Source organism: Streptosporangium oxazolinicum (assembly GCF_039537505.1).
GTDB lineage: Bacteria > Actinomycetota > Actinomycetes > Streptosporangiales > Streptosporangiaceae > Streptosporangium > Streptosporangium oxazolinicum.
The window spans coordinates 1-56,661 of the sequence record NZ_BAABAQ010000004.1 but is presented as its reverse complement, the minus strand read 5'-3'; the positions used below and the strand labels follow the sequence as shown (position 1 = coordinate 56,661).

The window sequence follows — 56,661 nt, the reverse complement described above, 5'->3', positions numbered from 1 at the left end:
CCCTTCTACACCGGGGTCCGCAAGCCCCCGAGCGAGCTGATCGCCGCGCTGCCGTAGCCGTGAGCCGTCGTGAGCCTCCGTCGCGATGGGGGCTCCGGGGGTGGAGGCGCCGCTCCGGAAGACCATGGACCCCGCGAACCCGTGGGGTCCGGGAGTTTCGCGGGGGGAAGGACGTGTCTCCTGTGACGGCCCGGCGAAAAATAATCCGGTGAAGGTCTCTTTACCGTCCCGTGGTTTTGCCATACTCGGGGAAAATCCCCTGTCTATGTGAGGCCAAGGGTGAAAAGGGGCGAAGGTCTGGCACGGTCCAGGCGGCGTGCTCGGGGGCGCCGGAGGAAGAAGTCTCGCGCACACGTGCTGGAGGTCTCGGTGGCCGTCACCGCCTTCGCGGTGGGGGCTTTCGCGGTGAGCGGGTGGTTCTCCGGTGGGTCGGCCCCCGAGGGTGGTCCGGTCCGGGCGCCGGTTCCCGGCGGTGTGGCGGCGATGGCGCCGCCCAGGGCTCCGGCGGGCGGCGCGGTGGTGGCCGCGGAGGTGGACGGGAAGGACGCCAAGGACGCGGAGAGCGAGGAGGCGGCCGCGAAACGGTCCAAGACCGAGAAGAAACGCCAGAAGGACAGGGAGACCGAGGCGTCGGGACCGTCCAAGCACACCGACAAGAAGGCGGTGGCCTACTTCGAGAGCCGCAAGGCGACCAAGCGGGTCAAGGACATCCGCATGATCGGCGGCTATCTCCGGATATATACGGACCTGCCGGAGACGGCGGACAACTCGAAACAGGCGATCAAGCTCTGTGAGGCGGGCGTCGACTATCTCGTCGGAGAGCTCGGCGTGCCCAGCCCCGTGGTCTTCGTCCAGGCCGAGTTCGGGGAGAACGGCAACCCGGTCCTGGCCAACGTGCTCGGCCCCGACGACTCCGACTGCCGCCTCACCTATCCGCGGCCGCGATAGCCGGCACGGCGTATCGCCGGGATCACCCGGACCCTGGTCTTGCCGCAGACGGAGCAGCGCTGGGTGACCACCCGGCCGATGGTCTCGATGATCTCCCATTTATGGCGGAGATGCACGGGGGCTCCTTGGACGAACACGCTACGGATATATCCGGACACTATGCGTCGTCACGCCCTGCCCCTTCCGGTGGTTCACTAACCCTCCGGACGGGGTGGCCTGACTGTCCGAGCGCGTGAAGGCCCCGCCGGAGGTGTGATCCGGCGGGGCCTTCATGTCGGGCCGGTGGCTTACTCGACGGGCTCCAGTCTCAGCGAGACGGAGTTGATGCAGTAGCGGTCGTCGGTGGGCGTGCCGTAGCCCTCGCCGTGGAACACGTGGCCGAGATGGGAGTCGCAGGTCGCGCACCTGACCTCGACGCGGGTCATGCCCATCGAGCGGTCCTCGATCAGCGTCACCGCCTCGGACTTCGACGGCTCGTAGAAGCTGGGCCAGCCGCAGTGGCTGTCGAATTTGGTGTCGGACCGGAACAGTTCGGCGCCGCAGGCCCGGCAACTGTAGACGCCCACGGTCTTGGTGTCGACGTACTCTCCGGTGAAGGGACGCTCGGTCCCCGCCTGGCGGAGCACACGGAACTCCTCGGGAGAGAGCTGGACGCGCCATTCGGCGTCGCTCTTTACCACCTTGTCCATCCCGCCAGCCTATGCGGTCGCCGGAGCGGGCGCAGGGGCGGGCGGAGGAGCGGGCGGAGGGCCGATCCGGGAGGCGGCCGTACGTCCGACTCGCGACTGGAAAAATCTTGAAGGGCGAAGCATCCTATGATGACCGTTTTGGCGTCTTTAGGGGTATGGGGGGTGTTGCACCTTCCCGCTGAGGGGTGAAATCACCTGTCGGCCGTCCCGCGCTCCGCGGGCCGGCCACGAGGCCACCGTCCGGGTGGCGCGCCAGCACCTGGACATCGGTGGGGACGACAGGTGATCATGCGGTCCGTCCCGTCGAGTGCCCGGTCCCGCCGCCGTGGCGGCTCCGGGGCGGACCCACCCGTTCCGCCCGTCGTTCCCGATCGACGGGCGCGGCGCGCCTCGATCCCGCCGTGCGGCCCGGTTCCCCGTTGGCCTACGGTTGTCCCCGACCGACCGGCGGGCACGCGCCCGCGCCTCCCCGCACCCAGGACGGACTCCCTTGAGCGACCGCGACGACGATCCGGCCCCCGTCGACCCCCGCCCGGCGGGCCGCTCCCACATCGGGGTCAGCTGCAGCTTCGTCTGCCACGACGGCGGTGGCCGCGTCCTTCTCCACCTGCGCGGTCCCGGGGCGAGGGACAGCCGTGAGGTGTGGGACTCCGGCGCGGGCGAACTCGGGTTCGGGGAGGACTTCGAGGAGTGCGTCCGGCGCGAGGTGGGGGAGGAGTTCGGCGCCACCGTTCTGGACCTGGTCCAGGTGGGGGTGGCCAACGTGAGGCGGACCTCGGGAGACCTGCTGACGCACTGGGTGTCCGTCCAGTTCGCGGTGCTGGTCGACCCTCGGGAGGTCACGCCGTCGGAGCCGGACCGCATCGGGAGCCTGACCTGGTTCGGCGAGGGCGAGCTGCCGTCCGCCCTGCACCCCGCGCTGCCGGGCCTGCTCACCCGCGCGGCACCCCACATCGGCTGGTCGGCCGCGCACGCCTGAACGCGTGGCTCTCCCGGGCCCCGTCGCCGTATGTCCTCCCGCGGTCTGATAGGAGCGGTACGCCCGCGTCGGGGCCCGATGGGGTAATAGAGTGCATCTGGCACTCTTTGATCTTGAGTCGTTTCCTGGAGGATCGGATGACCACGGCTGACGGACGCTTCGGGCGGACGGGCAACCCTGAGGTGGACCGGCTGGCGGAGGGGTTCGACAAGCTCTCGGCGCGGTACGAGGGGATGCGCGCGGAGCTGGCCGACCTGCGGGCCCACGGCGAGGCGGCCGACGGGCTGGTGAAGGTGGAGGTCGCTCCCGGCGGGGCCCTGCTGGGCGTCGACATCAACCCCAGGGCCATGAGGCTGGGCTCCGAGGCGCTGGGAGAGGCGATCATGGAGGCCGTCGGGGAGGCCACGAAGGTCGCGGCCGCCCGGATGGACGAGGTGCTGGCACCCCTGCTCGGCGGCATGACGGGGTTCAGCGAGGCGTTGCAGGGGCGGATGCCCAGCCTTGACCCGGGCGCCGGTGTCTCCGCGGATCCGAGGGTCGCCGAGGCGCTGCGGAGCCTGCGGGAGATGCGCGACAAGTACGAGGTCTGACGCGGCCGTACACGAGGCGGGGCGGGAGCACGCCGCCCCCGCCCCGTGTTCACGATCAGGTGTAGGACCAGCCCTCTCCCGGCGACCTGACCGCGCTCCTGCGCGTGATGTCGTCGAAGTCCGTCTTGCCGTCCGTGCCGTCGCTGTCGAGGTTGGCCTGCGGCATGGGGAACTGATTGTCCGCGCTCATCAGCGCGGTCAGGTTGCCCATGCTGAAGATGACGGCCGCCGTCGCGCCGACGATCGCGTTGACCGCCGTGCCCATCAGCAGGAGTCCGGACGACTCCTGGGTGGCCTTGGCCACCGCCGCCACCACGGCGCCCTGCGCGGCGACCGGCGGCAGGGCCGAGGCCATCATCTGCTTGCCGATCAGCTCGGCGATCTCCGAGGCGATGATGATGCCCAGGAGGCTGTCGACGATCACCCCGGCGTTGTTGACGATCTTCTGGATGTCCGACTGGGCGCTCTGCACCGCGTTGGCCATCTGCAACGCGGCCGTCTCCAGCTGCTGGACCTCCTGGTGGACCACCCCCATGAACGTGTCGAAGGCCTTGCGGTCCTCACCCTCCGGCCAGGCGGTCTGGATCGCCTTGAGTTCGTTGTCCCACTCCCTGGTCCGCAGGTGCGAGAGCTTCAGGTTGATCGTGCGCCAGTCGTTGAAGACCTCGCTGATCGCCTCGTCGCCCCACGGCTGGGCGAGCAGCCATACGGCCGCCGCGCCCGCCGCGGGCTTCGCCAGTGTCCCGGCCAGCTGGATCTTCGCCAGGCTGGCGGCCCACGAGGGGCCGTACTTGCCCAGGAGCTTCATCCCGCCGATGACGGCACCCTCGGCCGCGGCGCCGGTGAGAGCCTCTTCGCCCGCCATGGGGCCTCCTTCCTGTCTGGTCTGTCCAGCTGTCTAGTCGGTGGGCCCCAGGTCCTTGCCCTTCGTCGCCCCTTCGAGGTCGGACCTGTCCAGCGCGATCTTGCCCGGGAGGTCGGCCATCTTCTGCGCGTCCTGTACGCGGGTGGCGGTCGCCAGCTCGGCCTCCCGGTAGTGGAGCACCACGCTGAGCAGTCCCGCGTTGATGCCGTCGAGGCATTTGACGAAGTCGGCGGCCTGCTTGGCCTGGTACTCGCGGGCCGGTGTGTAGTTGTTGGCCACCGTGACCGAGCCGATGACGCCCCACTGGAGGGGGTTGAGATGGGTGCCCCCGGCCAGGGTGTCGACCTGCTCGGCGATCGGGCGGAGGGTGTTGATCAGATCCTGGGTCGCGGCCTTGAGGGCATCGGTGTTGACGTCGACCACTGCGCGTCGGCCTCCTGGATGTCACGCGTGCCGCACCCCCGTGGCGCGACTCCGGCTTTCCTGTCCATGAACGAGGAGTAAACCAGGAGAATCAGCAGCACCACCGGTATCTTTCGATCTTTCTAACAAAGATCCGAAAAAGCCCGGTACGGACGAGCGGGGCTCGGCCGTACCGGGGAACCTCCAGGGGGCGTCCGCCTGGCGCGGGAGCGCGGACGGGAACGCTGGAGTTGCCGGAGTTTCGGTGTCAGGCGGTCCCGGTCTGTTCGCGGTGCCGGACGTACCGGGTGAAGAGGAACCCCTCGTCCTCCAGGACGTGGGCCAGGCGCAGGGGCGCGAGCGAGGGCGGGCCGTCGAGGACCCTGGCGGCGTCCCCGCCGATCAGTATCGGGCTCACCGTGAGGCAGAGCTCGTCGACCAGGTCCGCGGCGGCCAGCAGGGCGTTGACCTTCGGGCCGCCCTCGCACAGCATCCGGCCCAGGCCGCGTTCGGTGAGCTCCCGCACCGCCAGCGCCGGATCCACCCGCTCGCCCCCGGCCACGATCACGTCGGCGTGCCTGGCGGCCTCCTCGCGGCGTTCCCTGGGCGCGGCCTCGCAGGTGATGACGATCGTCCGCGCGTGCGGCTCCGCCTCGGCGAACAGCGGGCCCGACAGGTCGAGGTCGAGCCCACGGGTGATCACCGCCACCGGCGGGGCGGCCGGGCGGCCCTCGCGCAGCCCTCGCCACGACGGCCTGGGCCGTGCCGGGCCGTACCCCTCGGCCCGTACGGTCGCCGCCCCGGCCACGACGACGTCGGCCAGCCCGCGCAGCACCCAGAAGACCTGGCGGTCGCCCCTGCCCGACAGGTCGCCCGACAGTCCCTTCAGCCAGGTCCCGCCGTCGGCGCTGGCGACCATGTTGACCCTGAGGCACGGGCCGTCGGGGTAGGCGTAGGCCCGCGCGAGGTCGACCTCGGCGGAGGTTTCGGGATGGATGAGGCGCATTGTCCTACCTTCGCATGGAGGCCGCCCTACCTTCGCGCGCGCGTAGGTTGTCCTACCTTCGCACGAAGGTGACTTGTGAACTTTCCCGGCCTGGTCGATAACGGTTGTGATGGCTTGTAGTGACTTCGGATAACTCCCGATACATGATTCATCCCTGGAGACACGGGAGGGCTGTGTGGGGCTTGTCGCGATCGTGACATGGTTGATCACCGCGATGGTCGGGATCTACCTGTTGTACATCTGGCTTTCCGGGGGAGGGCTGCGCCAGCAGTCGACCAAGGTCACTCGCTTTCCGACCTTGCTGATCTTCGCTCATCCGGTCCTGGCGGTCTCCGCCCTGATCTGCTGGGTCGTCTACGTGCTCACCCTGGAGCCGCTCTTCGCCTGGCTGTCGTTCGGAGTGCTCTCGGCCTCCGCGCTGCTGGGCTTCACGATGTTCACCCGCTGGCTGGGCGGGGGCCGTCACGCCCGGGGCGCCGAGCAGCGCTTTCCCATGGTCGCCGTCCTGCTGCACGGCGCGGTGGGGGTGGTGACGTTCGTGCTCGTCCTGCTCACCGCCGCGATCGCGTCCGGCGTCTGAGGGACGTCTGAGGGGCGCGGAAGGTCCCTACAGGCGCGCGCAGCGCAGGATCCGCACCGAGCGCGCGGTCACCTCCACCGAGACCTCGGCGGGCCAGGACTCCTCGGAGAACGGGGACTCGCCCGGCCCCTCGTCGGCGGTGTCCAGCACGCGCTGCCACCGCTTGCCGTACCTCGCCTCGGGGAGGTTGAAGGACATGTCCTCGTGGTGGGCGTTGATCAGGAGCAGGAACGAGTCGTCCGCGATCCGCTCGCCGCGCGTGCCCGGTTCGGTGATGGCGTCGCCGTTCAGGAAGACGGTCAGCGACTTGGCGTAGCCGGTGTGCCAGTCACCGGCCGACATCTCCTCCCCGGCCGGGGTGAGCCAGACGATGTCGCGGGTCCCGTCGTCGGCCTTGTGGCCGTGGAAGAAGCGGCGCCGCTGGAACACGGGGTGCTCGCGCCGCAGCTTGGACAGGCTCCTGACGAAGCCGAGGAGGTCCGCCTCGCTCCTGACCATCGACCAGTCGACCCAGGAGGTCTCGTTGTCCTGGCAGTAGGCGTTGTTGTTGCCGTGCTGGGTCCGGCCGATCTCGTCACCGGCCAGCAGCATCGGCACGCCCTGGGAGATGAACAGGGTGACCAGGAGGTTGCGGCGCTGGCGGCGGCGCAGGTTCACGATCTCCGGGTCCTCCACCGGACCCTCGGCCCCGCAGTTCCACGACCGGTTGTCGTCGGTGCCGTCGCGGTTGTTCTCCTTGTTGGCCTCGTTGTGCTTGCGGTCGTAGGAGACCAGGTCGGTCAGGGTGAACCCGTCGTGGCAGGTGACGAAGTTGATGGAAGCCACCGGGCGGCGCCCCGAGATGGCGTAGAGGTCGGCGGACCCCGTCAGCCGGGAGGCGAACTCGGGCAGCGCGGACCCGCTCCCGCGCCAGAAGTCGCGCACGCTGTCGCGGTACTTGCCGTTCCACTCCATCCACAGCGGCGGGAAGTTGCCGACCTGGTAGCCGCCGGGGCCGACGTCCCACGGTTCGGCGATCAGCTTCACCTGGGAGATCACCGGGTCCTGCTGGATCAGGTCGAAGAAGGCGCTCAGCCGGTCGACGTCGTGCAGCTCGCGGGCGAGGGCGGAGGCCAGGTCGAACCTGAAGCCGTCCACGTGCATCTCCAGCACCCAGTAGCGCAGCGAGTCCATGATCAGCTGGAGGGCGTGCGGTGAGCGGACGTTGAGGGAGTTCCCGCAGCCGGTGTAGTCGAGGTAGTAGCGCCGGTCGCCGTCGTGCAGGCGGTAGTACGCCTGGTTGTCGATGCCCCGGAAGCCCAGCGTGGGCCCCATGTGATCACCCTCGGCGGTGTGGTTGTAGACCACGTCGAGGATGACCTCGATCCCCGCCTCGTGCAGTGCCCGCACCATCGCCTTGAACTCCGGCACCTGCTCGCCGCGCTGGCCCGAGCCGGAGTAGGCGGCGTGCGGGGCCAGGTAGGCGATCGTGTTGTAGCCCCAGTAGTTGGTCAGCCCCCGGGCGACCATCGCGTGCTCGGGCACGTACTGGTGCACCGGCATCAGCTCCACCGCGGTGACGCCCAGGCTCAGCAGGTGGTCGATGACCGCCGGGTGGCCCAGCCCCGCGTAGGTGCCGCGCTGCTCCTCGGGCACCGCGGGGTGGCGCATCGTGAGCCCGCGCACGTGCGCCTCGTAGATCACGGTCTGGTGGTACGGGGTCCGCGGCGACCTGTCGTTGCCCCACTCGAAGAACGGGTTGATCACCACGTTCTTCGGCATGAAGGGGGCGGTGTCCTCGTCGTTGCGGTTGCCCGGGTCGGTGAACCGGTACGAGAACATCGCCTCGTTCCACTTCACGTCACCCTCGACGGCCTTCGCGTAGGGATCGAGGAGCAGCTTGGAAGGGTTGCACCGCTGCCCCTGGGAGGGGTTGTAGGGGCCGTGGACCCGGTAGCCGTACCGCTGTCCCGGCATGATCCCCGGGAGGTAGCCGTGCCACACGAACCCGTCGACCTCGGTCAGCTCGACGCGCTCCTCGCGGCCGTCGTCTCCGAAAAGGCAGAGTTCGACACGCTCCGCTACTTCGGAGAACAATGAGAAGTTGGTACCCACGCCATCCCAGGTGGCGCCGAGTGGATAAGACTCTCCCGGCCAGACCGCGCGCATGTAACCCCATTCTCCTCTGGTCAAGGCTCCCTTTGTGCAGGGTGTTCTCGCCCCTGTCACTTTAAGGTGGTATTGAGGAGTTTCGTATCCGGGGTATGGCGTGCTTTCCGTACCTACCGTTTCCGTACGCGCCACGTGACCACGCGTGTCCGGCGGGACACGCGTGGCCGCGAGGCCGCCGTGACCGGCCCGCCGCCGACCACCCAGGGTGACCGGTTCGAGGCGACCGCCCTCCCGGGTGGGTGTTCGGCGGAGCGGTTCGTCTCGGTCAGCCCGATCGGGCGCGTACGGCCGTGATCAGCTCAGCAGCTCGGCGTTGAGGCTGATCGTCGTGCCCGAGAGGGCCTTGCTCACCGGGCAGTTGGCCTTGGCGGTCTCGGCCGCCTCCTGGAACTGCTCGGCCGTCAGGCCGGGAACCTGGGCGCGGACCGAGATGACGATCCCGGTGATGCCCTCACCCGGCTGGAAGGTCACGTCGGCCTTCGTCTCCACGGTCTGGGGCGGGGTGCCGGCCTGGGCCAGCCCGTGGGAGAGGGCCATCGAGAAGCAGGAGGAGTGGGCGGCCGCGATGAGCTCCTCCGGGGAGGTCTTGCCGTTGGCCTGCTCGGCGCGCGAGGGCCAGGACACGTCGAACGTGCCCACCCCGGAGGAGTCGAGGGAGACGCTGCCCGAACCGTCGAGCAGCGCGCCCTTCCACTGAGTCGTCGCGGTACGTGTCGTCGCCATGGCGATTGTCCTTTCGATCATGAACCGTTGGCCATGACCGACCCTACTCGGCGCCGTCGCCCAACCGTGTCCCGGAGCACCCGTTACCCCGGGCGCGCCACGGAAACCGCACGCCGGAAGTCGGACGCCGCACGTCGGGAGCCGGATGTCGGACGCCGTACGTCAGTACGTCAGAAGGAGGCGCGGTCGACGAGGGCGTCCAGATGCAGACCGGCGGGCAGGGTGCCGAAGGCGCGGCCCGCGTCGCCCGCCAGGCGGGAGACGCAGAAGGCGTCGGCCACGGCCGGGGGAGCCAGCCGCACGAGCAGGGAACCCTGCAGCACCAGCGCCATGTCCTCGGCGACGCGCCGGGCACGGACCTCGAAGTCGGTGGTGTCGTCCAGGGACTTGCGCAGGCGGTCGGCGGCGGCGTCCAGGTGCCGGTCGGTCCCGGCGGCGAGCGAGACCTCGGCGAAGAACGCCTCCCGCGCCTCGGGCTCGCGGCCCAGGGCGCGCAGCACGTCCAGCGCCGCGACGTTCCCCGACCCCTCCCAGATGCCGTTCAGCGGTGATTCGCGGAACAGGCGGGGCATCTGCGACTCCTCGACGTAGCCGTTTCCGCCCAGGCACTCCAGCGCCTCCGCCGCGTGGACCGGAGCGCGCTTGCAGATCCAGTACTTGCTCACGGCCAGCGCGGTACGGCGCAGCGCGGCCTCGGCCTGGTCACCGGCGATGGCCCGGTCGGTGGCCCCGGCCAGCCGCGTCATCAGGACGGTCGCGGCCTCCGACTCCAGGGCGAGGTCGGCCAGGACGTTGCGCATCAGCGGCTGGTCGGCCAGCTTCCTGCCGAACGCGCCGCGGTACCGGGTGTGGTGGACGGCCTGCGTGACGCCGTACCGCATGCCGGCCGCGGAGCCGATCACGCAGTCCAGCCGGGTCATGTTGACCATCTCCAGGATGGTCCGCACTCCCCGGCCCTCCTCGCCCACCAGCCAGGCCGTCGCGCCGTGGTACTCCACCTCGGCGCTGGCGTTGGACCTGTTGCCCAGCTTGTCCTTCAGCCGCATCAGGTGGACGGCGTTGCGGGTGCCGTCGGGAAGGACGCGGGGGAGCAGGAAGCACGACAGCCCGCCGGGGGCCTGGGCGAGGACCAGGAACACGTCGCACATCGGGGCGGAGTTGAACCACTTGTGGCCGGTCAGGGCGTAGCTCCCGTCGCCCAGCGGTTCGGCGCGGGTGGTGCCGGCGCGCACGTCGGAGCCGCCCTGCTTCTCGGTCATCGCCATCCCGGCGAGCACGCCGCGCTTGCCGAGCGGCGGGCGCAGCCCGAAGTCGTAGCTCCGGGAGGCCAGCAGGGGCTCCCAGTCGGCGGCGAGCGCCGGGCTGTGGCGCAGTGCGGCGATCGAGGCGTAGGTCATCGAGATCGGGCAGCCGTGCCCGGCCTCCACCTGGCTCCAGACGTAGAACTTGGCGGCGCGGGCCACGTGCGCGCCCGGCCTGGCGCTCGACCACGGGGTGGCGTGCATGCCGTTGTCGACGGCGACGGCCATCAGCTCGTGCCAGGCGGGGTGGAACTCCACCTCGTCGATCCGCCGCCCGTACCGGTCATGGGTCCGCAGGACGGGCGGGTGATCGTTCGCCAGCCGTCCCCACTCCTGGGCCTGCTCGGACCCGGCGAGGAGGCCCAGCCGGTGAAGCTCCCCGGTGGCCCACCCCGCGCCCTCGCGCTCCACCCCGTCCATCAGGGCGGCGTCGGCGGACACGTCGTGCCCGGTGAGCGGGTGAGCCTGGTTGAAGACGTCATGGGTCACGTGCGGCCTCCGGTAACTCATCCGGCTCGTCGCCGGCTTCTGCGCCTATCTCAACATCCTTCCGGAGGAAGGTTGCCCTTTATGGGGCGCTATATCCGATTTTCGTCCGCAGAAGGACACCGGCCGCCGGAAGTTCACCCCGCCGTACGCGCCCGGCACCGGCCCACACCGAAAGATCCGCGCTCTCGGCCATGCCGAACGACCCGCGTCGGCCTCGATGGCGCCGAACGGGTCCGCGCTCGCCCCGGCGACGCCGAAGCGCGCGGGGCAGGGCGAGGCGAGGTGGGGCGGGGCCGGGACGAGGGGCGGGCGGCCGGGCGGGGTGCCCGGCCCTCGGGCTACGGGTTCTTGACCAGGTCGCGGATGTAGTCGTCGTCCTCGTCGCTCTCGGCGAGCACGCGGTCGGCGCCCCGCTGGGCCCGCGCGTCGCCCCGGGTGGCCAGGCCGCGGGTGGCCTCGGCGACCGTGTTCAGGTCCTCGTCGTCGAGCCTGGCGGCCAGCGCGTCGCGGATCCGCTCGCTGTCCTCCGGGCTCTCCGACAGACCCGCCAGGCCCATGGTGGCCCAGTCGCGTACCTCCGCGTCGGGGTCCTCGGTCATGGAGACGAGCAGCGCGAGCCCCTCGGCGTGGCCCGGTGGCAGGACGGCGGCGAGCGCGGCCGGGTCGGCCTGGGTGCGGGTCCAGCCGTCGGCGGTGATGATCTCCAGCACCTCGGGCAGGGCGCGCGGGTCGGCGTGGTGGCCGAGTGCGCCGAGCACCGAGCGCAGCACCCGCTCGTCGCCCTCGGTGGCCGCCATCCGGCGCAGGATCGGCAGCGCCTCCTCCAGGTACGGCTTCTCGGCCTCGGTGAAGCCGAACTGGGCGATCACGTCGACGGCGAACTCGCGCTTGCGCGGATCCTCGTTCGCGCACAGCCGCGTCGCCGCGTCGAAGGTCTCACCGTCGCCGCGCCTGCTCAGCGAGCTCGCCACGGTCCACCAGGTCTCGGCCTCCTCGTCGATGTCCCGGTACGGCATCGCCCGCTCGACCAGGTCGTCGAACGGCAACCGCTCGCCCGTGGCGTCCTCCAGCAGGGTGGCGACGGCCGCGTGCCCGCGCTGGCAGGTGAGCTCGGCGACGCGGGTCCCGTCGGGGCCCACCGCCGCGACGGTCACCAGGTCGGTGCCGTCCTTCGCCCTGCTGCGGCCCACGACGAACTGCGAGTCCTCGGGGACCTGCCCGGTGAGCTGCTCCAGGAGCGCGCTCTCCAGCTGGGTGCCCAGCCAGTCGTAGGCGATGGACAGCGGCGTGTCGCCGTCACCGTCGGGCCGGTCGGCCTCGACGCCCTTCCGCAGCAGTTCCTGTACGACGCCCAGGGCGCCGCGCCGGGTGGCCAGGGTGAGCGCGGTGTCGCCGCTCTCGTTGGCGTCCTCGGGGCTCGCCCCTGCGGCGAGCAGCGCGTGGACCGCGCCCGCCCGCCCGTTGGCGGCGGCCCAGAGCAGCGCGGTCCACCCTCCGGCCTCCCGCCCGGACACGTCGGCTCCGGCGGCCAGCAGCGCCTCCAGGACCTCGACACGGTCCCAGGCGGCGGCCGCGGACAGGGGCAGGCCCTCGTCCTCGCCGCCGCTGATCCGGTTGGGGTCGGCTCCGTGGGCCAGCAGCGCGCGTACGACGGCCACGCGGCCCCGGGTCGACGCCAGGTAAAGGGCGGTGGGCTCTTCCGCGCCGTCGGGGTCGGCGCTCGTGCCGCTCCGCAGCAGCCGCTCGGCCCGCTCGGCGTCGTTGGCCGCCACCGCGTCCAGGAGTTCTCGGTACATGCCTCCGGATCATATGGCGTGCCTCCCCGGCTCGGCCGTACACCGGCCCCGCGCCCCGGCGAGGAGGCGTCATCCGATGTGTTTATCGGGCTTCCTCCCCCTGAGGGATCCTCTATTCGAACAACTCGCGATATGTTGTGAGTTATGAATAATCCCGGGGAAATGCGGGTCTCGGACGCGGAGCGGGAAGCCGCCGTCGAGTGGTTGCGGGTCGCCTCCGTCGAGGGCCGCCTGACCCTCGGGGAGCTGACCGAGCGCACCGAGGCGGCCTACACCGCCGTCACCCAGGCCCAGCTGGCGGTGCTCACCGCCGACCTGCCCGGCGGACGCCCGGCGCCCGCACCCGCCTACTCCCCGCCCCCGGCGTCGCCGGGCGGCCAGGTGCGGCGCTGGTTCGTGGCGGTGATGAGCAGTTCCAAGCGGCGCGGCAGCTGGCGGATCGACAAGCCGCTCGGCGCCGTCGCCGTGATGGGCGACGTCCTGCTGGACCTGCGCCAGGCCGAGGTCCGCACCGGGGGAGTGGTCGACATCATGGCCACCGCGGTCATGGGGAACGTGAAGATCATCGTCCCGGACGGGGTGGACGTCCAGCTCGACGGCATCGCCGTCATGGGGGACAAGAAGGTCCAGGTCGTCGAGGCGCCGCCGGGCACGAACGCGCCGCTCGTCCGGGTCACCGCGTACGTCCTCATGGGGGACGTCAAGGTGGTCGGGGACTCCAGGACCAAGCCCCTCAAGAAGGCCATCGCCGCCTGGCGGAAGCAGTGGGACGAGCTGCGCGTCGAGCTCACCGGCGAGTACGGCCACTACCAGGCCGGACCGGGTCCCCACCAGGTTCACCCCTCCCACCAGGAGCATCCGCACTCGTGGCCCCCGGCGCCGCCCCAGCCTCCTTACCCTCCTCAGCCACCTCGCCCTCCTCAGTCACCCGGCTACTGACGGCCGACCGCTTCTCCCACCACCGCACCCGCGCCCGCCGTCACCCACCCCCCGAGCCACCCGGGTCACCCACGCGCTCACCCCGGCCTCGTCCCCCTCCCGGCTCCCGCCCCGCCACCGAGGCCCGTTCCTCCGCTCTGAGCCGCCCGCGCGCTCACCCCGGCCTCGTCCCCTTTCCGGCTCGGTGAGCTTCCGGACACGTGCAACGTCTCGGGATCTCTCAGACGTAGTGCTCGGTGACAAACACCGAACAGTGAGGATCCCCCGATGCGAGATCGGGCTGACTTCGAGCACTACGTGGAGCAGCGCTCGGCCCGCCTGTTACGGACCGCCTACCTGCTGTGCCGCGACTGGGGCACGGCGGAGGACCTGTTGCAGACGGCCCTGGCCAAGGCGTGGCTCGCCTGGCGGAGGGTGGGCGACGATCCGGACCCGTACGTCTACCGCATCCTGGTCAACACCCACGCCACCTGGTGGCGGCGCAGGTGGCGGGGAGAGGTGCCGAGCGAGATCCTCCCGGAGGCACCGGACGGCGACGCGATGGACGCGGTGGTCACGCGGGAGGCGGTCCGGCAGGCCCTGGCCGGGCTTCCCGGCAGGCAGCGGGCCGTGATCGTCCTGCGCTACTTCGCCGACCTGCCCGACCAGCGGATCGCCGAGATCCTCGACTGCTCGGTGGCGACCGTACGCAGCCAGGCCAGCCGGGCACTGCGCAAGCTGCGCGTCGATTCCGCGGTCGTTACCGCCATCACCACGGGGAGCTGAGATGACGATCACCGAATCCGAGCTGCGCGAGATCCTGAACGGGGACGAGGGCGAGGGTCACAACAGGGGCGTGACCATCGCCGGTGTCCACCGGCGCGTCCGCGCGATCAGGCGACGCCGCCGTTGGACGGCGGGTGGCGCGGTCGCGGTGGCCCTCACCGTCGCGGTGGCCCTCAACCCGCCCGCGGGCGGCGTCACGGACGGCCTGGACGTCTGGACCGGCGTCATGGCCAGGCCCTCCCCCAGCGTCCCGACGACGTCACAGCCACTGGGGGGACCCTACCCCGGTGACGAGGTCGCGAGCAGCACCTACAGGACCGGCGGGAAGCGCGAGGAACTCCGGATCGGATCCGGGAACAAGCCCTTGCAGGTGGCCATCCGCTGCTCCGGGCCGATGCGGCGGGCGCTCGTCTGGATCGGCGACGGCCCTCCCCAGCTGCACCTCTGCGGAACCGGTCCCGAAGGACACACCACGGCGATCTTCAGGGAGACCGTGGGCGTCAACGCGATCCCGGGCGAGGATCGCCCGGCCGGGAAGCAGGTCGTGTCCGCGGTCATACTGCCCGGCGTGGTCGAGGAGGAGGCCGTCTTCGAGGGCTGGGAGGAGCAACTCGCCGAGGCGCGGCCCTTCGCCCTGCAGTGGTCGCTCACGGTGTGGGAGATGGTCTCCCCGGTATGCCGGGACAACGTGCGCCAGGTGGATCCGCGCACCGGGGAGATGGTCCGCCTGAGCTGCGAGGGGGGAACCACACCGCCGAGTGGTTCCTGAGATCCGTGCGGCTCCGCCCCCGCCGGGCTCAGGCCGTGGCGAGCACCGGGTGCCGGTGCACGGCCCGCTCGTAGCGTTCGAGCAGCACCGCCGCGACCTCGGGGGCGGCGCCCAGCACGTCGGCGACGGCGTCGGCGCCCGCTGCCAGGGTCTCGCGGCGGATCCTGTCGGCGAAGTGGCCGGGGGCGAGCAGGTAGGGGGCGACCACGATCCGGGAGACCCCCGAGCGCCGCAGGCGCAGCACGGCCTCCTCGGGGGTGGGTCCGGCGGCCGAGGCGTAGGCGGCGGTCACCGACCGCCAGCCGCGCAGCCTCGCCCAGTCTCCGGCGATCCCGGCGACCGTCGCGTTGGCCCGAGGGTCGCTGGAACCGGCCGAGACCAGCACCACGGCGGTGCCGGGCTCGCCGGGCCGCACCCCGGCCTCGGCCAGGCGCCGCTCCAGCGCGGTGACCAGCAGCGGGTGCGGGCCCAGCGTGGCGCCCGCGCGCACGCGCAGCAGGGGCCTGCGGGCCGTCGCCTCGGCCAGCGCGCCGGGGATGTCGACCCGGCTGTGGTAGGCCTCGGTGAGCAGCAGCGGCAGCACCGCCGCCTCGGCCAGCCCCGACAGCGCCGTGGGAAGCGTCGGGGAGGCGTGGTCGAGGTAGGCGGTGCGGACGAGGAGCTCGGGCCGCGCCTCACGTACCAGGTCGAGCAGGGCCTCCACCGTCGCGGCGGCGCGCGGGTCACGGGACCCGTGCGCCACGGCGACCAGCGGTGTCCCGGGAGCCGTGCCGGTGGCCCGCCACGTCATATGTGGAGCCCGCACTCGGTCTTGCCCATACCCGCCCAGCGACCGCTGCGCGGGTCCTCTCCCGGGGCGACCTGGCGGGTGCAGGGGGCGCAGCCGATCGAGGGGTAGTTGTCGTAGTGCAGCGGGTTGATCAGCACCCCGTTGTCGGCCATGTAGTTGTCGACGTCCTCCTGCGTCCACCGGGCGATCGGGTTGATCTTCACCATCTGGCGCTTGGCGTCCCACTCGACGACCTTGACTCCGGCGCGGGTGACGGCCTCGTCGCGGCGAATGCCGGAGACCCAGGCGAGGTACGGCTCCAGGGCGCGGTTGAGCGGCTCGACCTTGCGCAGGTAGCAGCACAGGTCGGGGTTGCGGCCGAACAGGCGCGGGCCGAGGTCGCGCTCCTGCTCGGCCACCGTGCGCGACGGCTTCACGTCGATCACGTTCACGTCGTAGACCTGCTGGACGGCGTCACGGGTGCCGATCGTCTCGGCGAAGTGGTACCCGGTGTCGATGAAGAGCACGTCCACGCCGGGCTTGACCCGGCTGACCAGGTCGATCAGCAGGGCGTCGCTCATGGAGGCGGTCAGGCAGAGCCGGTCGCCGAAGGTCGCCGCCGCCCAGCGGATGATCTCGAGGGCCGAGGCGTCCTCAAGGAACCGCGCGGCCGACTCGACGATCTCCTGCAGGTCGAGCGTCCCCCGCTGCTGACGTAATCCGACTTCGATGTCCACCAGTGTCATCGCTCGCTCACCCAATCCTGATTCGCCGCGCGGGCAGGTCGTGCCTCGCGGACATCCGCGCTCGTCGTCGTGCCGGAACCCACCGTGCGGGCCGTACGAACCGCGGTGACCTCGCCGGTCACCGTGGCCGTCACGTTCGCCGCGCCGGATTCGCCGCGCGTCACGAGCGCACCCCGATTCCGAGAAACTTCAGCTTGAAGGCGCGCACGCACGACCGGCAGTACCAGCCGCCGTCGCCCTCGTAGGGCTCCAGGTCTTCCTCACCGCAGTACGGGCAGTGGAAGGGAACGGCTCGCTCGCTCATCCGCTCCTCCTCGTCCCGTTCGTCCCGCTCGTCCGGCCCGTGCGCGACGGACCGGCGTACCGGCCGTTCACTTCAGGTCCGCGTCGTCGGCGCGCTGCACCCAGTCGGAGAAGGTCTCGTCCTCGTTCTTCAGCTTCTCGAAGTTGCGGAGCACGCGCTCCACGTAGTCGGGAAGCTCCTCGGAGGTGGCCTTCAGGCCGCGGACCTTGCGGCCGAAGCCGGGGTTGACGCCCAGCGAGCCGCCCAGGTGGATCTGGAAGCCCTCGACCTGCTCGCCCTCGTCGTTGACGACGAGCTGGCCCTTGAGGCCGATGTCGGCGACCTGGATGCGGGCGCAGGAGTTGGGGCAGCCGTTGACGTTGATGGTGAGCGGGCTCTTGAAGTCGGGCAGCCGCTGCTCCAGCTCGTCGATCAGGTTGGCCGCGGTGGCCTTGGTCTCGACGATGGCCAGCTTGCAGAACTCGATCCCGGTGCACGCCATGGTCTGGCGGCGGAAGGTGGAGGGCTTGACCCGCAGGTCACCCGCCTCCAGCTCGGCGACGAGACTGTCGACCCTGTCGGGCGCCACGTCGAGGATGACCATCTTCTGCTCGACCGTGGTGTGCACCCGGTCGGAGCCGTGCCGCTCGGCGATGTCGGCGATCAGGTGCAGCTTGTCGCCGTCGAGGCGGCCGACCTTCGGGGCGAAGCCGACGTAGAAGTTGCCGTCCTTCTGCGGGAAGACGCCCACGTGGTCCCTGCGGCCGCCACGCGGCTGCTCGGGCGCGGGGCCGTCGGGCAGGGCGTACCCCAGGTATTCCTTCTCCAGGACGTCGCGGAACTTCTCGGGACCCCAGTCGTTGATCAGGAACTTGATCCTGGCCCGGTGGCGCAGGCGGCGGTAGCCGTAGTCGCGGAAGATGCCGATCACGCCGCCGTAGGCGGGGGCGACCTGGTCGGGGGTGAGGAAGACGCCCAGCCGCTTGCCCAGCATCGGGTTGGTGGACAGGCCGCCGCCCACCCACAGGTCGAAGCCGCGCTCGCCGTTCTCGTTCACGACGCCGACGAACGCCACGTCGTTGATCTCGTGCACGGTGCAGTGCGCCGGGCACCCGCTCACCGCGGACTTGAACTTGCGCGGCAGGTTGGAGAAGGCCGGGTCGCCGATGTAGGTGTCGTAGATCTCCTGGATCTGCGCGGAGCCGTCGAGGACCTCGTCGGTGTCGATCCCGGCCAGCGGGCAGCCCAGGATGACGCGCGGGGTGTCGCCACAGGCCTCGGTGGTGGACAGGCCCACCGACTCCAGGCGCTCCCAGATGTCGGGAACGGCCTCGATCTCGATCCAGTGCAGCTGGATGTTCTGCCGGTCGGTGACGTCGGCGGTGCCCCGGCCGTAGAGGTTGGAGATGTCGGCGATGACGCGCAGCTGGGCCAGGTTGAGCCGGCCTCCGTCGATCCTGACGCGGAGCATGAAGTAGCGGTCGTCGAGCTCCTCCGGCTCCAGGATCGCGGTCTTGCCGCCGTCGATCCCGGGCTTGCGCTGGGTGTAGAGCCCGAACCAGCGCATCCGGCCGCGCAGGTCGGCGGGGTCGATGGAGTCGAAGCCGCGCTTGGAGTAGACGTCGATGATCCGCTGACGGACGTTGAGCCCGTCGTCGTTCTTCTTGTTCTCCTCGTTCTTGTTCAGCGGCTCACGGTAACCGAGAGCCCACTGACCTTCGCCGCGCGGGCGCTTGTGATGTCGGTTCGCCGACCGGGCAGGGGTCGTCATGCGCGCGTCCTTATTGTGGCTCGATGGAATGATTTCCGGACGCGCACGGGCGGCACCTCCCGCCTCATCGTCGAGTGCGGGGGTCGATTACTCGAAAAGAGGACGCCTGTTACGCGGCCGAGCTGGGTGAAATCAGCAGGGGGCGACGGTTAACGGACGTCACAACAGATGGCACTGCGGACACGCAGGAGGTCGACGTGGCGTCGCACGACGAGCAATGGGTCCGCTGGCATGTCTACGACGATACCTCGGACCTCGTGGATGTCCAATGTCGGGTCCATCATCTGGACGCGGACGTGGTGCCGGGCCCGCGCCGGAGAGGCCGGAGAGGCCATAGAGGCCGGGACGGTCTAGAGGCCGATCACCCTTCCCCCAGCCAGTTCACCCGTGGTTCGGAGGGCTTTCGCGAAGACTGCCCGGAACCACGGTGATCATTTTCTTGGTTGGTCTTCGCCTGGTGCTGACAGTCGCACCACGAGCCTCCCCGGCACTTCTCGTGCCGCCGCTCCCTGCAGTCCTCACAGATCATGGGTCCATTCTGCGCGGTTCCTTCTCGCGTATTCCTCGGGCACCCTTGTCCTGCCCATGGGTTTGATGGACGAGCCGCCGACCCGGGCCCACGGGCAGGACGTGGCGAACGCGATCGGGCCGGAGTAAGGGACCGGAGTGGCCGGGCAGGGGGGCGAATCCCGCTCCACCGGAGTGGAGGGCGGGTCCCGCTCGGGCCGGGGGTAAGGGATGGGCCCCGCTCGGGCCGGGGGCCGGATCAGGGGTGTTCCAGGGGGACACCGGATGGAACCGGCCTCAGCCCGCCTGACATGCTCGTAAATATGCGGACGCTGTTGAACGTCATCTGGCTGGTCTTCGCGGGAATCTGGCTGGCGATCGGCTATGTCCTCGCGGGAATCGTGTGCTGCGTTCTGATCATCACGATCCCGTTCGGCATCGCGTCGTTCCGGATCGCCGCCTACGCGCTGTGGCCCTTCGGCCGGACCGTGGTGCGCGACCCCGAGGCGGGCGCGCTGTCGGCCATCGGCAACGTGATCTGGTTCGTCGTGGCCGGGATCTGGCTGGCGATCGGGCACCTGCTGACCTCGATCCCGCTCTTCCTGTCGATCATCGGCATCCCGCTGGGCCTGGCCAACCTCAAGCTGATCCCGGTCTCCCTGCTGCCGCTGGGCGCCCGCATCGTCGACGCCGACGACGCCGAGGCGTTCTACCGCAGGTAGGTTTCACCGCGGACGGTCCGGTTACCGAGGGTAGGTTTCGCCGCAGGTGGTCCGGGTAGCCCGGTGAGATTCGATCGTTGCCCGCCCGACTCGTGATCAAGCGCGGCTAGGAATACCGTTGTGTGGCATGACGTCCACTGATGCCCCGGCCCATCGGTCCGGGCCCGAGCGGCGCCCTCCGCGCGGGCCCGGGACGCGGTTGCGCGCCGGTCTCGCGTGGGTCCGCGGTACGGACGTCTGGACCAGGTCGCGGGCGCTGCTCTCGTGGATCCGCGGCACCGACACGTGGACCCTGGTCGTCGCCACCACGAACGCGGGCGTCACCTACCGCGTCACCGGCCTGGCGGGCGAGGCGGCCTTCTTCGCGCTGCTCTCGCTGCCGCCGTTCATGCTCGGCCTGATCGGCGTGCTCGGCCAGCTGACCCGGGTGTTCGGCCCCGAGACGGTCAAGAACGTCAGCGACTGGATCGACCAGCAGGCCCACCTGCTGTTCACCGACAACGCCGTGGACACCGTGGTCACCCCCCTCATCCAGGACGTGCTGAAACCCGAGAACCAGGTCTCGCTGATCTCCCTGGGCTTCCTGCTCGCGCTCTGGTCGGGCTCGCGGGCGCTGTTCGTCTACGTCGACCTGATCTCGGTCGCCTACGGCCTCGGTGAGGAGCGCGGCATCATCCGCACCCGCCTGATGTCCTTCGGGTTCTATCTCGCGGGCCTGCTGATCGGGCTGGTGGTGATGCCGGTGCTCGTCCTCGGCCCGGCCGCGCTGCGCGGGGCCCTGCCGGCCGACTACACCGTGCTGGTCGACATCCTCTACTGGCCGGTGGTGATCATCGGTTCGGTGATCTTCCTCACCCTGCTCTACCACGTGAGCGTGCCCGTACGCACGCGCTGGTGGCGCGAGCTGCCGGGGGCGATGCTCGCGCTCGTCATCTGGATCGTCTGCGCCGCCGTGCTGCGCGCGGTCCTCGCCGCGTGGTTCTCGCCGGTCTCCATCTACGGCTCGCTCGCCGCCCCCATCGCCGTGCTGCTGTGGCTCTACATCACCGCGCTGGCCGTGCTCATCGGCGCCACGCTCAACGCCGAGGTCGACAGGCTCTGGCCTGTCGAGGGCGCAGGTCGCGCCGGGCGCGGGGCTTAGTCCGCTATCGTCTAAGCCGTGACTGGCGCATAAGGTGGGAGAGACCACCGGGGAGCGAAAGGGCGAGAAGGCCGAGCGCCTGGGTCTTCGCGCGATGTCGACGATGACAGGGGAGTGAAGGCGCATGAGCGCTCTTTCCAGCGTGGATCCGCAGATCGCCGAGCTCATCAAAGCCGAGGAGCGGCGGCAGTCCGACACCGTCAAGCTGATCGCCTCGGAGAACTACGTCTCCAAGGCCGTCCTCGAGGCCACCGGCACCGTCCTCACCAACAAGTACTCCGAGGGCTACGCCGGCAAGCGTTACTACGAGGGCCAGCAGGTCATCGACCAGGTCGAGACCCTCGCCATCGACCGGGCCAAGGCCCTGTTCGGCGTGAACCACGCCAACGTTCAGCCCTACTCGGGCTCACCCGCCAACCTCGCCGTCTACCTGGCGTTCCTGAAGCCGGGCGAGACCGTGATGGGCATGGGCCTGCCGTTCGGCGGCCACCTGACCCACGGCTGGTCGGTCTCGGCCACCGGCAAGTGGTTCAACCCGGTCCGTTACGGCGTGCGGCAGGACACCGGCCGCGTCGACATGGACGAGGTGCGCGAGATCGCCCTCCGCGAGCGCCCCAAGCTGATCTTCTGCGGTGGCACCGCCGTCCCGCGCACGATCGACTTCCCGGCCTTCGCCGAGATCGCCCGTGAGGTCGGGGCGGTGCTCGCCGCCGACATCGCGCACATCGCGGGCCTGGTGGCCGGTGGCGCCCACCCGTCGCCGGTCGGCCACGCGGACGTCATCTCCACCACCACCCACAAGACCCTGCGCGGTCCCCGGGGCGCAATGCTCATGGCCACCTCCGACGAGCACGCCACCGCCCTCAACAAGGCCGTCTTCCCCGGCCTGCAGGGCGGGCCGCACAACCACACCACCGCGGCCATCGCGGTGGCGCTCAAGGAGGCGTCGACCGACGAGTTCAAGGACTACGCCCGGCAGGTCGTCCTGAACGCGCGAGCGCTGGCCGAGGAGCTGCTGGGCCGGGGCTTCGACCTGGTCTCCGGCGGCACCGACAACCACCTCATCCTGTTCGACCTCACCCCCAAGGGCATCGGCGGCAAGCCCGCGGCCCAGGCCCTCGACAAGGCCGGGCTGGAGACCAACTACAACAGCGTGCCCTTCGACACGCGCAAGCCGTTCGACCCCTCGGGCATCCGCATCGGCACCGCGGGCGTGACCAGCAGGGGCATGGGCGTCGCCGAGATGCGGCAGATCGGCGCGTGGATCGACCAGGTCGTCACCGCCCTGGCCAAGGACGAGGACGAGGCCAAGCACGTCATCACCCGCGTCCACGGCGAGGTCAGGGAGCTCACCTCCCACTTCCCCGCCCCCGGCCTGTGACCGTGCCCCTCGGGTCCTCTCCGGGCCCGGCCGCCGTCCGGCGGTGATCTCCTCGGGTTCGCGGCGCGTCGGCCCACGGGGTCTCCGGGGCGCCGCGACCGGCTGATCGGCGACCGATCGACCACGCGCGAGGCAACACGAGGACGCCCGGCCGGGACATCCCGGCCGGGCGTCCTCGTGCTTTGCGGGAGACTCACCCCGGAACCGGGACCTCCCGCGAGGATCGGGGACGCCGGGCGGCACGGGGACCGGGATTTTCCGCGCGGTACGAGGAGCGGGACCTTCCCGCGGCACGAGGAGCGAGGACGCCGGGCGGAACGAGGGCCGGGGACGCCGGGCGGCAGTGGCGCCCGGGGCCGGCTGGACTCCCCGGCTTCGGCCCCGGGAAACCCCGCGAATGTGTTTGCGCCGGACGGGAGGCGGTGCGCTAAGGTTCTCCTCAGACGTCGTCCGAGAGATGTACGGCCACGAGGTGACAGGAGGTGGGGGATATGCGGGTTGTTCTGGTGAGCCTGCCGTCCGTCAACCTCCGGGTGCCCGCCTAGCCGATTCGCGACAGGGCACCCGGCCTTCCACAAGGGTGCTTACGTTGTCCTCTTCTTCGTCTTCCTCCGTTCTCACCGCTCTCGGCTGGAACGACTCCCTCGCCGCCGAGCTCCCCGCGGGCCTGATCCCCGCCCGCGTGTCCCGCGTCGACCGGGGTGCCGCAGAGGTGCTGGCGGCCTCTGGTCATCTCCGGGCCGACTACGCCGCCAGGGTGCGGCGCGCCGCCGCCGCCGACCCCGTGGCCCTGCCCTGCGTCGGTGACTGGGCCGGGCTCCGCCACCTGGCCGAGGGCCGCTTCGAGCTGGAGGCGCTCCTGCCCCGGCGCACCGCGTTCGTGCGCGGCGGCGTCGCCAGGGACTCCAGGGGCGGGCTCTCCGGCGACTCCCAGGGCCAGGTGCTCGCCGCCAACGTCGACGTCGTCTTCGTCGCCGAACCCGCCCTGCACGCCACCGACACCGCCGACCTGGGCAGGATCGAGCGGCTGCTCGCGCTCGCCTGGGAGAGCGGGGGCCGTCCCGTGGTGCTCGTCACCAAGTCCGACCTGATCGGCGATGGCCTCGGTTTCCTGATGGACGAGGTCGCCTCGGCGGCGCCGGGGGTGGACGTGCACCCGGTCTGCTCCGTCACGGGCGAGGGCGTCGACCTCGTCCGCGGCTACCTCGAGGGCACGCGCACCGCGGTGGTGCTCGGCGCCTCGGGCGCGGGCAAGTCGACGCTCGTCAACGCCCTGGCGGGGGAAGGGGTGATGGAGACCCAGCAGGTCAGGGCCGGTGACGGCCGGGGCCGTCACACCACCGTGCACCGCGAGCTCATCCCGCTCCCGGGGGGCGGGCTCATCATCGACACACCCGGTATCCGCCGCGTCGGCCTGTACGACATGGGCGAGGGCGTGGACATGGTCTTCTCGGACCTGGAGGAGCTCGCCGCGCGGTGCCGGTTCGGTGACTGCCGGCACGACAGCGAGCCGGGCTGCGCCGTGATCGCCGCGATCGAGGACGGCACCATTCCGGAACGGCGGCTGGAAAGCTGGAACAAGCTCCAGAGGGAGGCCGCGTGGATGGCGTCCAGGAGTGACGCGCGGCTCCGCAAGGAGATGCAGAACAAGTGGAAGATCATCCACAAGGAGATGCGGAAGCCGGGCCGTAGCAGGCCCTGACCCGCGGGGGAAGCCCGCCGTGCGGTCGCCCGTCCCGGGGGCCGCACGAGCGGGGCCCGACACGACAACGTGTGATCTCGCAGGGGGTTCGCGAGATCACACGTGCGGGGGAAGCCGGGTGGAGGTACTGCTCAGGCGACGGCACTGATGCCGGCGCTGGCGGCGCGGCGCATACGACGGCGACGCTCGGAGGCGCGCTCGTCCTCGTTCAGACCGCCCCAGGTGCCGTACTTCTCCGGACGGGAAAGCGCGTAGTCCAGGCACTCGGCGCGAACGGGGCACTGGGCGCAGATCGCCTTGGCCTTACGCTCACGGATGTCACGCTCGGGCTGACGCTCACCGTCGGGACCGAAGAAGAGCACGAGGTCCTCGCCCCGGCACGCGGCGTCATCCTGCCAGCCCCAGCTGGGCCGAGGCCGGGCGGTCTGCCGACGTACCTGAGACATGAGAAAACCACCTTATAGTGAGAGGTATTTCTGGTTGATGCCGCATTAGACGCTTATGACGTCCCTGGGTCCAACGCCTGGATTGGCCGTGATGTTCCCTCAGGTCAAGTCAGCGCGGACGTGGCATACCGCACAGGGGTTACCCTGTCCAGCGTGACCAGCCGGTAGGTAGTGATCGTATCGGCGCAAGCCGTACCGCATGGCGTTGTCAGCGTCATGGGTTCAACCACTACCCGAAAACGAGCGCCACTACCGCGCACAAATGCCTCGGTGACGGCGCCGTCCAACCTGGAGGACTCCACGGCCACTCCGCCAACCGAGAGATCACCCGTATGAATGCGGATGAAATGCTCAGCGGCCTGCAGTGGCTCAGGGATGCCTGCGCGTCCCCGGAAACGGTCGAGGATGACCTCGCCGGACCGGTACGCGTTGGCTGCCGCGATCGCAGCAGCCTGAGACATGCTGCCGTAGTAAAGCCCGTGTGGCAAGCACACGAGGTTGGCGGCGTATCGATCGCCGCCAACATGTGATGTTTCCCATACTGTGTCCGGCAATGTTTTTGCCAAGGACCGAGCTAGGGGTAGTCCAATGCGGGCGCAGCACGCGTTGCGCTTGGCATGCGTGCAGACCAGAAAAACCGGCTCACTCACAAGTATGCAGGACTCCGGGACCACTCCGGCCACCACGCTGTCAAGGTTAAGATCGTCCGGACCTGCGATGACGCCTTCGGCGATCCATGGTTCGGCCGACGCGGAGTCGGCGACCATGACGTGAATGCCGGTTTCCACGAGGTTTCTGCGTCCCGGACGGCGGATCAGCTGGGGGCGGATGCCGAGCCGCGTGGCCCGCTTGATAAGGGTGTGCACGTCCGCGGGAAGGTTGCAGTCCTCCAGGTGGGAGGCCCAGGGGCCGGGGTGCTCGATGAGCAGCCAGAAGCGGGCTCCGACGGTCGCGCTGGCGTGGACCGGCAGCGCGCCGGTGTGACAGCCCGGCGGGTGGGTGCACCCTTTACCCGGCATATCCGCCCCGCCCACGACGCCCCCCGTGCTCACACTCTCTCCTCGCTCGAACTTAGGTAAGACTAACCTAACAGGGGGATCGAGGTGGCGGTGGGTAAAACGATCATAGGCGTGTGAGGGCGATGCGCGGGCGGCCGGTGGCCTTCCCTCCCCCCGGCACACCGGCGGACGGATATGGCCGTCAGAAACCGGCGTGGGTGTGGGCGCCAGGAGGCCGGTGCGGGTGCGGGCGTCAGGAGGCCAGCGCGGCGCGGGCCAGGGGCAGGGCCGCCTCGCGGTCCCGGGGGACGAGACCGACCCTGGTCCGGCGGTCGAGAAGGTCGTCCACGTCCAGGGCGCCCTCGTGCCTGACCGCCCAGACGAACTCGGCCCCGGTGACCCCGGTCGGCCCGGCCTCGGCCAGCCAGGGGGCCTCCGCCATCAGGGCCCGTACGGCGCCCGCCTCGTTCCCGTACCGCTCCAGCAGCCGGTCCGCGCCGTTCGCGCCGCCGGGGGCGCCCGTGGGGACGGCCCCGACGAGGGGAAGCTCCGCCGTGCGGCTCCGTCCCGCGCGGAGCCGCCCCAGGGACACGGCCCGGTCGACCGCGTCCTCGGCCATCCGCCGGTACGTGGTCAGCTTGCCGCCCACGATCGTCACCAGCCCGTCCGGCCTGCTCAGCAGGGTGTGCCTCCTGGACAGGTCGGCCGTGCGGCCGTCGGCGGCGAGCAGTGGCCGCAGCCCCGCGTAGGTCCCGGCGACGTCCTCGCGCCGGATCGGCTCCTCCAGTACGGAGTTCAGGACGGCCAGCAGGAAGGTCACGTCCTTCTCCGGGACCGCCGGGACGTCCGGGACGGGGCCGTCCACCGGTTCGTCGGTGAGGCCGACGTAGACCCGGCCGTCGGGCTGGGGGAGGACCAGGGCGAAGCGATTGCCCTCCCCGGGAATCGGCACGTGCAGTCCCGCGGCCAGGCCGGGCAGCGTCTCGGGCCGCAGTACCAGGTGGGTGCCGAGCGAGGGGCGCAGCCGGATGCCCGGGTGCAGCCCGGCGGCCCAGACGCCGGTGGCGTTGACCACCGTCCTGGCCCGGATCGTGAAGGTGTCCCCGCCGAGCTCGTCGCGGACCAGCGCGCCGTCGCCGGACAGCTCCAGCGCCCGGCAGCGCGTCAGGATCCTCGCCCCGTGGGCCGCGGCCGTCCTGGCCACGGCGACCACCAGGCGGGCGTCGTCGGTCAGGCGCCCGTCCCACGACAGCAGGGCGCCGCGCAGCCCGCGCGAGCCCAGCGGCGCGGCGAGGGCGAGGGCCCGCCCGGCGGAGATCCGCGAGGGGCCCGGCAGGAGATGGCGAGGCGTGCGCGCCGCGACCCGCAGCCCCTCGCCGAGGCGGTATCCGGTCATGAGCAGCGCCGCGTGGCGGCGGGAGACCTCCGGGACCAGCGGCAGCAGGTAGGGGTGGGCCCTGACCAGATGCGGCGCGGTGCGCCCGAGCAGGTGACCGCGCTCCACCACGCTCTCGTACGCCACCCCGACCTGCCCTTTGGCCAGGTAGCGGAGCCCGCCGTGGATCATCTTGGAGCTCCACCTGGAGGTCCCGAAGGCGAGGTCGTGGGCGTCGATCGCGGCGACGGACAGGCCCCGGGAGGCCGCGTCGAGTGCCGCCCCGGCGCCGGTGGCGCCCAGCCCCACCACCAGCACGTCCACCACGAGGTCGCGCACCTCGGCCAGCTCGCGTGCCCGGCGGGCGGCGTTGAGGGAGGAGTTCACGGTCGCAGGTACCTTTCCAGGAGCGTGGCGAGCTCGGCGTCCAGGTCCTCCAGACCGGCCATACCGGCCAGCCCGGCCGGGTCGAGCATGGTCGGGCCGGAGAGCAGGAACGACTGGGCGGTGAGCAGCACGGTCCCGGCCATCCTCACCGGGTCGCCGGGCCGCACGGTGCCCCCCTCCTGACCTCGGATGATCGCCGCCTCGACGATCGTGAGCATGGCCTCGTGGCTCGCCCCCCTGCGGTCCAGCAGGTAGGGCAGGAGTAGCTCCGGGTCCACCTCGACGATCTTCCGCCAGAGCGGGTGGCCGCGCAGCGCCCGTACCACCGCCACCGTCGAGGTGACCGGGTCCCCGGTCGCGAACCGGTCCGCGACGCGCACCCACTCGCGGGTCATCAGGTCGGCGACGAGGGTGCGCATGTCGGGCCAGCGACGGTAGATCGTCATCCGGGAGAGCCCGGCCCTGCGCGCCACGTCGGTGAGCGTCGCGCGCCGCACCCCCACCGCGAGGACCACCTCGCGGGCGGCGTCCAGCACCTGACCGCCGCCTTCCATATCCACATTGTGACGAATAGGCGTCATGTGTCACAGTGTAAAGGTGGAAAATCCGACGAGTGCCGCCGACCCCATGCTCTGGTCCGGCTGGGGTGACCCCGGCAAGGCCGCCGACCTGCCGGAACCGGTCAGAAAGCTGCTCCACGACGTGCTGGGCGTGCGCCAGGGGCGGGTCCGGGCCGCCGAGCTCGACGAGGTGCGGCTGCCCGCCGTGACCCTCTCCCCGCTCGTGTCGGCGGAGCTGCGCGGCGTCGTCGGCGCCGATCACGTGCGCTCCGACGACGAGGCCCGCGTCCGGCACACCCGGGGCAAGTCCACCCCCGACCTGATGCGCATGCGCGCCGGGGACGGCTCCGACGCGCCCGACGCCGTGGTGCTGCCCGGCTCGCACCGCGAGGTGCTGGACGTGCTGGCGATCTGTGCCGCCCACCGGGTCGCGGTGGTCCCGTTCGGTGGCGGAACCTCCGTGGTCGGCGGCCTGGTCGCGACCCGGGACGGGTTCGCCGGTGTCGTCGCGCTGGACCTGGCCCGCCTGGACCGGCTGATCGCCGTCGACGCGGAGTCGATGGTCGCGGAGATGGGACCGGGACTCCGGGCGCCGGAGGCCGAGCGGCTGCTGGCCGGGCACGGGTTCACCCTGGGGCACTTCCCGCAGTCGTTCGAGTACGCCACGCTGGGGGGTTTCGCCGCCGCCCGCTCCAGCGGGCAGGCCTCGGCCGGGTACGGGCGCTTCGACGACATGGTGGTCGGCATGACCGTGGCCACCCCGCGCGGCACCCTCGAACTGGGCCGGGCGCCCAAGTCGGCGGCCGGGCCCGACCTGCGCCAGGTGATCCTCGGCTCCGAGGGGGCCTTCGGTGTGATCACCTCCCTGAGGCTCCGCGTCCGGCGCGCACCCGCCGAACGGGTCTACGAGGGGTGGCGGTTCGCGTCGTTCGCGGAAGGGTCGGCCGCGCTGCGACACCTCGTCCAGGAGGGCGTCGTGCCCACCGTGCTGCGCCTGTCCGACGAGACCGAGACGATGGTCGGCCTGGCCCGCCCCGGCGAGATCGGCGCCGCGCCGACCGGCGCGGGCTGCCTGGCGATCGCCGGGTACGAGGGCTTCTCCGAGGTGCCCGCCCTGCGCGAGCGGGTCGCCGCCCTGCTGTCCGGGCTCGGTGGCGTCCCCCTCGGTACGGATCCGGGAGAGTCGTGGGCCCGAGGGCGCTACTCCGCGCCCTACCTGCGCGACGCGCTGCTCGCCGCCGGGGCGACCGTCGAGACGCTGGAGACGGCCGGGTTCTGGTCCACCCTGCCCCGCCTCCACGACGCCGTACGGCTCTCGCTGCACGCCTCACTCGGCTCGCCGCTGGTCATGTGCCACATCTCCCACGTGTACGGCACCGGCGCCTCCCTGTACTTCACGGTCGTCACGGCGCAGGGCGACGATCCGGTAGGGGAGTGGGAGGCGGCCAAGCGATCGGTCAACGAGGCGATCGTCGCGGCCGGGGGTACGGTCTCGCACCACCACGGCGTCGGCCGCGACCACCGGGAGGCGTACGCGACCGAGATCGGCGACCTGGGCGTGGAGATCCTGCGCGGGATCAAGGACCGGCTCGACCCCGAGGGCATCCTCAACCCCGGCGTCCTCGTCCCGCCGGGGAGGTGACGGGCACGGGGACTCGACCGAGGCTTTACGGGGGAGCGCCGGTGGGGCACTCGATCGGGAAGCCGGTGGGGGAGGTCGACCGGCGACCACGAGCCCGTCCGTGGCCGCGCGGAGCGTCCCGGGGATCCGGGTGCGCCTCATTAAGATCATTGCCAAGATATGGTCATGGCTGACATCGGACAGGCGGCGGAGCGCGGGCGTGAGGTCTCCTCCCGGGTGTCGAAGGAGGGCGCGGGCTGGTCCTGCGCCCAGACCGGCACCTTCACGGACCTGCTGCCCAGCAAGGAGACCTTCTCCTGGCTGAACCCGCGCACCATATGGCGGTCGCGCAACGAGGTCCTCGCGATCCTGTTCGGAGACCCCTCGGGGCAGGTGCGGGCGCGCTGGGTGGGCTCCCAGCGGGACCGGGGCGTCGACCCCTCCTTCCGCATCCCGATGGACGTCGGCCCCCAGTTCTCCTTCCTGGTCCTCGGCGACACCGGGGAGGGGGACGCCTCGCAGTACGCCGTGGTGCCGGGCATGCTCAAGGTCGGCGAGGACACCGCGTTCGCCGTCGTCGCCAGTGACGTGATCTACCCCACCGGCTCGGGCAACGAGTACGAGGACAAGTTCTTCCGCCCGTACCAGGACTACCGGGCGCCGATCTACGCGATCCCCGGCAACCACGACTGGTACGACGGGCTCGGCGGCTTCATGCGCGTCTTCTGCGACGCCCCGGCGCTGGCGGCCGAGAGCGAGGGGTTCAAGCTGTCGCCCTCGGGGCTGCGCGGCCTGCTCTGGCGCAAGCCGGAGAAGATCGACGAGGCCCGGCTGGCGAGGGCGCGCGAGCGGCGGGCGAGGCCGGAGCAGCGGGTCGTGCAGCCCGCCCCCTACTGGGCGATGGAGACCCCGGGGCTGCTCATCGTCGGCGTGGACACCGGCATCCGCGGCGAGATCGACAGGGAGCAGGCCGACTGGCTGCGCACGGTCTCCCGCGACCCCCGGCCCAAGGTGCTGATCACCGGGAAGCCCATCTACACCCGCAACGAATACAAGCCGTCGAAGCTGGCCGGCGGCGGCACCATCGACGACATCGTCACCGACCCCGCGCACAACTACGTCGCGGCGATCGGCGGCGACGTGCACAACTACCAGCGCTTCCCGGTCAAGGTCGGAGACCGGACCATCCAGTATCTCGTCGCGGGCGGCTCCGGGGCCTTCATGCACGCCACCCATACCATCCCGAGGGTCACCGTGGGCGGCGTGGACGAGGACGACTACCGCTGCTACCCGCTGCGCGGCGACTCGCTGTCGTTCTACAGCAGGCTCTACAGCGACCGGCTGCGCATGCGCTGGCTCTACCTCACGCCCGACGAGAGCGCGGCGCTGATGTCCCGCCAGATCGGCAACACCCCGGTACGGGACACCCCGGTCGTGCCGATCACCCGGCGGATGAGGTGGGCGGCCCGGATCCTCGGCGGCTGGCCGATGCCGCTGCGGCTGCCCGTGGGCAGGACCTTCCACCGCTACCTGTCGGAGCTGTCCGACTGGGACACCCCGCCGTTCTTCAAGAGCTTCCTGCACGTCTCGGTGACCCCCGAGGTCCTGACGATCCGCTGCTTCGCCGCCACCGGCTGCCTGCGACAGGAGATCGAACCCCCGATCGAGGACGAGATCGCCATACCGCTCGTCTGATCGAGAATGTCGTAGCGGCGTGGCAGTGTTGGCGTATGCACGTGTCGGTCGCGGCGGCTCCCGGGGGCGGGGGCGTTCTGCGTGTGGACGACGGGCCCGCCGGGGCCGTCGCCGATCTGCCCTCGGCCGTCCGCGAGCTGGAGGCCCGGAGCCCGCGCTGGGTCTGGGCCGACACGCGGGAGGTCTACCCCGCGCTGCTCGCCGCCGGGGTGCGGCTGGCGCGCTGCCACGACCTGGCGCTGACCGAGGGCCTGCTCCTGGCCCACGAGGGGCGCTTCGGCGAGCCGAGGTCCGCCCTCGCGGCTCACGCCCGGCTGCACGGTCTCCCCGTGCCCGACGACCACCATGGATCCCAGGCGCGGCAGGCGACCCTCTTCGAGGAGGAGACGCCCCCGCCGGACGCGGACCTGGTCGCCGAGGTCTACGCCGACCAGCTGCGGCGCGTCGAGGCCACTGCGGACCCGGGGCGGTTCCGGCTGCTGGTCGCCGCCGAGTCGGCCGGGGCGCTGGTCGCCGCGGAGATGGCCCGGGAGGGCATGCCCTGGCGGGAGGACGTGCACGACGAGCTGCTGACCGGCCTGCTCGGCCCGCGACCGGTGCACGGCATGCGGCCCGCCAAGCTCCAGGCACTGGCCGACCAGGTGGCGGCGGCCTTCGGCACGTCGTTCAACCCCGACTCCCCGCAGCAGATCGTCCGGGCGTTCAAGGCGGCGGGCGTGCCCGTCGCCTCCACCCGGGCCCACGACATCAAGCGGGTCGAGCACCCGGGCGTCGCGCCCCTGCTCGCCTACAAGGAGATGGCCAGGTTCTACAGCTTCCACGGCTGGGCCTGGGCCGACCAGTGGGTGCGCGACCACCGCTTCCGGCCCGAATACGTGGTGGGCGGCGTGGTGACGGGCCGGTGGGCGACCAACGGCGGCGGGGCCCTGCAGATCCACCGGCTGATGCGCAAGGTCATCGTCGCCGACGACGGCTGGACGCTCGTCGTCGCCGACGCGGCCCAGCTGGAGCCGCGCGTGCTGGCCGCCATGGCGGGGGACGGCGGCCTGGCCAGGGCCGCCGGGCAGATCGACCTCTACCAGGCGCTCGCGCAGGCGTTCGGCGGCGAGCGTGACAACGCCAAGATCGCCATGCTGTCGGCGATGTACGGGGGCACCAGCGGAGACGCGCCCAAGCTGCTGGCCGTGATGCGCCAGCGCTTCCCCCGCGCCTACCAGTTCGTGGAGGACGCCGCCAGGGCGGGTGAGGAGGGCAAGGTGGTCCGCTCCTGGCTGGGCCGCACCTCGCCCCCGCCCTCCGCCGGTTGGCGGGAGCTGGTCTCCGGCCCCGAGGGGGGCCGCGCGGCCCGCGACAGGGGCCGGTTCACCCGCAACTTCGTCGTCCAGGCGACCGCGGCCGAGTGGGCGCTCGTGCTGATGGCCGTGCTGCGCGGCCTGCTGCCCGACCCGGCCAGGCTGGTGTTCTTCCAGCACGACGAGGTGATGGTGCACTGCCCGGCGGAGCTGGCCGGGGAGGTCGTCGCGGCGGTCGGAAAGGCCGCCGAGGAGGCGACCAGGCTGCTGTTCGGGTCGACCCCGGTGCGCTTCCCCATGATGGCCGTCCCGGTCAGGTGCTACGCCGACGCCAAATGACGGTCCGGCGGGGGCCGGCGTCCTCGGACGTCCCGGTGAGAACCGGCCACGGACCGGCCATGGGTTGACCGCAGACCGGCCGCAGATTAGCTACGGACTGGCCACGGGTCGGCCGCGAACCGGGTGCGGCCGAGGGGAAGGGGGCCGGGGCGTGGGGCGGTCGCGACTCAGGCTCGGATTCGGCCGCGGGCCAGGGCCAGCCAGGCGCCGGTGACCGTCACCATGACCGCGACGACCGCGCCGAGCACGCCGTACGACAGGCTGCCGACGATCACCCCGGCGATCACGGTGCCGGTCGCGCCGCAGACGTTCGTCAGCAGGTCCGAGAGGCCCTGCACGGGGGTGCGGTGCTCCAGCGGCACGGCCTCGCTGAGCATCGCCGAGCCGGAGATCAGCCCGCACGACCAGCCGAGGCCGAGCAGGACCAGCCCGACGGTCACCCGCGTGACGTCGTGCGCCCCGGCCCCGCCCGCGAGGACGGCGGCGGCCAGTAGCAGGCCCATGCCCAGCACCAGCACCGGCGTTCTCCCGGCCCGGTCGGCCAGCCAGCCGACCACGGGCGACAGGGCGTACATCCCGGCGATGTGCAGGCTGATCACGATGCCGATGACCGTGTACGTCGAGCCGCCGTGGTCGAGGTGGACCGGGGTCATGGACATGACCGAGACCATCGCGGTGTGGCTCACCGAGATCGCGACCAGGGCGCGGACCGCCACGGGGGTGCCGCGCAGCACCCGCCAGGCGGTGCGGAACGTGCCCCCGCCCTTCGCCGGGGCCGGGGACGTGCCGGGGGCGGGGGACGCGTCCGGGGCCGGGTGGGCGGAGCGGGCCAGGAGCAGGGGATCGGGGCGCAGGGCGATCATGATGATGCCGAGGGCGATCGCGAAGCTCACCAGGGCGAGGGCGAACGGGCCGCCGCCCGGCGGCAGCCCGAGCCCGGAGCTGAACCGCTCGGCCGGTGCCGCCAGGTTCGGTCCGGTGACCGACCCGATGGTGGTGGCCCACACCACCAGCGACAGGTGCCGGGCCGAGTGCCCCGGCGGGGACAGGTCGGTCGCGGCGTAGCGTGAGGCCAGGCCGCCCGCGCTGGCCGCGCCGAACAGCACCAGCCCGGCCAGCAGCAGCGGCCACGAGCGCAGGCCGACAGCGAGCAGCGAGACCAGGCAGCCGAGCAGGGCGCAGCCGTAGGCCAGGGCGAGCCCGGCCCGCCGGCCGCCCCTGCCGGACGATTTCGCGGTGGGCAACGCCAGCAGCGCGGCGCCCAGCACGGTCGCGGTCCCGGCCAGCCCGCTGAGCGCAGTGGAGCCGGAGAGGTCCTCCACGGTCACCGAGCTGAAGGTGAGCCCCACGGCGATCCCGATCCCGCCGCTGATCTGGGCGGCGGACAGGACGGTGAGCGTCCGCCGCCGCACGGCGGCGATCCGTTCTCCGCCGCCGGGGGAGACGCCGGGGGCCGTGGTGTTCTGGGGGTTCGCGGTCACGGGCGAAGTCTGCCATCACTCATGACCGCGCCACGAGGCCATTTCGCGGGCGGCGTGACGGGACGGCGGGCGGGGATGGGGGGTGACGGGACGGTGGACGAGGTCAGCCGATCGAGGTGAAGGTGGCGAAGAACGTCTCCAGGATGTCCGAGTTCTTCTCCCAGTCCAGGTCCTGGACCTTGAACGTGATCTGGTAGGCGGTCCGGCCGTTGAGGGCGACGTAGCGCGTCAGCCCGTGCATCGGGACGCCGTTGGGCTGGACGTAGGTGTACTCCCAGTCCGCGGCCCTCCACGTGCGGTAGTTCACCGCCGTCACGCCGACCTCGGTGTACTCGTCGAGGCCCTTCCTGCTCGCCTTGTTGAGTGCCGTCACCGGATCCGTGACCGGCACCTCGACGACGACGATGCTCTGCCCGCCGCTCTTCGGCCCGGTGAAGGTGACCGTTCCGCCGGGGCTCTCCTTCACCGTCCAGTCGCCGGGCACCGCGCCGGAGACGCCGGCGACGTTCGCCAGCTTGAACCCCTCGGGGATCTCCTCGCTCGGCGCGGCGGAGGTCACCGGGTCGGCCGCCGTGGAGGTCGCCGTGGACGGGATCGTGGAGACCGGGGTGTCGGAGTTTCCGCCGGGCAGGAAGACGAGCAGCCCGGCGACCACGATGGCCAGCACGCCGCCCCCGCCGAGCATCAGCAGGCGGACGTCGGGGCCGCCCCCGCCGTCTCCCTGGGCGCGGCGCGCGTTCCCGCGTGCCCCGTTCCGGCTGGGCGAGGTCATGGACTGCGAGTCCCGTACGGCGCGGGAGGACGCCTCCCGCGAGGTGGGGGCAGGCCAGAGCGCCGCCTCGCGGGCCTTGGACGCCTCGCTCCGCCCGCGACGCGGCGCGGCCGGTGGCGATGAGGGGGGCGCTGACGGCGGTGCTGACGGCGGCGCGGCGGGCAGGTCGCCGGAGAAGCTGGTCAGCGGGTCGAACGGGTTGCCGTCGGGGCCGGTCGCCGTGCTGCGCAGCGCGTCGTAGCCGCGCTGGTGCTCGCCGGTCAGGCCGGTGATCGCGTCGAACCGCGGCCCGCCCGCCTGCGGGAACCCGCCGGAGCCGGTGGCGGGGAAGGAGAGCAGGTCCGCGCGGTGGGATCCCGAGGGGCCGGAGAGCGCGTCGTGGGAGCCTGAGGAGTCGTTGGTGTACGGCACCCGGATCGGGCCCGAGGGCGTCTCGATGATCCGGGAGGGCATCGGCCCCGACGGTACGTTCAGCGGGGGCATCAGGTGGATCGGTATGGAGTCGCCCGGGACCGGCATCGACGAGGGCGAGGGGGCGGGCGCGCGGTTCGGGGTGCTGGAGCCGTGGCTGCGCAGCACCCGGTCGAGCAGGTCCGACACCTGTGAGGCGCTCATCCGGTCGGCGGGGTTCTTGCGGAGCAGGCCCTCGATGACGGTGATCAGGGCACCGGCCCGCTGCGGCCGGCTGGGCTCCTGGGTGAGGATCGCGCCGAGCACGGCCACCGCGTCCGGCCCCTCGTAGGGGGGCCGTCCCTCGACCGCCGCGTACAGCGTGGCGCCGAAGGACCACAGGTCGGAGGACTGCGTGACCGGCTGGCCCGACAGCCGCTCCGGCGGGATGTAGGCGGGGGAGCCCATCATCAGGCCGGTCTGGGTGATCGCCACGTCTCCTTCGATCGCGGCGATGCCGAAGTCGGTGAGCACCACCCGGTCGGAGGTGAGCAGCACGTTGCCCGGCTTGACGTCGCGGTGCATGATCCCGGCGGCGTGGGCGTGGCGGAGCGCGTCGAGCACCCGGACGCCGATCTCGGCGGCCTGGACCACCGGCAGCGGCCCGCTCTGCCGCACGGCCTGCTCCAGCGACCAGGCGCGGACCAGCTCCATCACGATCCAGGGGCGGCCGTCCTCCTCGACGACGTCGTGGACGGTGACGATGCCGGGGTGGCTGAGCCGGGCCGCCGAGCGGGCCTCGCGGAGCATCCGCCGGTGGGCTCCCTGCGTGCCCGCGTGGTCGAGGCCGTAGGGGAGGATCAGCTCCTTGACCGCGACGTCCCGGTCGAGCAGGACGTCGTGCGCGTGCCACACCATGCCCATCCCGCCACGGCCGACCGGCGACACCAGGCGGTAGCGCCTGCCCACCAGCCTGCCCTGGCCCTCCGGTGTTCCTCCAGCGGAATCGCCGCCCTCAGGCCCCTGGGGGTTTCTCCCGAGCAAGCGATCGGTCATCGTTCCCCGTTCCCCATAACCAACCCCTGTGAGTGCGGACACGATATCGGGATGGCATTTGGTTATGGAAGTTTGCATGCTGAGAAGGCGCGTGACGGTATTTGTCAGGATCGGTGTCCTTCAGATCACTGAGCCTGCGTCCGCGCTCTGACGTCGCCGAATGCTACCGGCGGATGGAGAAATTGTCAGCTTTACCCAATCTTAATAGACGAAAGATCGCTATGTAGACGCATGTTCATGATCGGCTGCCTCGGCCAGCGCGGCCAGGGCCGAGGTGAAGGCCGAGGCGGGCGGGCTGACCAGGCCCGCGCCGACCTGTCCGGTTCCCGCGACCCGTCCGGCGATACCGGTGTTCACGGTGGGCAGCAGGCCCGTCCTGGCGACCAGGGTGACGTCGACGCCGACCGGCGTGCCCCGGAAGTCCAGCCCCGGGATCTGGTACGCGGGGTGCTCGGCCAGGGTGATCTCGTACATGGACCGGGTGGCCGCCATCGCGTCCGACACGTTCCCGCCGACGAACCGCACGATCGCCGGGGCCGCGGCCATCGCGAAGCCGCCCAGCCCCGCCGTCTCGGTGATCGTCGAGTCGCCGATGTCGGGATTGGCGTCGTCGGGGCCGTACGCGCCCAGATAGAGGCCGTCCGGCACGCCCGCGGGGCCGGTGAACCAGCGGTCGCCCAGCCCGGAGACCTGGATCCCGAAATCCGTGCCGTTGCGGGCCATCGCGACGACCATCGTGGAGCCGGGGACGTCCCGCGCGGCGTCCGCGCTGACCTTGCACGCGGCCATGCCCGCGTTGAGGAAGAAGTGGTCGTTGCCGTTGACGAAGCGCAGGACCTCGGCGGCGTGGCCGGGGGCGGCCTCCACCACGTGGGGGGCGAGTTCGCGCACCATCAGCGAGGTGGCGGCGCGGTTGCGGTTGTGCAGTTCGTCGCCCATCTGCAGGGCCTGCGCGGCGAGCGACCCGAGGTCGAGCGGCCCGCTCCGCTCCAGGGTGGCCTGGAGCACCGGGCCGAGCACCTCTGCCATCCAGCGCAGCCGCTCCAGCACCTCGGGGCCGTACGCGCCGTACCGCAGCACCTTGCCCAGGCCCTCGTTGAGCGAGCAGTAGGCGGTGCCGCCGTGCTCGGCGTCGCGTACCTCGAACATCCACATCGACGGGGTGACCACGCCCGCCATCGGCCCGACGGTCCGGTGGTGGTGGCAGGAGTCGAACCGGGCCTGCCCGGCGGCCAGCCGCTTTTCGGCCTCCTCGGCGTCGGCGGCCAGTCCCTCCAGCAGCATCGCCCCGATGAGCGCGCCCCGCATCGGCCCCGACGCCCGCTCCCACTCGATCGGCGGGCCCGCGTGCAGGAACGTGCCCTTCGGCAGGTCGAGCACCTCGTGCGCGGGCCGTACCCCGACGAGCTGCGGGCGCGCCGAGACCAGGCGGCCCACGGCCGTCTCGTTGGCACGGACCCGGCGCGGGTCGGCGAGCACCCTGGCCAGGTCCGCCTCGGTGCCGGGCATCGGCGGGCGCCAGTCCACCCGGACCCGCGGGACGGCCTGCGCGTCCAGCGCCTCGCCGAGTACGCCGGCCCCCACGGTGATCACTTCCGGCTCACCGGAAAGCATGGACAACGTCATCGATTCTCCCTGAACCTGAAACCCGAACCTGGAAGCCGAGCCCGAACCCGAGCCCGGAACCCGAGCCCGGAACCCGAGCCTGGAACGAGCCCGGAAACCTCCGGCCTCGGGCGAACGGCCGGTCAACGAGCGTTCGCGTCGACCCTGGTGGCCGCGCGCGCGGCGTACCCGGCGGCCCCGGCGTTGGACGTGAACACCGTGGCCCCCGCCGCGTTCAGGGCCTCGGCCTGCGTGGTCAGCCCCTGCGGGTCGCCCTCGGAGCCGACCAGCGCGACCACCGCCGTGACGCCTCTCGCGACGGCCTCGGCGATCGCGGGCGCGAGCCTGGCGGCGGGGTCGGGGTCGGCGCCGTGGCCGAGTACCACGTCGAGCAGGACGACGTCGCCGGGCGGCACCTCGGCCAGGGCCTCCAGGCGGAGTGCCGGGTCGATCATCGGGTGGGCCCTGCCCACCGTGTAGGCGTCGTCGCCGAAGTCGGTGAACTCGCCGGTCCCGGCGATCAGCCGCGCCTCCACGCACAGCGTCCCGCCCGAGTAGATCCCCCGCACGTTTCCTCCGGTCCCGGTCCCGGTCCCGGCGCCGGTCGTCCCGGGGTGTTCCGGCGCCGCGGCCGAGGCGGGCCAGGAGGGCCAGGTGGGGACCGGGACGCCGAGGACGCGCAGGGCGGCCTCGGTCACCGAGGTCAGATCGTCCTGGCCGGGACCGAGCAGCGCGGTCACGACCGGCGTGCCGAGTTTCGCGACGGCCTCCTCGACGGCCCGCGCGACCTCGGGGGCCGGGGGCTTGGAGATCAGGACGATCAGCTCGGTGGCGGGGTCGGCGTCGAGGGCCTCCAGGGCGCGCAGGGTGGACAGCCCGCCCACGTCCGAGGACAGGTCGCGACCGCCCACGCCCAGCACGTGGGACACCCCCACCCCCGCCAGATCGAGCAGGCAGCTCACCTGCTGCGCCCCCGTCCCCGAGGCGGCCACCAGCCCGACCGGGCCCGGCCGCAGGACGTTCGCGAAGCCGAGACCCGCCCCGCCGATCACCGCGGTGCCGCAGTCGGGACCCATGACCAGCACGCCGCGCTCGGCGGCACGCCTCTTGAGCAGCACCTCCTGCCCGACCGGCACGTTGTCACTGAAGATCATCACGGACAGGCCCGCCTCGACCGCGTCCAGCGCCTCGGCGAACGCGTGCGGGCCGGGCACCGAGACCAGGGCCAGGGTGGCGGCGTGCTCGCGGGCCGCGGCGCGGACGGTACGCGGGGGGCGCCCCGCGCCACCGCCGTCACCGCCGCCACCCGGGGACGGGGCCGACAGCGCGGCGAGCAGCCCGTCCAGTTCCGCCGACGCGGCCTCCAGGGCGTCCACCTCGCCGCGCAGCGCGATCAGCAGGTCGGCGGGACCGGCCGGGGGCAGGTCGAAACCCAGCTCGGCGGCGATCCCGAGGTTGAGCTCCGTGGCCATCGCCACCACCGCGACCTCCACGCCGGACAGCGCGGTCGCCGCGCGGCTGACCCGCATCAGGCTCACGGAGTCGTGGTAGACCCCCGTGCGCGTCCGGACCACATCAGTACTCGCCATCGCCCCCGCCTTCCAGATCGATCACCGCCGCGAGCCCGATCCGCAGTCCCCACGCCAGGTCCGCCCCGGAGGTGTGGCCCAGCTGCAGGAGGCGGTGCAGCGCCGCCTCCAGGGACTGCCGTCCCGCCAGGCCCCGCAGCACGGCCAGCACCTCGCCGCTGGCCTCGCCCCGGGCGGCGCAGTGCAGCAGCGCCGCCGAGATGGGGGTGGTCCTGCCGCGCACGTCGAAGGTCACCGCGGCGGCCAGCCAACCGGCCAGCCACACGGCGCGGCCCGCGCCCGTCGCGCCGCCCAGGTGGTGCAGCGCGACCAGCAGCCCCGCGAGCACGTCGTCACCGCTCGGCGTGAGCCCCGGGCCCAGCCCGACCAGCTGCTCGGCGGCCACCACGCTTTTGAGCAGCGAGCCCTCGGCGCAGCCCTGGGCCAGCAGACCGGCCGCGCCGTTGCCCTCCAGCCCCGGACGCCTCGGCGACCGCTCGCACAGCTCCGCCATCGCGGGCAGCGAGCGGGCCAAGCGCGCCACGTCCACGGCACCGAGCGGTGGAGCCGGGTTCCACCAGCGGTGGGCCCGCAGGCTGAGCCGCCCGACGTCGATCGAGCCGTCTCCGACGGACGCCTCGTCGCCCACCGCGACGCGCGGCATCGGGTCGGTCACCACCATGGCGTTGGGCAGGCGGGTGGCCTCCCCGGTCACCACCGCGATGACCTGCGGTTCCAGCTCGGTGCGTACCTCAAGGTAGACGCCGGAGGGGAAGGCCGCCAGCACCCGCGCCGGGCGGCGGGGCGCCTCCAGCATCTGGCGCAGGGCCGTGCTGGCCGCACCGGTCCGGTGCGTCCGTACGTCCACGCGCTGCGCCCTCGGGCGTGTTCCAACGGTCATGAGCGCTCCTCGGCAGGCCCCGTGGGTGTGAAGGTGCTCTCTCCAGCGGTTCGCTCGCTCACGGACTCCCCCATCCATTGAGCCGACGGTAGAACGGGCGTGGACGCAGGCCGTACGGAGAAAGATGCCAACAGTCTGCTCAAAGGTTGGCTCTTCCTGACAGACGGGTCCATCAGTCACAATCACCTCATGGAACCCCCCGTACGCCCGGCGAGCACCGGAACGATCATTCACGGCGTCGCCGTCGGCGAGGTCCTCGGCGTCTCGACATTGGCGGGAGCCCGGCTGATCGCGGGGGAGCGGGGCCTGGACCGCGTCGTGCAGCGCCTCAACGTGATGGAGGTGCCCGACGTCCTGGCCTGGGTCAAGCCGCACGAACTGCTGCTCACCACCGGATACCCGCTGCGCAACACCCCCCAGTCGCTCGGCAGGCTGGTGGCCGACCTCGACGAGCGCGGCCTGGCCGCGCTCGCCATCAAGCTCGGCCGCTATCTCGACGAGCTGCCCGAGGAGATGGTGGAGCAGGCCGACCGGCTGGGCTTCCCGCTGATCCAGCTTCCCGACGACGTCGGCTTCGACGACATCCTCAACCAGGTGCTGACCGACATCCTCAATCGCCAGGCCGCCGTGCTGGCCAGGGCGGAGGAGGCGCACCGGGCGCTGGTCCAGGTCGTGCTCGCCGGGGGCGGGCTGCGCGAGGTGACGGCCGAGGTCGCCGGGCTGCTGGGCGTGGGGGTGGCCGTGCTGGACGGGATGGGCCACGTGCTGGCCGCTGCCGGGCCCGTCGAGCACATGGCCGCGCTGCGCGAGGCCGCCGAGACCTCCGAGGCCCCCGGGCACCACGCCTCGGTGCCGGTCGTGGCGGGCGGCCACCACCACGGCAGGATCGTCGCCCACGGCCCGGCCGGGTCGATCGGCGACGGCGACGTCGGCATCCTGGAACGTGCCGCCACGGTCGCCGCGCTGGTGGTGACCCGGCAGGAGGCGGTCAACGCCGTCGAGAGCAAGTACCGCGCCGACTTCCTGCGCGACGTGCTCACCGGCAGGGCCGGGGGCTCCGAGCGGGTCGCCTCCCGGGCCAGGGCCTTCGGCTGGGACCTGCAGCGTCCGGTCACCGTGCTGGTGGCCGAGCTCGACCCCGAGGGCGACGAGCGCGCCGCCCAGGACCGCCTCGTCACCTGCTGGACCGGTGCGATGCGCCGCCACGACGCGCGCGGCGCGGTGGCCGGGTTCTCCCACGAGGTCGTCACCATCGTGGACGCGTCCGTCGACGCGGGCCGCCTCGCCAAGGACGCCGCCGCGGCCTTCGCCGAGTCCCTGCCCGCCACCTTCTCCACCGGCGCCAGCCGCACCGCCATCGGGGCCGAGGCGCTGCCCGAGGCGTACGGCCAGGCGCTGAAGGCCGCGCGGGTGGGCCGCCAGCTCCACGGCAACGGCGCGGTCGCGCACTTCGACCAGCTCGGCGTCTACCGGCTGCTGTCCCTGGTCAACGACACCTCCGAGCTGCACGCCTTCGTCCGCGAGACCCTCGGCCCGCTCGCCTCCGACGACGACGCGGAGAACGCCGACCTGCGCCGTACGCTGCAGGTGCTGCTGGAGACCAACCTCAACGTGGCCGAGACGGCGCGCAGGCTGCACTTCCACTACAACACGCTGCGCTATCGGATCGGCAAGCTGGAGCGCATGCTCGGCGGCTTCACCGAGGACGCCCACCTGCGGCTGAACCTCACCCTCGCCCTGCACGTCCTGCGGATGCGCGGGATCTGACGGCGGCGTCCGGGGATGAGGTCTCACAGCCGGAAGACGGCGGCGTCCGGCGGCGAGGTCTCACAGCCGGAAGACGGCGGCGTCCGGCGGCGAGACCCCACGGCCGGGACCGGTGGCGGCGAGGAGCGTCCGCGTCCCGCGCGCACGCGGGATCTAAGCTGTTCGGCGTGAACGAGACCTTCGAGCTGGAAACCGAGTACATCCCGCTGTGCGACCTGCTCAAATACTGCGGCGTCGCCGAGACGGGCGGCCAGGCCAAGCACTTCATCGCCGACGGCAACGTGCTGGTGGACGGCGAGGTCGAGCTCCGCAAGACCTGCAAGATCCGCGACGGCCAGGTGGTGACCGGCGACGGCTTCGAGATCCACGTGGTCGGGAAATAGCGCGCGCGCTCCCGTGGCCCGGGGCCGCGCGCGCTCCTCACCGGGGCGGCGGGTACGCCGTGCGCGAGGTGTCCCCTGGTCGGCCGCCCAGATTTGGCAGATCATGACGGTGTAAGGGCATGGCTTCGGTCCTAACGTGCCCGCAACGGTTGTAGAAGGGGATTCGCCGGAGGGAGCCCGCGGGGTGGTCACCGACCGACGGCCCGGTGAAAGGTAGGGGCTCGATGGTTGCAGGCTGGACGAAACACGGCGACGGGAAGACACTCGCTCCCGGAGAGGTGGTCAGACCCGACGAGCGGCTGTCATGGCCGCGGATGGTCGGCTTCGGGGCGCAGCACGTCGTCGCGATGTTCGGCGCGACCTTCGTCTTCCCCCTGGTGATGGGACTCGACCCCAACGTCGCCATCATGTTCTCGGGCGTCGGAACGATCATGTTCCTGCTCATCGTGAAGGGGAAGGTCCCCAGCTACCTCGGGACCAGCGCGTCGTTCGTGGGCGGCGTGCTCGCGATCCGGGCGCTGATGGGCGGTGACACGCCCGCCACCGACGCGCTCGTCACCGGCGCCATCCTCGTCGCCGGATTCGTCCTCGCGCTCGTGGGCGTGGCCATCCACTTCCTCGGCGTACAGATCATCAACCGCGTCTTCCCGCCGGTCGTCACCGGCGCCGTCGTCATGCTGATCGGCTTCGGCCTGGCGTACGTCGTCGCCGACATCTACTGGCCGCAGGACCAGTGGATCGCCCTGATCACGATGACCGTCACCTTCGTCATCATCGTGCTCTTCAAGGGGTTCATCGGCAGGATCGGCATCCTGCTCGGCCTGATCATCGGCTTCGTCCTCTCCTGGGGCGCCGACAGGGTCTTCGGGAACATCACCGCCTTCAACGCGGGCACCGGCGCGATCGACACGCACCCCAGGGTGAGCTTCGAGGGCGTGGCGGCGGCCGACTGGATCGGCCTGCCGAGCATGCACTTCCCCGACTTCAGGTTCTCCGCCGTACTGCTGGTCCTTCCCGCGGTGATCGCGCTGGTCGCCGAGAACGTCGGCCACGTCAAGGCCGTCGGCGAGATGACCAGGACAGACGTCGACCCGTACATGGGCCGCGCGGTCGCCGCCGACGGCGCCGCCACCGTCGTCGCCAGCGCCTTCGGCGGCTCCCCGACCACCACCTACGCCGAGAACATCGGCGTGATGGCCGCCACCCGCGTCTACTCCACGGCCGCCTACTACATCGCCGCCGTCATCGCGATCCTGTTCGGCCTCTGCCCCAAGTTCGGCGCGCTGGTCGCCGCCACGCCGGGCGGCGTGCTCGGCGGCATCACCGTCATCCTGTACGGCATGATCGGCCTGCTCGGCGCGAAGATCTGGATCGAGAACCGGGTCGACTTCTCCGACCCCGTCAACCTCGTCCCGATCGGGGCCGGGATCATCCTCGCCATCGGCCCGGTCAAGCATATGATCAGCTCGGACTTCACGCTGGAGGGCATCGCCCTCGGCACCATCGTGGTGGTGGCCGGTTACCACCTGCTCCGGGTCATCGCCGGGCGGGGCGGCGCCGGTGGCGGCGCCGGTCCGAAGGAGGTGTCCGAGCTGCGACGAGAGGTCACCGGGTGAAGCCACCCCCGTTCGAATACCACGCTCCCCGCTCCCTCGGCGAGGCGCTCGACGCCCTCGCCGGGACCGGGGAGCACGGCAAGGTGCTCGCCGGGGGGCAGAGCCTGATCCCGATGCTGAACATGCGGCTGGCCGCCCCCGCCCACCTGATCGACATCAACCGGCTGTCCGAGCTGGCGTTCGTCGACGTCGGGCCGGAGGGCGTCCGGGTCGGCGCCCTCGCCAGGCACGCCCAGGTGGAACGGCACGAACCGGCCGCCGCCGCCCAGCCGCTGCTGGGCAGGGCGCTCCGGCTGGTGGCCCACCCGGTGATCCGCAACCGGGGAACCGTCGTCGGCAGTCTGGCCCACGCCGACCCCGCCGCCGAGCTGCCCGCCGTCCTCACCCTGCTGCGGGGTTCGGTACGGCTGGCGCGGCCCGGCGCCGTCAGGGACGTCCCCGCGGAGGACTTCTTCACCGGCCCGCTGGAGTCGGCGATCGACCCGGGGGAGCTGGCCGTCTCCGCGTTCTTCCCCGCGCGGCCCCCGCGCTCGGGCACCGCGTTCCGCGAGGTCGCCCGGCGGCACGGCGACTACGCCCTCGCCGGGATCGCGGCGCAGGTCGTCCTGGACGACGACCTGAGGATCACCTCGGCCACGGTGGCGTGCGTGAGCCTCGGGCCCGTCCCGCTGCTCGTCGACGTCTCCGAGGCGGTCGGCCACCGCCCGTCCGCCTCGGCCGACTGGGCCTCGGCGGCCCGCGCCGTACGGGAACGGGCCGACCCCGACGCCGACATCCACGCGACCGCCGCCTACCGGCGGCACCTCGCCGGAGTCCTCACCGAGCAGGCACTCCGTGACGCCGCCAGGGAGGCCGCGGATGCATGAGATCACGCTGACCGTCAACGGGGTGCTCCGGCAGGCAGAGGTCCCGGCCCGGCGGCTGCTGTCCGACTGCCTGCGGCACGACCTCGGCCTGACCGGTACGCACGTCGGGTGCGAGCACGGGGTCTGCGGGTGCTGCACGGTGCTGCTGGACGGCGAGCCCGTCCGCTCCTGCCTCACGTTCGCGGTCACCGTGGACGGGCGCGACATCACCACCGTCGAGGGACTCGCCGACGCCGACGGCACGCTCTCGCCGGTGCAGCGGGCCTTCGCCGAGTGCCACGGCCTGCAGTGCGGCTTCTGCACCCCCGGCTTCCTGTGTACGGTGACCGCGCTGCTGCGCGACAACCCGGCGCCGACCGACGAGGAGGTGCTGGAGGGCATCTCCGGCAACCTGTGCCGGTGCACGGGCTACCAGAACATCGTCAAGTCCGTCCACCGCGCGGCCGAGATCATGGCGGAGGAGCCGTGAGCGGGCACAGTGGGTACAGCGGGCACAGTGGGTACGGAGTGTCCATGAGCGCGTACGGCGAATCCCCGGGTGGGCTCAAAGGGTTCCCCGGTGAGTTCAGGGGGTTTTCGGGTGAGCGAGGCCGGAGACACGCCCCGGCGAGCCGTCAGGTGAGGCGATCATGACCACGAAACTGTTCGGCGAACCGGTCCGGCGCCGCGAGGACCCCCGGCTGCTGACCGGTGGGGGCCGCTACGTCGACGACCTGGGAGCCGGGGCGCTGGAGGCGGCGTTCGTCCGCTCCCCGCACGCCCACGCCAGGATCCGCGACATCGACGTCTCGGCCGCCGTCGAGGTCGAGGGACTGGTGGCGATCTACACCTGGGAGGACCTCCCCGGCGCGCTCGCCCAGCCGTTGCCGCTGCTCATCCCGCACCCGGCGCTCACCCACGGCCGCACCGCGTACCCGCTGGCCCGCGAGATCGTCAGGCACGTCGGCGAGCCCGTCGTGATGGTCGTCGCCCGTGACCGCTACCTCGCCGAGGACGCCTGCGCGCTCATCCAGGTCGACTACGAGATCCTCAAGCCGGTGGTCGGCGTGGAGGAGGCCGCGCAGTCGGCCCAGCTCGTCCACGAGGGCGTGCCGGGCAACGTCGGCGCGCACCTGGTCCAGGAGGTGCCCTCGGCCGCCGGGCTCGGCGCGCGCGAGGCCATCGACGCCGCGCCGCACACGCTGTCCTTCCGGCTCGACATCGAGCGCAGCGCGTCCATGCCGCTGGAGGGACGCGGCGTGCACGCCCGCTGGGACGCCGACGACCACTCCCTGCGCGTCCACTCCAGCACCCAGACCTCCACCAGCGTCCGCATGGCGATCGCGGCCAAGCTCGGCCTGCCGCTGCCGAAGGTCGAGGTGATCGCCCCCGACGTGGGCGGCGGGTTCGGCGTGAAGATCGTGCACCCGTGGCCCGAGGAGATCCTCGTCCCGTGGGCGGCGATCACGCTCGGCCACGAGGTCAAGTGGACCGAGGACCGGCGCGAGCACTTCGTCTCCTCCGCGCACGAGCGGGCCCAGGTGCAGTCGGTCCGGGTCGGCTTCGACGACGAGGGCCGGGTGCTCGGCCTGGACGTCGAGATCCTGCACGACCACGGCGCCTACACGCCGTACGGGATCATCGTGCCGATCATCACCTCCACCCAGCTGCTCGGTCCCTACCGGATCGGCGCCTACCGGGTCGAGTTCTCCTCGATCTACACCAACACCGTGCAGGTCACCCCGTACCGGGGCGCGGGCCGCCCCCAGGGGGTCTTCTGCATGGAGCGCACCATGGACCACATCGCCGAGTACCTCGGGGCCGACCGCACGGCGGTGCGCGCGGCCAACTTCATCCAGCCCGACGAGTTCCCCTACGACCAGGGCCTGATCTTCCAGGACGGCCGCCCGCTGATCTACGACAGCGGCGACTACCCCGAGTCGCTGCGGATGCTCAAGGAGCTGATCGGCTGGGACGACTTCCCCGCGCTGAAGGCCCGCGCCGCCGAGGAGGGCCGCACGGTCGGGATCGGCGTCGGCTGCTACGTCGAGGGCACCGGCGTCGGCCCGTACGAGGGCGGGCACGTCCAGATCACCTCCGACGGCCGGGTGCACGTCTCCACCGGGCTCACCTCGCAGGGGCAGGGCCACGAGACGGTGTTCGCGCAGATCGCGGCGTCCGAGCTCGGCGTGCCGATGGAACGGGTCTCGGTCGTCACCGGCGACACCCGCAGGTTCGGCTACGCGGTCGGCACGTTCGCCTCGCGCGCCGCGGTGATGAGCGGCAACGCGATCGCCCTGGCCTGCAGGAAGGTGCGGGAGAAGGCCCTGCGGATCGCCGCCGACGCGCTGGAGGCCGACCCCCGCGACCTGGAGATCGTCGACGGGGAGGTACGGGTGGCGGGCACCCCGGGCGCCTCGATCCCGCTGGCGACCGTGGCGGTGCTGTCCAACCCGCTGCGCTACGCCTTCGACGAGGAGGCGGCGAGGGCCACCCAGTTCGCGGGCGCCGCCTCCTACGACCGGCCTCCGGTGGCCGAGGGGGAGGAGCCGGGGCTGGAGGGCCGCGACTACTACTCGCCGATCCGCTCGACCTTCGCCTCCGGCATGCACGCGGCCATCGTCGAGACCGACCCGCTCACCGCCGAGATCCGCGTCCTGCGCTACGCCGTCGTGCACGACTGCGGCAAGCTGATCAACCCGATGATCGTCGAGGGCCAGATCCACGGCGGGGTCGCCCAGGGCGTCGGCGGCGCCCTGTACGAGAAGATGGTCTACGACGGCCACGGCCAGCTGCTGAACGCCTCCTTCATGGACTTCCTGATGCCGTACGCCACCGAGGTGCCCCTCATCGAGACCGCCCACCTGGAGACCCCGTCCCCGCTCAACCCCCTCGGCATCAAGGGCGCGGGCGAGGCGGGCGTCATCCCGGTCTCCGCGGTGCTCGCCTCGGCGATCGAGGACGCCGAGGGGATCAGGATCGACAGGATGCCCATCTCCCCGTCGGACCTGTTCGACCTGCGCCGCGCCGCCACGGGCTGACGTCCGCGAACCTCCGTGGCGCGTACGGCGCGAACGGTCGCCGGACTGCCTCGACCTGGACGTTCCGAGCCCTGGCGTAGGCGATGACGTCGGGGGCCCAGCCGGAGGACCAGCCCTCGTCGATCAGGACGTAACCCCAGCCGTTGCGCTGGGCGAAGTCGATGTACTGCCGCTGCCGGTTCTGGTCCGACGGGCTGGAGTGTTCGGTCAGCCAGGACCAGGCGACCGCGCCGGGCCTGATCCAGGAGGTGTCGGCCACCTTCGACAGACCGTCCAGGTGGTGGCCGCGGCGGTCGGCGCGGGGCTGGCGACGATGATCGCCGCCGGGAGTACCAGGGCTGACACACATCGGAGGAACAAGGGAAAGAGCGGTTTGCCTTGACGCGTGTCGGTGTCCGGGGGGATCGGACGGGGGTGGACGTCACGCCCCACCGGCAGGTCGGCACGGCGCGACTGGGGCGACTGGGGCGACTGGGGCACGGCGCGACCGGTGATCAGCGGAGATTCACGGTCTCGTGACCGCCGCACCTGAGCGCGTGACCCAGCCGACGCGGGCGGCGCTGTCTGTGGGCACCCCATGACGGGGTGGTCCGGCCCGCCGGTACGGCGAGCCGGACCACCCCGGTGTTTCATGGCAGACGCCACGCCTGGGCGGCCGAGGCGTTGCAGTCGTAGATCTGCAGCTGGATTCCGTTGGCGGGGTTGGCGCCGGGTACGTCGAGGCAGCGTCCGGACGGCGAGTTCACCAGTGTTCCGCCGGGCTTGGGCCACCACTGCTGGGCACCGGTGCCGTTGCAGTCCCACAGCTGGACCTTCGACCCGTTCGTCCGGGCGCTTTGCGAGACGTCGAGGCAGCGGCCCAGCGCGCGGACCGTCCCGTCGGAGGCGAGGGTCCACTGCTGGGCGGGCGTTCCGTTGCAGTCCCACAGCCGGACCTGGGCGCCGTTGGCGCCGGTGGCCGGATCGGCGTCCAGGCACTTCGCCGACAGCCCCGAGATCGCCCCGGACCGCGGCGGTGTCGGGCCGACGTCGTAGGACGGTGGCGCGTCACCCGCGGCAGCGCCCCAGCCGGTGTTCGCCGTCGTGCCGAGGGTGAAGTCGAGGGTGCCGCCGGCGGCGACGAACGACTCCGGCAGCCACGGCCGGGTCGAGGTCTGCCCGTTGACCCGCAGGCTCTGCACGTACTTGGCGCTGTCGGAGGCGTTCGGCGCGGTGATGGTGATGACCTTGCCGTTGCCCCTGGTGATGACGGTCTCGGGGAACTGCGGGCTGGCCAGCACCAGGTCGGCCTTACCGGGGGCCTGCGGGTACATGCCCAGCGCGGCCCAGACCGCCCACGACGACATCTGGCCGAGGTCGTCGTTGCCGACCAGGCCGTCCGGCGTCGGCTTGAAGATCGTCGTCAATGCGCGGCGCACCACGTCCTGGGTCTTGTGCGGAGCGCCGGCGTAGGCGTACGCCCACGGGGTGTTCAGGGTCGGCTCGTTGCCCAGGTAGGCGTACGGCTTGTCCGGCCCGCCGTTCAGCTCGGTGAAGAAGGTGTCCAGCCTGGACAGGACGGCGGCGTTGCCGCCCATCGCGTCGAACAGGCCCCGGTGGTTGTGGGGCACCATCCAGGTGTACTGCGCGGCGTTGCCCTCGACGTACTCGTTGTGCTGGAGCGGGTTGAACGACGGGAAGGTGGTGTCGGTGTTGCGGGGCTGCAGGTACTTGCTGCCGGAGTTGAAGAGGTTGCGCCAGTTCTGCGCCCGCCGCAGGAACGTCTCGGCGGTCGCGTTGTCGCCGATCCGCCTGGCGAGCTGGGAGATGGCGAAGTCCGCGCTGGTGTACTCCAGTGTGGTCGACGCCGAGCCCCACACGTCACCGAGCCCGGTCGGCACGTAGCCGTAGGTGTCGTACTGCAACCAGCCCGGCCGCTGGCGTACCTCCTTGGTGCCGGCCACGATCCGGCGCAGCCCGTCGGCGCTGTCGAAGCCGGTCGCCCCGAAGGCGTGCGCGGTCGAGATGATGATCGCCAGCGGGTCGCCGTTCATCACCCCGGTGCCGCCGTTGGCGACGGTCCAGCGGTCGAAGTAGCCGGCGTGGGCTCCCTGGTTGATCGCCGACTGCGCGATGTCGGCCGCCTCCTTCGGCGCGATCAGCGCGATCAGCGCGATCTGGGAGCGGTAGACGTCCCAGCCGGAGTAGTTGGCGTACTGCGCGCGGCCCGCCGGCACGGTGCGGATCTGCTTGTCGAAGCCGATGTAGCGGCCGTCGGCGTCGCTGAACACGTTGGGGTGCAGCAGCGAGTGGTAGAGCGAGGTGTACAGGGTGCGCCGCTGGGTGTCGGTTCCGCCGGTCACCGAGACGCGGCCGAGCAGGTCGTTCCACGCCGCCCTGGTACCGGCCCTGATCTCGTCGAATCCTCGCGATCCCTGCTCGGCGGTGAGGTTGGCCCTGGCGCCGTCGAGGCTGACGAAGGAGATGCCGACCCGGACCGTGACCGTCCGCTGGGTGGCGGTGTCGAAGGAGACGAACGCCGACGCGGCGAGCGCCTGGGCATCCGCGCTCTCGGTGGTGGGGGCGGCGGCGCGCACCTTTCCCTGCTGTTTCGCGGTCTTCGGCGCGGGAGGGGCCACCCCGGCGCTCTCGCCGGCGATCGTCTTCTTGGTCTCGTCGACCTTGCCGTCCGCCGCGGCCACTCCCGAGGTGGCGAAGGGGCGGTCGAACGCGGCGTGGAAGTACAGGCGGTAGCGGTTTCCGGCGCCGCAGAAGCCGCCGCTGTCGGTGTATCCGGAGATCGTGTCGGTGCCGATGGTGAGCGAGCCGCTGGCCGCGTTGAACGCCTTCGCGACGTCCACCGAGAGCGAGGCCCGCTGTCCCGCCGGATAGGTGAACCTGCCCATCCCGGACCGGGCGGTGGTGGTGAGCTCGGTTCGCAGGCCATTGTTGAACGTCACCGAGTAGTAACCGGGCGACGCGGACTCGTTGGCGTGGCTGAAGGTCGAGTTGCCCACCGGGGAGGAGCCGAGGACCGGCATGAACGGGATGTTGCCGAAGTCGCCGCATCCCGGGCCGGACAGGTGGGTCAGGCTGAATCCCCTGATCCGGTTGTCGTCGTAGTGGTATCCGCCGTGCTGGTAGGTCACCGTGTCCGGGCTCCACTGCAGCATGCCGAAGGGCGCGTCGGCGCCGGGGAAGGTGTTGCCGGCGCCGCCGCCGTGCCCGAAGTCCGGGCCGCCGGGTTTGGTGCCGACGAACGCGTTGACGTACTGGGCGGGGTCGCTGATCGCGAGCCGAGCCGCGGTGTGCGCGGCGGTGGCGGGCGCCGGTACTCCGAGGGCGGTCAGGATGAGGGCGAGCACGAGTAGGGCACGCACGGTGTGCCTCCTGCGGGGAGCGACAACGATGCGGCGATGACCGTTCACCGAGGGGGGACATCGTTGTCATGAATAAGAAGTTGATCGGATAATCGGATGGAGGTTTGCCGCTGTCAACGGCTTTCGTCAAGGTTTCTTCTTCCGTGCAGTTCACATGCCTATTACGGTGATGCTAAGAGTGCGTGAACGATTCGGGGGAGATCATGGACGTGTCACGTCCCTCACGTCGTTCTTGACAACGATGTCTGGAAACGGCCTGTCTTGGGGCGGCCGAGGCGCCGTGCCGACAGGTCTCGTCCGATGCCCTGGACCGCCGTGACCTCTCCGCGCGAGAGAGACCCGCCGTCCTCTGGCTCCGGCCCAGGAGTTTCACGGGGTGGGGCGCGGGGCCGAGGGTGTTCGCCGCCCCATCTCCCGACGAACGGCCTGGTGAACGAACCGCACCGGCCGCCCGCCCATCATCTGACCCCGTTCAGGTCTTCAACAGCTCCACGCCGCGGCGGACGAGCCTGGTACCGATCACGGTCTCCGAGGGCCAGGAGCCGTCCCCGCCGATCCGGTCGAAGAGCCGGAGCGCGGCGGTCCGGCCGAGCTCCTGGACGTCGTAGGCGATCAGGCTCAGCGAGCGTGGCATGAGGGCGGACAGTTCGAAGTCGTCGAAGCCCGTCAGCGCGGCGTCGTGGCCCCGGCGGCAGAGCTCGCGGACGGCGCCGACCGTGATCCGGTTGTTGCCGGTGAAGAACGCGGTGGGCGGGTCGGCGCCGTCGAGCATGTCCGCGACCACGCGGACGGCCTCCTCGGGACGCGTCACCCCGACCCGGATCAGGGAGTCGTCGTAGGGGATACCCGCTTCGGTGAGCGCCGTACGCACTCCGGACAGGCGTTCGCGCGCGGTGTAGATGGACGGCGAGTCGGTGATGACGCCGATCCGGCTGTGCCCGGCCGCCAGCAGGTCCTCGACGCCGGTCCGGGCCCCTCGCGCGTTGTCGATCACCACGCTGTCGGCCAGGATGCCGGACGGTGGCCGGTCCAGGAAGACCACCCGCATGCCCATCTCCATCTCGGGCCGGGCGTAGGAGTGGTCCGATCCGGCGGGCACGATGATCAGCCCGTCCACCCGGCGCTGGCACAGCTCCAGGAACTGCCGCTGTTCCAGCCGGGGATCCTCCTCCGAGCTGACCGTGATCAGGTGGGTGTCGTAGGAGCGCGCGACCTTGGCCACCGTCGCCGCGATCACCGAGTAGAACGGGTTGGCCAGATCCTCGATGATCAGCCCGATCGTCGCGGTCCGCCGGCCCGAGCGCAGCGAGCTGGCCATGTCGTTGCGCCGGAACCCGAGCTCGCCGATCGCGACGAGCACCTGCTCGACCAGCTCGGGCCGCACCGTCGGCACGTTGTTGATGACCCGGGAGACCGTTTTCACGCTGACACCGGCCGTGGCCGCCACGTCGGAGACGGTCGGTCTTCGCGGCCTGTCCTGTCCGCCCACCGAAGTCCTCCCGCCGAGGTCGCGCTCTCACCCACAATCCGGCTCATCCGCCACGACGAGGGTGACAATGGTATCCAGGTCAAATGTAATGCTTCGCGGTGAAGGCAGGCGCAGGTCCGTCCACTGCCGGTGAACAGGGGCGAGGAGAACGGGCCGACGGGGCCACCCGAAGCCGGGACGATCGGCGCCGTCCGGTTCCGGGGCGAGGGCGAGGATGAAACCGCTCGGCTCGACGCCGACCGGAGGTCGCCGGTTCCGGCCGGGACGCCGGGCGGTCAGCACTTCGGCGGGCGCCCGCGGATCGCGAACGATCGCGGTTGATCGCCCTGCCCATCACGTTGGCACCGTTCAGGTGCGGCGCGGTGGAATCGGAGGAGAGCGTCAGGCGGGACCCCTCCGTCCTGAGCGCTCGCGCCGGATCTCACGCGGCCGCGGTCCCCGGCGCGGCCGGCTGTCGGGGGGCTGTGTCCTGACGTGCCTCTGCCGCGGGCACGGACATCGTTGTCCCGAATGGGACATCGAAGGATGGAAATAGATCGCGATGTTCTTGCGGAGGGCCCCTGGAAGTGGCGGATTCCCAGGAGGCCGGTGACAAGGGTCGAGAGAGCGCTCTCTGTGAGTAGCCAGCGACCGTTATCACGGTAACGGCTCAGCCGTATTAGGATTATATGCTAGCTTTGTCCGCTTTAGGGATAATTGAGACATATATTAATAAATGTAACTTATGTCGGTTTTTATCGGGTTATCGTCTGAATGACGTGGGCCGCGCTCTGCGAGAACAGTCCCGCGACCGGAGTGCCTCCGCCCGGACGTGCGGTCACCTGAGCGGGAGCGGCTGTAAAACGCCTGGTCACACGGCCTGACTCGCGCTTTCGGTCAAGCCTGTGGCCGTTGTCGTGCGGGTGGTCGCCGTTTCTAACAATCTTGAAGACAACGTTGACAAACGTTAGTAATTTACTCTTTGCTTACGGCATTCGATGTCCCGTCGGTCCGGTGACAGTACGTCTGTCCGAATCCTGGAGCCGTAACGATGAAAACGATGGCATCTTCCGCCCATGCTGTGCCTCATTCTCCAGGGCTCGCCATCCGGCTCGCGACTGCGGCGTCAGTGGTGACCGTCACGTCCGCCGCGCCGGGAGGCAACCGGATCAGGACATCGACGTCCTCCAACTGGCTGACGACCTCCGACGGCGACTCACTCTCGATGCCGAAGATTCTGGGCAGCGTCGGCGGAGGCGGGGTCCGGATTCGGGTGCGCACCGGCGGTATCGGTCGGCGGCGCGCACCAGTGAGCGGCATGCTCGTCGATCCGCCGTCCTGGAAGTGTTCCGGCCGTCCGGGACACCTCGTGGTCGGCGGTATCCGGCTCTGATCGTGGGCCGCTCCAGCGGCACCGTCCGGCAGCGGACCTTTCCTTTCCACCCCCCGAACGACACGCACCCCTCCTCGCCGCAGCGGACCCCTTCCGGCCATGGCGGCCTGTCGAGGTCCTGCCCTGGGACGGTGCGGACGAAAGGATCAGACATGCGATGGAACTTCAGGCGGTTCTGGGCCGCCGTGCTCGGGTTCGCCCTCGCCGCGGCCGGATTGACGCTGGTGACGGCCGCACCGGCCCAGGCCGAGTCGAACGGCGGCGTGCGGGTCATGCCGCTCGGCGACTCCATCACCGACGGGTTCAACGTGCCCGGCGGCTACCGCGTCAACCTGTGGCAGCGGCTGGTCGCCGGGCAGTACACGGTCGACTTCGTCGGGTCCGGGTTCAACGGGCCGTCCACCCTCGGCGACCACGACCACGAGGGCCACTCGGGGTGGCGGATCAACGACCTCGACGCGAACATCGTCGGCTGGCTGCGTAACTCCGCCCCCCGTACCATCCTGCTGCACATAGGCACCAACGACATGAACCAGAACTACGACGTCGCGGGCGCTCCCGCCCGGCTGTCGGCGCTCATCGACAAGATCCGCGCCAACGCGCCGGTGGCCGAACTCTTCGTCGCGCAGATCGTTCCGGCGGGCGACCCCGCGCTGGAGGCGCGGATCCAGACCTTCAACGCCGCCGTCCCCGGCATCGTCGCGCAGAAGGGACCGATGACCCACCTGGTCGACATGCACACCGGATTCACCACCGCCGACCTCGCCGACGGCCTGCACCCGAACGCGGGCGGCTACGCCAAGATGGCCGAGCGCTGGTTCGCCGCGCTGCGGGCGGTGCCCGGCAGCCTCAACCCGGTGGCCGTGCCACCGGTCGGCACCGCCGTCTCGCTGTCCAACCCGCAGTCGAACCGCTGCCTGGACGTCGCCGGGATCAGCACCACCCCCGGCGCGCAGATCCACATCTGGGACTGCAACGGCGGGACCAACCAGCGCTGGACCCGCACCGCGGCCGGTGAGCTGCGCGTCTACGGCGACCGCTGCCTCGACGTGAACGCCAACGGCACGGCCAACGGCACGAAGGTGCAGATCTGGACGTGCAACGGCGGGACCGCGCAGAGGTTCACCTTCAACACGAACGGCACCATCGTGGGCGCCGGGTCGGGCAAGTGCCTCGACGTGGCGGCGAGCGGGACCGTGAACGGGACGCTGGTACAGCTGTGGGAGTGCAACGGCACCGGGGCACAACGCTGGTCCGTACGATGACTCCCGCTGTGGAGGCGCCCGCGCGGGCGCCTCCACAGCGCTGAGCATCCGGGAACCCCTTCGGCCTGATCGGCCGCGTGCCACGCCATGACCGGTTCACCGGCCGGCGCCACGACGAACTCCGCACCACCGCGAAACGCCCCCGCAGGTGCGAGAGCGCGCGACAACGGAAACCGCGGACGGTTTCCACTGATCTTCCCGGCGAGAGTGGGTCAGGACGACGCTCCCAACACGGCGGCGTCGCCATCAGCGGTCGGCGATGCCCACGATCGTCCCGCCTCGCCTTGTAAGCCCCATCGATGATCTCAACCTGGAGGACCGGTGCGAACACCCCCCTCGATCGACCGCCGAAGGTCATGGCCACGTGTGCTGGTGGCCGCGATGGCCGCGGTGGCCGCCGCGCTCACCATGACGGTGGCTGGTGCGGCGCCCGCCACGGCGGCGCCGGCGACCGTGGTAGGCGTGGCCTCCGGCCGCTGCCTCGACGTGATCGGCAACAACACGGCCTCCGGAACCGGTGTCAACATCTACGACTGCAACGGGCAGGCCAACCAGTCCTGGAACCTCACCGCGGCCGGTGAGCTGCGGGTGTACGGCGACACCAGGTGCCTGGACGTGGTCGGCCAGGACACCACCGCCCCGGCGGCGCTGCAGATCTACACCTGCAACAACGGCGCCAACCAGCGCTGGAGGATCAACTCCGACGGCACCATCACCGGCGTGCAGTCGGGCCTGTGCCTGGACGTGACCGGCGAGGGCACGGCCAACAGCACCCTGGTGGGGCTGTGGACCTGCACCGGGCGCGGCAACCAGAAGTGGACGACGTCCACCGGGAGCGCCGACACCCAGCCCCCGTCGGTGCCGGGTGGCCCTCGGGTGAGCGACCTGACGTGTGATTCGGTGACGTTTTCGTGGAACGCCTCGACGGACAACGTGGGGGTGGCCTTCTATGACGTCTACCACGACGGCCAGCAGATGAAGACGGTGAGCGGCACCACGCTGTCCACCAGCCTCACCGTGGTCG

At 71.3% G+C, this 56,661-nt stretch carries 52 protein-coding genes and 1 riboswitch (1 of these 53 only partly in view); of the genes, 25 read left to right on the top strand and 27 right to left on the bottom strand.

What is annotated here, in order from left to right:
• On the top strand, positions 1–57 hold the final stretch of the coding sequence (gene hemQ, locus ABD817_RS13235; RefSeq protein ID WP_344918158.1) for a hydrogen peroxide-dependent heme synthase. It extends 645 nt beyond the left edge of the window; the window shows 57 of its 702 coding nt (coding positions 646–702); its start codon lies beyond the left edge, outside the window; its stop codon occupies positions 55–57.
• A gap of 297 nt (positions 58–354) precedes the next feature.
• Positions 355–948, top strand: a complete 594-nt coding sequence (locus tag ABD817_RS13230; RefSeq protein ID WP_344918157.1) for a hypothetical protein — start codon at positions 355–357, stop codon at positions 946–948.
• Here the strand turns inward: ABD817_RS13230 and ABD817_RS13225 are convergent.
• Both ABD817_RS13225 and msrB read right to left on the bottom strand, forming a co-directional pair.
• Positions 930–1,064 carry a hypothetical protein gene (locus ABD817_RS13225; protein ID WP_344918156.1) on the bottom strand — a complete coding sequence of 45 codons (135 nt, stop codon included), beginning with the start codon at positions 1,062–1,064 and terminating at the stop codon, positions 930–932. The genes ABD817_RS13230 and ABD817_RS13225 overlap by 19 nt on opposite strands.
• 171 nt (positions 1,065–1,235) lie before the next feature.
• Entirely contained in the window at positions 1,236–1,637 is a 402-nt protein-coding gene (gene msrB / locus ABD817_RS13220) for a peptide-methionine (R)-S-oxide reductase MsrB (protein ID WP_344918155.1), read from the bottom strand.
• Between the two features lie 490 nt (positions 1,638–2,127).
• On the opposite strand from msrB, the gene ABD817_RS13215 reads away from it, so the two are divergent.
• Positions 2,128–2,616, top strand: a complete 489-nt coding sequence (locus ABD817_RS13215; protein WP_344918154.1) for an NUDIX hydrolase — start codon at positions 2,128–2,130, stop codon at positions 2,614–2,616.
• 137 nt (positions 2,617–2,753) lie between these two features.
• Complete coding sequence (locus ABD817_RS13210) at positions 2,754–3,206, top strand: YbaB/EbfC family nucleoid-associated protein (RefSeq protein ID WP_344918153.1); 453 nt, start codon at positions 2,754–2,756, stop codon at positions 3,204–3,206.
• Positions 3,207–3,261: 55 nt separating this feature from the next.
• Here ABD817_RS13210 and ABD817_RS13205 read toward each other — a convergent pair whose 3' ends face one another.
• The 3 genes from ABD817_RS13205 to ABD817_RS13195 all read right to left on the bottom strand — a co-directional run bounded on the left by ABD817_RS13205 (position 3,262) and on the right by ABD817_RS13195 (position 5,479).
• Positions 3,262–4,071, bottom strand: a complete 810-nt coding sequence (locus ABD817_RS13205; RefSeq protein ID WP_344918152.1) for a hypothetical protein — start codon at positions 4,069–4,071, stop codon at positions 3,262–3,264.
• Between the two features lie 33 nt (positions 4,072–4,104).
• Positions 4,105–4,494 carry a hypothetical protein gene (locus ABD817_RS13200; RefSeq protein ID WP_344918151.1) on the bottom strand — a complete coding sequence of 130 codons (390 nt, stop codon included), beginning with the start codon at positions 4,492–4,494 and terminating at the stop codon, positions 4,105–4,107.
• 247 nt (positions 4,495–4,741) lie between these two features.
• The gene (locus ABD817_RS13195; protein ID WP_344918150.1) at positions 4,742–5,479 is read right to left on the bottom strand and encodes a pyrimidine reductase family protein; all 738 of its coding nucleotides are present in this window, start codon (positions 5,477–5,479) and stop codon (positions 4,742–4,744) included.
• Between the two features lie 175 nt (positions 5,480–5,654).
• On the opposite strand from ABD817_RS13195, the gene ABD817_RS13190 reads away from it, so the two are divergent.
• Positions 5,655–6,059, top strand: a complete 405-nt coding sequence (locus ABD817_RS13190) for a hypothetical protein (protein ID WP_344918149.1) — start codon at positions 5,655–5,657, stop codon at positions 6,057–6,059.
• A 27-nt stretch (positions 6,060–6,086) separates the two neighbouring features.
• Here ABD817_RS13190 and glgX read toward each other — a convergent pair whose 3' ends face one another.
• Positions 6,087–8,207: a glycogen debranching protein GlgX gene (gene glgX, locus ABD817_RS13185; RefSeq protein ID WP_344918148.1), complete on the bottom strand. Its 2,121-nt coding sequence runs from the start codon at positions 8,205–8,207 to the stop codon at positions 6,087–6,089.
• 135 nt (positions 8,208–8,342) lie between these two features.
• Here glgX and ABD817_RS13180 point away from each other — a divergent pair, with 135 nt between their 5' ends.
• On the top strand, positions 8,343–8,504 hold the full coding sequence (locus ABD817_RS13180) for a hypothetical protein (RefSeq protein ID WP_344918147.1): 162 nt from the start codon (positions 8,343–8,345) through the stop codon (positions 8,502–8,504).
• Here ABD817_RS13180 and ABD817_RS13175 read toward each other — a convergent pair whose 3' ends face one another.
• The 3 genes from ABD817_RS13175 to ABD817_RS13165 form a co-directional block, all read right to left on the bottom strand.
• Positions 8,505–8,933, bottom strand: a complete 429-nt coding sequence (locus ABD817_RS13175) for an OsmC family protein (RefSeq protein WP_329083919.1) — start codon at positions 8,931–8,933, stop codon at positions 8,505–8,507.
• Positions 8,934–9,103: 170 nt separating this feature from the next.
• A complete protein-coding gene (locus ABD817_RS13170; RefSeq protein WP_425583331.1) occupies positions 9,104–10,744 on the bottom strand; it encodes an isovaleryl-CoA dehydrogenase in 1,641 nt (546 codons plus the stop codon).
• Positions 10,745–11,061: 317 nt separating this feature from the next.
• Complete coding sequence (locus ABD817_RS13165; protein ID WP_344918145.1) at positions 11,062–12,519, bottom strand: ankyrin repeat domain-containing protein; 1,458 nt, start codon at positions 12,517–12,519, stop codon at positions 11,062–11,064.
• 162 nt (positions 12,520–12,681) lie between these two features.
• Here ABD817_RS13165 and ABD817_RS13160 point away from each other — a divergent pair, with 162 nt between their 5' ends.
• The 3 genes from ABD817_RS13160 to ABD817_RS13150 all read left to right on the top strand — a co-directional run bounded on the left by ABD817_RS13160 (position 12,682) and on the right by ABD817_RS13150 (position 14,992).
• Positions 12,682–13,458, top strand: a complete 777-nt coding sequence (locus tag ABD817_RS13160) for a DUF1707 SHOCT-like domain-containing protein (RefSeq protein ID WP_344918144.1) — start codon at positions 12,682–12,684, stop codon at positions 13,456–13,458.
• Positions 13,459–13,725: 267 nt separating this feature from the next.
• A complete protein-coding gene (locus ABD817_RS13155) occupies positions 13,726–14,223 on the top strand; it encodes a SigE family RNA polymerase sigma factor (protein WP_344918143.1) in 498 nt (165 codons plus the stop codon).
• Between the two features lies 1 nt (position 14,224).
• On the top strand, positions 14,225–14,992 hold the full coding sequence (locus ABD817_RS13150) for a hypothetical protein (RefSeq protein WP_344918142.1): 768 nt from the start codon (positions 14,225–14,227) through the stop codon (positions 14,990–14,992).
• 28 nt (positions 14,993–15,020) lie between these two features.
• Here ABD817_RS13150 and ABD817_RS13145 read toward each other — a convergent pair whose 3' ends face one another.
• From ABD817_RS13145 to ABD817_RS39570, 6 genes are all read right to left on the bottom strand, one after another.
• On the bottom strand, positions 15,021–15,782 hold the full coding sequence (locus ABD817_RS13145) for a sirohydrochlorin chelatase (protein ID WP_344918141.1): 762 nt from the start codon (positions 15,780–15,782) through the stop codon (positions 15,021–15,023).
• A complete protein-coding gene (locus ABD817_RS13140) occupies positions 15,779–16,507 on the bottom strand; it encodes a phosphoadenylyl-sulfate reductase (protein WP_329083912.1) in 729 nt (242 codons plus the stop codon). Before ABD817_RS13140 ends, ABD817_RS13145 begins: the two co-directional genes overlap by 4 nt.
• Positions 16,504–16,671: a hypothetical protein gene (locus ABD817_RS13135; protein WP_344918140.1), complete on the bottom strand. Its 168-nt coding sequence runs from the start codon at positions 16,669–16,671 to the stop codon at positions 16,504–16,506. The genes ABD817_RS13140 and ABD817_RS13135 overlap by 4 nt, the downstream gene beginning before the upstream one ends.
• Positions 16,668–16,811, bottom strand: a complete 144-nt coding sequence (locus ABD817_RS13130) for a hypothetical protein (RefSeq protein WP_012893136.1) — start codon at positions 16,809–16,811, stop codon at positions 16,668–16,670. The genes ABD817_RS13135 and ABD817_RS13130 overlap by 4 nt, the downstream gene beginning before the upstream one ends.
• Before the next feature lie 67 nt (positions 16,812–16,878).
• Positions 16,879–18,561, bottom strand: a complete 1,683-nt coding sequence (locus ABD817_RS13125; protein WP_344918139.1) for a nitrite/sulfite reductase — start codon at positions 18,559–18,561, stop codon at positions 16,879–16,881.
• Between the two features lie 149 nt (positions 18,562–18,710).
• Positions 18,711–18,794: a putative leader peptide gene (locus tag ABD817_RS39570; RefSeq protein ID WP_350917820.1), complete on the bottom strand. Its 84-nt coding sequence runs from the start codon at positions 18,792–18,794 to the stop codon at positions 18,711–18,713.
• Between the two features lie 597 nt (positions 18,795–19,391).
• On the opposite strand from ABD817_RS39570, the gene ABD817_RS13120 reads away from it, so the two are divergent.
• From ABD817_RS13120 to rsgA, 4 genes are all read left to right on the top strand, one after another.
• On the top strand, positions 19,392–19,790 hold the full coding sequence (locus ABD817_RS13120; protein WP_344918138.1) for a YccF domain-containing protein: 399 nt from the start codon (positions 19,392–19,394) through the stop codon (positions 19,788–19,790).
• Between the two features lie 127 nt (positions 19,791–19,917).
• A complete protein-coding gene (locus ABD817_RS13115; protein WP_344918137.1) occupies positions 19,918–20,931 on the top strand; it encodes a YihY/virulence factor BrkB family protein in 1,014 nt (337 codons plus the stop codon).
• 8 nt (positions 20,932–20,939) lie between these two features.
• Positions 20,940–21,023, top strand: a riboswitch (ZMP/ZTP riboswitch).
• Positions 21,024–21,055: 32 nt separating this feature from the next.
• A complete protein-coding gene (gene glyA, locus ABD817_RS13110) occupies positions 21,056–22,312 on the top strand; it encodes a serine hydroxymethyltransferase (protein ID WP_344918136.1) in 1,257 nt (418 codons plus the stop codon).
• Positions 22,313–22,901: 589 nt separating this feature from the next.
• Positions 22,902–24,014, top strand: coding sequence for a ribosome small subunit-dependent GTPase A (rsgA, locus tag ABD817_RS13105; protein WP_425583330.1), 1,113 nt, complete (start codon positions 22,902–22,904; stop codon positions 24,012–24,014).
• 131 nt (positions 24,015–24,145) lie between these two features.
• Here rsgA and ABD817_RS13100 read toward each other — a convergent pair whose 3' ends face one another.
• From ABD817_RS13100 to ABD817_RS13085, 4 genes are all read right to left on the bottom strand, one after another.
• Positions 24,146–24,460, bottom strand: coding sequence for a WhiB family transcriptional regulator (locus tag ABD817_RS13100; protein ID WP_012893126.1), 315 nt, complete (start codon positions 24,458–24,460; stop codon positions 24,146–24,148).
• A gap of 104 nt (positions 24,461–24,564) precedes the next feature.
• Complete coding sequence (locus ABD817_RS13095) at positions 24,565–25,512, bottom strand: ferredoxin family protein (RefSeq protein ID WP_344918134.1); 948 nt, start codon at positions 25,510–25,512, stop codon at positions 24,565–24,567.
• 199 nt (positions 25,513–25,711) lie between these two features.
• On the bottom strand, positions 25,712–27,220 hold the full coding sequence (locus tag ABD817_RS13090) for a glycerol-3-phosphate dehydrogenase/oxidase (RefSeq protein ID WP_344918133.1): 1,509 nt from the start codon (positions 27,218–27,220) through the stop codon (positions 25,712–25,714).
• Positions 27,217–27,774, bottom strand: a complete 558-nt coding sequence (locus ABD817_RS13085; protein ID WP_344918132.1) for a TetR/AcrR family transcriptional regulator — start codon at positions 27,772–27,774, stop codon at positions 27,217–27,219. The genes ABD817_RS13090 and ABD817_RS13085 overlap by 4 nt, the downstream gene beginning before the upstream one ends.
• A 73-nt stretch (positions 27,775–27,847) precedes the next feature.
• On the opposite strand from ABD817_RS13085, the gene ABD817_RS13080 reads away from it, so the two are divergent.
• The 3 genes from ABD817_RS13080 (at position 27,848) to ABD817_RS13070 (ending at position 32,727) form a co-directional block, all read left to right on the top strand.
• Positions 27,848–29,422, top strand: coding sequence for an FAD-binding oxidoreductase (locus tag ABD817_RS13080; RefSeq protein WP_344918590.1), 1,575 nt, complete (start codon positions 27,848–27,850; stop codon positions 29,420–29,422).
• 165 nt (positions 29,423–29,587) lie between these two features.
• Positions 29,588–31,096 carry a metallophosphoesterase family protein gene (locus tag ABD817_RS13075; protein ID WP_344918131.1) on the top strand — a complete coding sequence of 503 codons (1,509 nt, stop codon included), beginning with the start codon at positions 29,588–29,590 and terminating at the stop codon, positions 31,094–31,096.
• Between the two features lie 35 nt (positions 31,097–31,131).
• The gene (locus ABD817_RS13070; RefSeq protein ID WP_344918130.1) at positions 31,132–32,727 is read left to right on the top strand and encodes a bifunctional 3'-5' exonuclease/DNA polymerase; all 1,596 of its coding nucleotides are present in this window, start codon (positions 31,132–31,134) and stop codon (positions 32,725–32,727) included.
• A gap of 167 nt (positions 32,728–32,894) precedes the next feature.
• Here the strand turns inward: ABD817_RS13070 and ABD817_RS13065 are convergent, their stop codons facing one another.
• From ABD817_RS13065 to ABD817_RS13045, 5 genes are all read right to left on the bottom strand, one after another.
• Positions 32,895–34,208 (bottom strand): MFS transporter, encoded by a 1,314-nt coding sequence (locus ABD817_RS13065; RefSeq protein WP_344918129.1) that lies wholly within the window; start codon positions 34,206–34,208, stop codon positions 32,895–32,897.
• Between the two features lie 103 nt (positions 34,209–34,311).
• A complete protein-coding gene (locus ABD817_RS13060) occupies positions 34,312–36,426 on the bottom strand; it encodes a serine/threonine-protein kinase (RefSeq protein ID WP_344918128.1) in 2,115 nt (704 codons plus the stop codon).
• Positions 36,427–36,645: 219 nt separating this feature from the next.
• The gene (locus tag ABD817_RS13055; protein WP_344918127.1) at positions 36,646–38,052 is read right to left on the bottom strand and encodes a YlbE family protein; all 1,407 of its coding nucleotides are present in this window, start codon (positions 38,050–38,052) and stop codon (positions 36,646–36,648) included.
• Between the two features lie 122 nt (positions 38,053–38,174).
• On the bottom strand, positions 38,175–39,620 hold the full coding sequence (locus ABD817_RS13050; protein WP_344918126.1) for an AllF/FdrA family protein: 1,446 nt from the start codon (positions 39,618–39,620) through the stop codon (positions 38,175–38,177).
• Positions 39,607–40,500, bottom strand: a complete 894-nt coding sequence (locus ABD817_RS13045; RefSeq protein ID WP_344918125.1) for an oxamate carbamoyltransferase subunit AllH family protein — start codon at positions 40,498–40,500, stop codon at positions 39,607–39,609. Before ABD817_RS13045 ends, ABD817_RS13050 begins: the two co-directional genes overlap by 14 nt.
• 189 nt (positions 40,501–40,689) lie before the next feature.
• On the opposite strand from ABD817_RS13045, the gene ABD817_RS13040 reads away from it, so the two are divergent.
• From ABD817_RS13040 to cutA, 6 genes are all read left to right on the top strand, one after another.
• Complete coding sequence (locus ABD817_RS13040; protein ID WP_344918124.1) at positions 40,690–42,267, top strand: PucR family transcriptional regulator; 1,578 nt, start codon at positions 40,690–40,692, stop codon at positions 42,265–42,267.
• Positions 42,268–42,434: 167 nt separating this feature from the next.
• The gene (locus ABD817_RS13035; RefSeq protein ID WP_344918123.1) at positions 42,435–42,650 is read left to right on the top strand and encodes an RNA-binding S4 domain-containing protein; all 216 of its coding nucleotides are present in this window, start codon (positions 42,435–42,437) and stop codon (positions 42,648–42,650) included.
• A gap of 224 nt (positions 42,651–42,874) precedes the next feature.
• Complete coding sequence (locus tag ABD817_RS13030) at positions 42,875–44,266, top strand: uracil-xanthine permease family protein (protein ID WP_344918122.1); 1,392 nt, start codon at positions 42,875–42,877, stop codon at positions 44,264–44,266.
• Complete coding sequence (locus ABD817_RS13025; protein WP_344918121.1) at positions 44,263–45,132, top strand: FAD binding domain-containing protein; 870 nt, start codon at positions 44,263–44,265, stop codon at positions 45,130–45,132. Before ABD817_RS13030 ends, ABD817_RS13025 begins: the two co-directional genes overlap by 4 nt.
• Positions 45,125–45,601, top strand: a complete 477-nt coding sequence (locus ABD817_RS13020) for a (2Fe-2S)-binding protein (RefSeq protein WP_344918120.1) — start codon at positions 45,125–45,127, stop codon at positions 45,599–45,601. Before ABD817_RS13025 ends, ABD817_RS13020 begins: the two co-directional genes overlap by 8 nt.
• Before the next feature lie 160 nt (positions 45,602–45,761).
• Positions 45,762–48,152: an aerobic carbon-monoxide dehydrogenase large subunit gene (cutA, locus tag ABD817_RS13015; protein WP_344918119.1), complete on the top strand. Its 2,391-nt coding sequence runs from the start codon at positions 45,762–45,764 to the stop codon at positions 48,150–48,152.
• Here cutA and ABD817_RS13010 read toward each other — a convergent pair.
• The 3 genes from ABD817_RS13010 to ABD817_RS13000 all read right to left on the bottom strand — a co-directional run bounded on the left by ABD817_RS13010 (position 48,085) and on the right by ABD817_RS13000 (position 53,000).
• On the bottom strand, positions 48,085–48,501 hold the full coding sequence (locus ABD817_RS13010) for a glycoside hydrolase family 97 catalytic domain-containing protein (RefSeq protein ID WP_344918118.1): 417 nt from the start codon (positions 48,499–48,501) through the stop codon (positions 48,085–48,087). The genes cutA and ABD817_RS13010 overlap by 68 nt on opposite strands.
• A gap of 280 nt (positions 48,502–48,781) precedes the next feature.
• Complete coding sequence (locus tag ABD817_RS13005) at positions 48,782–51,511, bottom strand: lectin (protein ID WP_344918117.1); 2,730 nt, start codon at positions 51,509–51,511, stop codon at positions 48,782–48,784.
• Positions 51,512–51,983: 472 nt separating this feature from the next.
• Complete coding sequence (locus ABD817_RS13000) at positions 51,984–53,000, bottom strand: LacI family DNA-binding transcriptional regulator (RefSeq protein WP_344918116.1); 1,017 nt, start codon at positions 52,998–53,000, stop codon at positions 51,984–51,986.
• A gap of 1,030 nt (positions 53,001–54,030) precedes the next feature.
• Here ABD817_RS13000 and ABD817_RS12995 point away from each other — a divergent pair.
• From ABD817_RS12995 to ABD817_RS12985, 3 genes are all read left to right on the top strand, one after another.
• Entirely contained in the window at positions 54,031–54,372 is a 342-nt protein-coding gene (locus ABD817_RS12995) for a hypothetical protein (protein WP_344918115.1), read from the top strand.
• A gap of 152 nt (positions 54,373–54,524) precedes the next feature.
• Positions 54,525–55,637, top strand: a complete 1,113-nt coding sequence (locus tag ABD817_RS12990; protein WP_344918114.1) for an RICIN domain-containing protein — start codon at positions 54,525–54,527, stop codon at positions 55,635–55,637.
• Positions 55,638–56,003: 366 nt separating this feature from the next.
• The coding region (locus ABD817_RS12985) for a ricin-type beta-trefoil lectin domain protein (RefSeq protein WP_344918113.1) at positions 56,004–56,661 on the top strand (658 nt) is incomplete at its 3' end.

Excerpts from the sequence above, each read along its gene's own strand:
- msrB (WP_344918155.1), bottom strand. The coding sequence starts at position 1,637 with ATGGACAAGGTGGTAAAGAGCGACGCCGAATGGCGCGTCCAGCTCTCT.
- ABD817_RS13070 (WP_344918130.1), top strand. The coding sequence starts at position 31,132 with ATGCACGTGTCGGTCGCGGCGGCTCCCGGGGGCGGGGGCGTTCTGCGT.
- ABD817_RS13030 (WP_344918122.1), top strand. The coding sequence starts at position 42,875 with ATGGTTGCAGGCTGGACGAAACACGGCGACGGGAAGACACTCGCTCCC.
- ABD817_RS13160 (WP_344918144.1), top strand. The coding sequence starts at position 12,682 with ATGCGGGTCTCGGACGCGGAGCGGGAAGCCGCCGTCGAGTGGTTGCGG.
- ABD817_RS13125 (WP_344918139.1), bottom strand. The coding sequence starts at position 18,561 with ATGACGACCCCTGCCCGGTCGGCGAACCGACATCACAAGCGCCCGCGC.
- ABD817_RS12995 (WP_344918115.1), top strand. The coding sequence starts at position 54,031 with ATGAAAACGATGGCATCTTCCGCCCATGCTGTGCCTCATTCTCCAGGG.
- glyA (WP_344918136.1), top strand. The coding sequence starts at position 21,056 with ATGAGCGCTCTTTCCAGCGTGGATCCGCAGATCGCCGAGCTCATCAAA.
- ABD817_RS13115 (WP_344918137.1), top strand. The coding sequence starts at position 19,918 with ATGACGTCCACTGATGCCCCGGCCCATCGGTCCGGGCCCGAGCGGCGC.
- glgX (WP_344918148.1), bottom strand. The coding sequence starts at position 8,207 with ATGCGCGCGGTCTGGCCGGGAGAGTCTTATCCACTCGGCGCCACCTGG.
- ABD817_RS13050 (WP_344918126.1), bottom strand. The coding sequence starts at position 39,620 with ATGGCGAGTACTGATGTGGTCCGGACGCGCACGGGGGTCTACCACGAC.
- ABD817_RS13020 (WP_344918120.1), top strand. The coding sequence starts at position 45,125 with ATGCATGAGATCACGCTGACCGTCAACGGGGTGCTCCGGCAGGCAGAG.
- ABD817_RS13195 (WP_344918150.1), bottom strand. The coding sequence starts at position 5,479 with ATGCGCCTCATCCATCCCGAAACCTCCGCCGAGGTCGACCTCGCGCGG.
- ABD817_RS13205 (WP_344918152.1), bottom strand. The coding sequence starts at position 4,071 with ATGGCGGGCGAAGAGGCTCTCACCGGCGCCGCGGCCGAGGGTGCCGTC.
- ABD817_RS13120 (WP_344918138.1), top strand. The coding sequence starts at position 19,392 with ATGCGGACGCTGTTGAACGTCATCTGGCTGGTCTTCGCGGGAATCTGG.
- ABD817_RS12990 (WP_344918114.1), top strand. The coding sequence starts at position 54,525 with ATGCGATGGAACTTCAGGCGGTTCTGGGCCGCCGTGCTCGGGTTCGCC.
- ABD817_RS13155 (WP_344918143.1), top strand. The coding sequence starts at position 13,726 with ATGCGAGATCGGGCTGACTTCGAGCACTACGTGGAGCAGCGCTCGGCC.
- ABD817_RS13140 (WP_329083912.1), bottom strand. The coding sequence starts at position 16,507 with ATGACACTGGTGGACATCGAAGTCGGATTACGTCAGCAGCGGGGGACG.
- ABD817_RS13175 (WP_329083919.1), bottom strand. The coding sequence starts at position 8,933 with ATGGCGACGACACGTACCGCGACGACTCAGTGGAAGGGCGCGCTGCTC.
- ABD817_RS13010 (WP_344918118.1), bottom strand. The coding sequence starts at position 48,501 with ATGTGTGTCAGCCCTGGTACTCCCGGCGGCGATCATCGTCGCCAGCCC.
- ABD817_RS13100 (WP_012893126.1), bottom strand. The coding sequence starts at position 24,460 with ATGTCTCAGGTACGTCGGCAGACCGCCCGGCCTCGGCCCAGCTGGGGC.
- ABD817_RS13210 (WP_344918153.1), top strand. The coding sequence starts at position 2,754 with ATGACCACGGCTGACGGACGCTTCGGGCGGACGGGCAACCCTGAGGTG.
- ABD817_RS13080 (WP_344918590.1), top strand. The coding sequence starts at position 27,848 with ATGCTCTGGTCCGGCTGGGGTGACCCCGGCAAGGCCGCCGACCTGCCG.
- ABD817_RS13130 (WP_012893136.1), bottom strand. The coding sequence starts at position 16,811 with ATGAGCGAGCGAGCCGTTCCCTTCCACTGCCCGTACTGCGGTGAGGAA.
- ABD817_RS13085 (WP_344918132.1), bottom strand. The coding sequence starts at position 27,774 with ATGGAAGGCGGCGGTCAGGTGCTGGACGCCGCCCGCGAGGTGGTCCTC.
- ABD817_RS13045 (WP_344918125.1), bottom strand. The coding sequence starts at position 40,500 with ATGACCGTTGGAACACGCCCGAGGGCGCAGCGCGTGGACGTACGGACG.
- cutA (WP_344918119.1), top strand. The coding sequence starts at position 45,762 with ATGACCACGAAACTGTTCGGCGAACCGGTCCGGCGCCGCGAGGACCCC.
- ABD817_RS13075 (WP_344918131.1), top strand. The coding sequence starts at position 29,588 with ATGGCTGACATCGGACAGGCGGCGGAGCGCGGGCGTGAGGTCTCCTCC.
- ABD817_RS13055 (WP_344918127.1), bottom strand. The coding sequence starts at position 38,052 with ATGACGTTGTCCATGCTTTCCGGTGAGCCGGAAGTGATCACCGTGGGG.
- ABD817_RS13170 (WP_425583331.1), bottom strand. The coding sequence starts at position 10,744 with ATGAGTTACCGGAGGCCGCACGTGACCCATGACGTCTTCAACCAGGCT.
- ABD817_RS13165 (WP_344918145.1), bottom strand. The coding sequence starts at position 12,519 with ATGTACCGAGAACTCCTGGACGCGGTGGCGGCCAACGACGCCGAGCGG.
- ABD817_RS13145 (WP_344918141.1), bottom strand. The coding sequence starts at position 15,782 with ATGACGTGGCGGGCCACCGGCACGGCTCCCGGGACACCGCTGGTCGCC.
- ABD817_RS13060 (WP_344918128.1), bottom strand. The coding sequence starts at position 36,426 with ATGACCGATCGCTTGCTCGGGAGAAACCCCCAGGGGCCTGAGGGCGGC.
- ABD817_RS39570 (WP_350917820.1), bottom strand. The coding sequence starts at position 18,794 with ATGCCAGCGGACCCATTGCTCGTCGTGCGACGCCACGTCGACCTCCTG.
- ABD817_RS13040 (WP_344918124.1), top strand. The coding sequence starts at position 40,690 with ATGGAACCCCCCGTACGCCCGGCGAGCACCGGAACGATCATTCACGGC.
- ABD817_RS13150 (WP_344918142.1), top strand. The coding sequence starts at position 14,225 with ATGACGATCACCGAATCCGAGCTGCGCGAGATCCTGAACGGGGACGAG.